The sequence below is a fragment of the Sphingobium sp. CECT 9361 genome (genome assembly GCF_918741285.1).
Classification (GTDB): Bacteria; Pseudomonadota; Alphaproteobacteria; order Sphingomonadales; family Sphingomonadaceae; genus Sphingobium.
Genome location: NZ_CAKKNC010000017.1, coordinates 57,129 through 107,526, shown reverse-complemented (window position 1 = coordinate 107,526; position 50,398 = coordinate 57,129). Strand labels below are relative to the sequence as shown.

At 60.1% G+C, this 50,398-nt stretch carries 44 protein-coding genes, 1 tRNA gene and 1 pseudogene (1 of these 46 running past the window's edge); 31 read left to right on the top strand and 15 right to left on the bottom strand.

The window, feature by feature from the left end; genetic code table 11:
• The 10 genes from LQ220_RS19260 to LQ220_RS19215 all read left to right on the top strand — a co-directional run.
• A partial coding sequence (locus LQ220_RS19260; RefSeq protein ID WP_230188208.1) for a 3-keto-5-aminohexanoate cleavage protein occupies window positions 1–126 on the top strand: 126 nt, incomplete at its 5' end.
• 300 nt (window positions 127–426) lie between these two features.
• Window positions 427–1,020 carry a DUF2889 domain-containing protein gene (locus tag LQ220_RS19255; RefSeq protein WP_230189766.1) on the top strand — a complete coding sequence of 198 codons (594 nt, stop codon included), beginning with the start codon at window positions 427–429 and terminating at the stop codon, window positions 1,018–1,020.
• A 178-nt stretch (window positions 1,021–1,198) separates the two neighbouring features.
• Window positions 1,199–1,981 (top strand): enoyl-CoA hydratase/isomerase family protein, encoded by a 783-nt coding sequence (locus LQ220_RS19250; RefSeq protein WP_230189765.1) that lies wholly within the window; start codon window positions 1,199–1,201, stop codon window positions 1,979–1,981.
• A 155-nt stretch (window positions 1,982–2,136) separates the two neighbouring features.
• Entirely contained in the window at window positions 2,137–2,844 is a 708-nt protein-coding gene (locus LQ220_RS19245) for a CoA transferase subunit A (RefSeq protein WP_230189764.1), read from the top strand.
• Complete coding sequence (locus LQ220_RS19240) at window positions 2,844–3,518, top strand: CoA transferase subunit B (RefSeq protein ID WP_230189763.1); 675 nt, start codon at window positions 2,844–2,846, stop codon at window positions 3,516–3,518. Before LQ220_RS19245 ends, LQ220_RS19240 begins: the two co-directional genes overlap by 1 nt.
• Window positions 3,519–4,103: 585 nt before the next feature.
• The gene (locus LQ220_RS19235) at window positions 4,104–5,054 is read left to right on the top strand and encodes a thiolase family protein (RefSeq protein WP_230189762.1); all 951 of its coding nucleotides are present in this window, start codon (window positions 4,104–4,106) and stop codon (window positions 5,052–5,054) included.
• Between the two features lie 2 nt (window positions 5,055–5,056).
• Window positions 5,057–5,479 carry an OB-fold domain-containing protein gene (locus LQ220_RS19230; protein WP_230189761.1) on the top strand — a complete coding sequence of 141 codons (423 nt, stop codon included), beginning with the start codon at window positions 5,057–5,059 and terminating at the stop codon, window positions 5,477–5,479.
• Window positions 5,480–5,813: 334 nt separating this feature from the next.
• Entirely contained in the window at window positions 5,814–6,617 is an 804-nt protein-coding gene (locus LQ220_RS19225; RefSeq protein WP_230189760.1) for an IclR family transcriptional regulator, read from the top strand.
• 256 nt (window positions 6,618–6,873) lie between these two features.
• A complete protein-coding gene (locus LQ220_RS19220) occupies window positions 6,874–7,257 on the top strand; it encodes a nuclear transport factor 2 family protein (RefSeq protein WP_230189759.1) in 384 nt (127 codons plus the stop codon).
• Window positions 7,258–7,333: 76 nt separating this feature from the next.
• Window positions 7,334–8,095 carry an enoyl-CoA hydratase-related protein gene (locus LQ220_RS19215; RefSeq protein ID WP_230189758.1) on the top strand — a complete coding sequence of 254 codons (762 nt, stop codon included), beginning with the start codon at window positions 7,334–7,336 and terminating at the stop codon, window positions 8,093–8,095.
• A 68-nt stretch (window positions 8,096–8,163) separates the two neighbouring features.
• On the opposite strand, the gene LQ220_RS19210 is transcribed toward LQ220_RS19215, so the two are convergent.
• From LQ220_RS19210 to LQ220_RS19190, 5 genes are all read right to left on the bottom strand, one after another.
• Window positions 8,164–10,236 carry an acetoacetate--CoA ligase gene (locus LQ220_RS19210; protein WP_290369066.1) on the bottom strand — a complete coding sequence of 691 codons (2,073 nt, stop codon included), beginning with the start codon at window positions 10,234–10,236 and terminating at the stop codon, window positions 8,164–8,166.
• A gap of 142 nt (window positions 10,237–10,378) precedes the next feature.
• Window positions 10,379–11,149 carry an SDR family oxidoreductase gene (locus LQ220_RS19205; RefSeq protein WP_230189756.1) on the bottom strand — a complete coding sequence of 257 codons (771 nt, stop codon included), beginning with the start codon at window positions 11,147–11,149 and terminating at the stop codon, window positions 10,379–10,381.
• Window positions 11,150–11,234: 85 nt separating this feature from the next.
• On the bottom strand, window positions 11,235–12,011 hold the full coding sequence (locus LQ220_RS19200; RefSeq protein WP_230189755.1) for an SDR family NAD(P)-dependent oxidoreductase: 777 nt from the start codon (window positions 12,009–12,011) through the stop codon (window positions 11,235–11,237).
• 162 nt (window positions 12,012–12,173) lie between these two features.
• A complete protein-coding gene (locus tag LQ220_RS19195; protein ID WP_230189754.1) occupies window positions 12,174–13,085 on the bottom strand; it encodes an NAD(P)-dependent oxidoreductase in 912 nt (303 codons plus the stop codon).
• Window positions 13,072–13,236: a hypothetical protein gene (locus tag LQ220_RS19190; RefSeq protein ID WP_230189753.1), complete on the bottom strand. Its 165-nt coding sequence runs from the start codon at window positions 13,234–13,236 to the stop codon at window positions 13,072–13,074. The genes LQ220_RS19195 and LQ220_RS19190 overlap by 14 nt, the downstream gene beginning before the upstream one ends.
• Before the next feature lie 85 nt (window positions 13,237–13,321).
• Between LQ220_RS19190 and LQ220_RS19185 the strand changes: the two genes are divergently transcribed.
• From LQ220_RS19185 to LQ220_RS19160, 6 genes are all read left to right on the top strand, one after another.
• Window positions 13,322–14,098 carry an IclR family transcriptional regulator gene (locus tag LQ220_RS19185; protein WP_230189752.1) on the top strand — a complete coding sequence of 259 codons (777 nt, stop codon included), beginning with the start codon at window positions 13,322–13,324 and terminating at the stop codon, window positions 14,096–14,098.
• Window positions 14,099–14,573: 475 nt separating this feature from the next.
• Window positions 14,574–16,067 carry an FAD-linked oxidase C-terminal domain-containing protein gene (locus LQ220_RS19180; protein WP_230189751.1) on the top strand — a complete coding sequence of 498 codons (1,494 nt, stop codon included), beginning with the start codon at window positions 14,574–14,576 and terminating at the stop codon, window positions 16,065–16,067.
• On the top strand, window positions 16,067–17,227 hold the full coding sequence (locus LQ220_RS19175; protein ID WP_230189750.1) for an FAD-binding protein: 1,161 nt from the start codon (window positions 16,067–16,069) through the stop codon (window positions 17,225–17,227). Before LQ220_RS19180 ends, LQ220_RS19175 begins: the two co-directional genes overlap by 1 nt.
• Window positions 17,217–18,530 (top strand): glycolate oxidase subunit GlcF, encoded by a 1,314-nt coding sequence (glcF, locus tag LQ220_RS19170; RefSeq protein WP_230189749.1) that lies wholly within the window; start codon window positions 17,217–17,219, stop codon window positions 18,528–18,530. Before LQ220_RS19175 ends, glcF begins: the two co-directional genes overlap by 11 nt.
• Window positions 18,527–18,955, top strand: a complete 429-nt coding sequence (locus LQ220_RS19165) for a heme-binding protein (protein WP_230189748.1) — start codon at window positions 18,527–18,529, stop codon at window positions 18,953–18,955. The genes glcF and LQ220_RS19165 overlap by 4 nt, the downstream gene beginning before the upstream one ends.
• A 455-nt stretch (window positions 18,956–19,410) precedes the next feature.
• Window positions 19,411–21,615, top strand: a complete 2,205-nt coding sequence (locus tag LQ220_RS19160) for a S9 family peptidase (RefSeq protein ID WP_230189769.1) — start codon at window positions 19,411–19,413, stop codon at window positions 21,613–21,615.
• Window positions 21,616–21,628: 13 nt separating this feature from the next.
• On the opposite strand, the gene LQ220_RS19155 is transcribed toward LQ220_RS19160, so the two are convergent.
• The 3 genes from LQ220_RS19155 to folK all read right to left on the bottom strand — a co-directional run bounded on the left by LQ220_RS19155 (window position 21,629) and on the right by folK (window position 23,222).
• Window positions 21,629–22,432 carry a hypothetical protein gene (locus tag LQ220_RS19155; RefSeq protein WP_230189747.1) on the bottom strand — a complete coding sequence of 268 codons (804 nt, stop codon included), beginning with the start codon at window positions 22,430–22,432 and terminating at the stop codon, window positions 21,629–21,631.
• Window positions 22,433–22,581: 149 nt separating this feature from the next.
• Window positions 22,582–22,657, bottom strand: a tRNA-Lys gene (locus LQ220_RS19150).
• A 40-nt stretch (window positions 22,658–22,697) separates the two neighbouring features.
• Window positions 22,698–23,222, bottom strand: coding sequence for a 2-amino-4-hydroxy-6-hydroxymethyldihydropteridine diphosphokinase (gene folK / locus LQ220_RS19145; protein ID WP_230189746.1), 525 nt, complete (start codon window positions 23,220–23,222; stop codon window positions 22,698–22,700).
• A 23-nt stretch (window positions 23,223–23,245) separates the two neighbouring features.
• Here folK and LQ220_RS19140 point away from each other — a divergent pair, with 23 nt between their 5' ends.
• The 3 genes from LQ220_RS19140 (at window position 23,246) to LQ220_RS19130 (ending at window position 27,504) form a co-directional block, all read left to right on the top strand.
• A complete protein-coding gene (locus tag LQ220_RS19140) occupies window positions 23,246–23,926 on the top strand; it encodes a uracil-DNA glycosylase (RefSeq protein WP_230189745.1) in 681 nt (226 codons plus the stop codon).
• 83 nt (window positions 23,927–24,009) lie between these two features.
• Complete coding sequence (secA, locus tag LQ220_RS19135) at window positions 24,010–26,745, top strand: preprotein translocase subunit SecA (RefSeq protein WP_230189744.1); 2,736 nt, start codon at window positions 24,010–24,012, stop codon at window positions 26,743–26,745.
• Between the two features lie 6 nt (window positions 26,746–26,751).
• On the top strand, window positions 26,752–27,504 hold the full coding sequence (locus tag LQ220_RS19130) for a sulfite exporter TauE/SafE family protein (protein WP_230189743.1): 753 nt from the start codon (window positions 26,752–26,754) through the stop codon (window positions 27,502–27,504).
• Here the strand turns inward: LQ220_RS19130 and LQ220_RS19125 are convergent.
• Complete coding sequence (locus tag LQ220_RS19125) at window positions 27,459–28,358, bottom strand: LysR family transcriptional regulator (RefSeq protein WP_230189742.1); 900 nt, start codon at window positions 28,356–28,358, stop codon at window positions 27,459–27,461. The two genes, LQ220_RS19130 and LQ220_RS19125, sit on opposite strands and share 46 nt — an antisense overlap.
• Before the next feature lie 88 nt (window positions 28,359–28,446).
• On the opposite strand from LQ220_RS19125, the gene LQ220_RS19120 reads away from it, so the two are divergent.
• Genes LQ220_RS19120 through LQ220_RS19110 form a run of 3 tightly spaced genes read left to right on the top strand, consistent with a single transcriptional unit; the run spans window position 28,447 to window position 33,142 of the window.
• Window positions 28,447–29,604, top strand: coding sequence for an isovaleryl-CoA dehydrogenase (locus LQ220_RS19120; protein ID WP_230189741.1), 1,158 nt, complete (start codon window positions 28,447–28,449; stop codon window positions 29,602–29,604).
• Complete coding sequence (locus LQ220_RS19115; protein ID WP_230189740.1) at window positions 29,601–31,202, top strand: carboxyl transferase domain-containing protein; 1,602 nt, start codon at window positions 29,601–29,603, stop codon at window positions 31,200–31,202. Before LQ220_RS19120 ends, LQ220_RS19115 begins: the two co-directional genes overlap by 4 nt.
• 5 nt (window positions 31,203–31,207) lie before the next feature.
• Window positions 31,208–33,142: an acetyl/propionyl/methylcrotonyl-CoA carboxylase subunit alpha gene (locus LQ220_RS19110; RefSeq protein ID WP_230189739.1), complete on the top strand. Its 1,935-nt coding sequence runs from the start codon at window positions 31,208–31,210 to the stop codon at window positions 33,140–33,142.
• Window positions 33,143–33,145: 3 nt separating this feature from the next.
• Here LQ220_RS19110 and moaB read toward each other — a convergent pair whose 3' ends face one another.
• The 3 genes and pseudogenes from moaB to LQ220_RS19095 all read right to left on the bottom strand — a co-directional run.
• Window positions 33,146–33,673 carry a molybdenum cofactor biosynthesis protein B gene (moaB, locus tag LQ220_RS19105; protein ID WP_230189738.1) on the bottom strand — a complete coding sequence of 176 codons (528 nt, stop codon included), beginning with the start codon at window positions 33,671–33,673 and terminating at the stop codon, window positions 33,146–33,148.
• On the bottom strand, window positions 33,663–35,426 hold the full coding sequence (locus tag LQ220_RS19100) for a lytic transglycosylase domain-containing protein (protein WP_230189737.1): 1,764 nt from the start codon (window positions 35,424–35,426) through the stop codon (window positions 33,663–33,665). Before LQ220_RS19100 ends, moaB begins: the two co-directional genes overlap by 11 nt.
• A gap of 38 nt (window positions 35,427–35,464) precedes the next feature.
• A pseudogene (locus tag LQ220_RS19095) lies at window positions 35,465–35,947 on the bottom strand (uracil-DNA glycosylase family protein); the annotation flags it as partial.
• 362 nt (window positions 35,948–36,309) lie between these two features.
• Between LQ220_RS19095 and LQ220_RS19090 the strand changes: the two are divergent.
• The 8 genes from LQ220_RS19090 (at window position 36,310) to LQ220_RS19055 (ending at window position 45,864) form a co-directional block, all read left to right on the top strand.
• On the top strand, window positions 36,310–37,962 hold the full coding sequence (locus tag LQ220_RS19090) for an electron transfer flavoprotein-ubiquinone oxidoreductase (RefSeq protein ID WP_230189735.1): 1,653 nt from the start codon (window positions 36,310–36,312) through the stop codon (window positions 37,960–37,962).
• Window positions 37,963–37,975: 13 nt separating this feature from the next.
• Window positions 37,976–39,601 (top strand): hypothetical protein, encoded by a 1,626-nt coding sequence (locus LQ220_RS19085; RefSeq protein ID WP_354958195.1) that lies wholly within the window; start codon window positions 37,976–37,978, stop codon window positions 39,599–39,601.
• A complete protein-coding gene (locus LQ220_RS19080) occupies window positions 39,598–40,443 on the top strand; it encodes a 4-(cytidine 5'-diphospho)-2-C-methyl-D-erythritol kinase (protein ID WP_230189734.1) in 846 nt (281 codons plus the stop codon). Before LQ220_RS19085 ends, LQ220_RS19080 begins: the two co-directional genes overlap by 4 nt.
• Window positions 40,440–41,153: an N-formylglutamate amidohydrolase gene (locus LQ220_RS19075; RefSeq protein WP_230189733.1), complete on the top strand. Its 714-nt coding sequence runs from the start codon at window positions 40,440–40,442 to the stop codon at window positions 41,151–41,153. The genes LQ220_RS19080 and LQ220_RS19075 overlap by 4 nt, the downstream gene beginning before the upstream one ends.
• 44 nt (window positions 41,154–41,197) lie before the next feature.
• Window positions 41,198–42,919: a dihydroxy-acid dehydratase gene (gene ilvD / locus LQ220_RS19070; RefSeq protein ID WP_230189732.1), complete on the top strand. Its 1,722-nt coding sequence runs from the start codon at window positions 41,198–41,200 to the stop codon at window positions 42,917–42,919.
• On the top strand, window positions 42,900–43,265 hold the full coding sequence (locus LQ220_RS19065) for a hypothetical protein (protein ID WP_230189731.1): 366 nt from the start codon (window positions 42,900–42,902) through the stop codon (window positions 43,263–43,265). Before ilvD ends, LQ220_RS19065 begins: the two co-directional genes overlap by 20 nt.
• On the top strand, window positions 43,262–44,644 hold the full coding sequence (locus LQ220_RS19060; protein ID WP_230189730.1) for an NAD(P)H-hydrate dehydratase: 1,383 nt from the start codon (window positions 43,262–43,264) through the stop codon (window positions 44,642–44,644). The genes LQ220_RS19065 and LQ220_RS19060 overlap by 4 nt, the downstream gene beginning before the upstream one ends.
• Before the next feature lie 89 nt (window positions 44,645–44,733).
• A complete protein-coding gene (locus LQ220_RS19055) occupies window positions 44,734–45,864 on the top strand; it encodes a class I SAM-dependent RNA methyltransferase (RefSeq protein ID WP_230189729.1) in 1,131 nt (376 codons plus the stop codon).
• Window positions 45,865–45,930: 66 nt separating this feature from the next.
• On the opposite strand, the gene LQ220_RS19050 is transcribed toward LQ220_RS19055, so the two are convergent.
• The 3 genes from LQ220_RS19050 to LQ220_RS19040 form a co-directional block, all read right to left on the bottom strand.
• A complete protein-coding gene (locus LQ220_RS19050) occupies window positions 45,931–47,124 on the bottom strand; it encodes a type III PLP-dependent enzyme (protein WP_230189728.1) in 1,194 nt (397 codons plus the stop codon).
• Window positions 47,125–47,259: 135 nt separating this feature from the next.
• Window positions 47,260–48,432, bottom strand: a complete 1,173-nt coding sequence (locus LQ220_RS19045; RefSeq protein ID WP_230189727.1) for a carboxynorspermidine decarboxylase — start codon at window positions 48,430–48,432, stop codon at window positions 47,260–47,262.
• 102 nt (window positions 48,433–48,534) lie between these two features.
• The gene (locus LQ220_RS19040) at window positions 48,535–49,740 is read right to left on the bottom strand and encodes a saccharopine dehydrogenase family protein (RefSeq protein WP_230189726.1); all 1,206 of its coding nucleotides are present in this window, start codon (window positions 49,738–49,740) and stop codon (window positions 48,535–48,537) included.
• A 59-nt stretch (window positions 49,741–49,799) separates the two neighbouring features.
• Here LQ220_RS19040 and LQ220_RS19035 point away from each other — a divergent pair, with 59 nt between their 5' ends.
• Window positions 49,800–50,398, top strand: partial view of a pyridoxal-phosphate dependent enzyme gene (locus LQ220_RS19035; protein WP_230189725.1) — the 5' portion only. Its footprint extends 376 nt past the window's final position; the window shows 599 of its 975 coding nt (coding positions 1–599); it begins with the start codon at window positions 49,800–49,802; its stop codon lies beyond the right edge, outside the window.

Below are 50,398 nucleotides of genomic sequence, written 5' to 3'. Positions count from 1 at the left end.
ACTTCAAATGCGGAACAGGTCGCCAAGAGCCGTCGTATCCTCGAAGAACTGGGTCTCGACCTGGCCACACCGGAAGAAGCGCGGGCCATGCTTGAGACGAAGGGCGGCGATAACGTGGGCTTCTGATGTTTTGGCTGCCCGTGCGCAGACAACGGGCAACAGGTAGCCAAGGCACGAATAAGCTGGGGCCCCGTCATCGGCATTTGTTCCGGTGACGGGCGTTCCAGAATGCTTCAGAAGCTTGGGTAAGCGGGGCAGGGCTGATAAAACTGAGAGCGCAGATAGCTGCTCCCTCGCCCATCCGGTGACTGACGCGACTTTTCGCACGCGATGGCTCATCAGGTTGCCGCGGGTATCGCCTCAATTCTGGCTTTTTCTGCAACGAGATAGCTGTGCGGGCCGGTACTAGAAGTTAAAGGAATGACGATGGAACCGACGCAGTTTCCCCCAGTGGCGCCGCGCAAGATGTTGCATCAGCGATCAGTGCGTTGCGACGGCTACCTGCGCGCTGATGGTCAATGGGAGGTCGAGGCGAGTCTGCGTGACACGAAATGCATCGATTTCGTGCAGATCACTCGCGGCTCTCAGAAGGCCGGTGCCGCCGTGCATGACATGAAGCTTCGGGTTACCGTCGATGACCAGCTAACAATCACGGCAATCGAATCGGAGATGGCCACGACCCCAATGCTTGCGTGTCAGGACGCCCGTGAATACCTGCATGAACTCATCGGCGTTCGCTTTGTTTCCGGTTGGCAGAAGGAGGCGCGTGCTCGAATCGGCCATCGGCATGCCTGCACGCATCTCATGGACCTCCTGGTTCCAGCAGCCACAACATTTTATCAGACTATGGGCTGGGGGAAAAACCCGGAGGGGGGCGGCGAGTTGGATCATGTAAAGGCGAGTGGCGATCGCCCTGGTTTCCTAGACCGCTGTTATGGCTGGCGCACTGATGGTCCGGGCGTGAGCGAACACTTTCCTCAATTTGCTGACAAGTCGGTCGACGAACGCAGCGAACCTTAGAGGCAATATAATGATCGATCAGCCCGGGCGTTGTTGAAGCGACAGTCTGGCAGGTGCCTTAACGCAGTTGTGTTGTTTTGCACATTGGCACCGAGCAAGCCGCAGGGACGGCACATTTCGCTTGGCCAATTAGAAATGTTCTATTATTCAGAATGACATTCCACTAAGGAGGAAATCCATGTCGATCGACTTTTCGCTCAGTAAAGAAGGTGTTGCCCTTATCACGATCAATCGTCCTGAGCGGATGAACGCAATGGACCCCGAGCATTACGAAGGTTTGACGAACGCTTGGTCCCGTGTTCGTGACGATGATGATGTTCGCGTTGCCGTAGTGACTGGTGCCGGAGACCGGTCATTCACCGTCGGCGCTGACCTGAAGTCGGCCGTCTGGACGCAAAGAGCGCCAGCTTCCAAGTTCTTCAAGACTCAGAACGACATGCTCCTCAATCGCGGCCTGGAAGTTTGGAAGCCAGTCATTTCCGCGATTAACGGCTACTGTCTGGGCGGCGGGGTCACGTTGATGCTGGCGACCGACATGCGCATTGCCTGCGAAAGCGCAACATTCAACGTGGCGGAGGTAAAGCGTGGCGGCGTGCCTGCTAACGGCGGGACCCAACGCCTTATTAAGCAATTGCCGTATGCCGTGGCCATGCGGCTGCTGCTCACGGGGGACACGATAACCGCACATGAGGCCGAACGCTGGGGGCTCATCAACGAGGTTGTCCCAACCTGGCAGGATGTTCTGCCAAAGGCCATGGAATATGCCGAAAGGGTCGCAGCCAACGCACCACTAGCCGTACAAGCGGCGAAGGAGTTGGCATTGCGGTCGATGGACCTGCCCTTGTCGCTTGGACTTCGCTTCGAACAATCGTTCGTGTCCTACCTGTTCAACACGGAAGATGCCGTAGAAGGACCCAAGGCATTTGCCGAGAAGCGCAAGCCCAACTTTCAGGGGAAGTGAAGGTTGCAGAGATTTGCCTCGCCGCAGAGCACCGTCCTGCCAAGTATCATGTCGTTTCACAACGACAGGCGACGGTCAGGTGACGATCCAGGCAAGGACAAGTCCGGCGCAACGTCGATGTGATCGCCGGTCGGTCCGATTGAAGAGGATATGCCATGAATAAACTTTACCCTGATGCCGCCACGGCGCTGGAAGGGCTGTTGTTCGACGGAATGCAGATTTGTGCCGGGGGCTTCGGGCTCTGTGGCATCGCGGAGGGGCTGATCGATGCCATCCGGGACTCCGGGGTGAAGGATCTCGTCATCGCGTCCAACAATGCCGGTATCGATGGTGAAGGGTTGGGGAAGCTGCTCCGCAGCCGCCAGGTGAAGAAGATGATCAGTTCCTATGTTGGTGAGAACAAGGAGTTCGAACGCCAATATCTTTCGGGCGAACTGGAAGTGGAATTCTGTCCTCAAGGCACATTGGCGGAGCGCTGCCGCGCAGGCGGAGCCGGCATACCGGGATTCTATACCAAAACTGGCGTAGGCACACAGGTTGCGGATGGCAAAGAGGTCAAGGTTTTCGACGGACAGGAATATATTTTGGAGCGTGGCATCTTTGCCGATCTTGCCATCATTAAAGGATGGAAGGCCGACGAAACCGGTAATGTCATTTTTCGAAAGACCGCACGCAACTTCAATCAGCCAATGGCGACTGCAGCGAAGATCTGCATCGCCGAAGTCGAGGAAGTGGTTCCCGCAGGTAGCCTCGACCCTGACAGTATCCACCTTCCTGGTATATATGTGAAACGCATGATTGTCGGCGCGTCCAATGACAAGAAGATCGAATTTCGTACCGTTCGCCAGAGGGAGGCGGCCTGATGACCAAACATGACGACCGGACGAAAGGCTGGACCCGGGATGAGATGGCTGCGCGCGCTGCAAAGGAGTTGCGCGATGGATTTTACGTAAACTTGGGCATTGGCATTCCTACCCTCGTCGCAAACCACATTCCCGATGGGGTGGAGGTGACCCTGCAGTCCGAGAACGGTATGCTTGGCATCGGTCCTTTCCCCTTTGAGGGCGACGAGGACCCGGACCTTATCAATGCAGGCAAACAGACGATCAGCGAGTTGCCGCACAGCTGCTATTTCAGCTCGTCCGACAGTTTCGCCATGATCCGCGGCGGGCATATCGACCTGACGGTGCTGGGCGCGATGGAGGTGAGCGAGAAGGGCGACATCGCCAACTGGATGATCCCGGGCAAGATGATCAAGGGCATGGGTGGCGCGATGGATCTCGTCGCCGGGGTCAAGAAGATCATCGTCGTCATGGAGCACACGTCCAAGGACGGCAGCCCGAAGCTTATACCCGAATGCACCTTGCCGCTGACCGGCAGGAATGTAGTCGACATGATCATCACCGACTTGTGCGTGTTCCAGCGTGCCGACGACGATTCGTCTTTCCGGCTTATAGAACTGGCACCCGGCGTAACTGCGGAGGAAGTCGCGGCGAAAACGACGGCAAAATACGATATCGCGCTATCGGCTGCATAACGGCTGGCGTTGCTGAACGCAGCGCATGGTGCTCAGTACGACCACGCTATTGCCATGCGTCTCGGCAATATATAATTACAATAATTCCGATAGATCAGAGTATCTATCAAATAGATTAGGTTAACTCGTGTTTTTATATAAATGTGTATATTGATAGTTGTTATTTATATATTCAATATAAACGAGATATTTATTGCAGTATTAGGTATTAATCTATATTAATGAAATTATATTTACATGTATAAGTGATTTTTAGAATCGGTGTATCTGTGAAACATGCGGTGAGATCATGCTCGGATGAGTGGGTGGGCCGTTATGTGAGGCTATCACCGAGCAATAGTCCGAGTGCGTGAACTGCCATAGTTCAGAAGCGTTGGCACCAGTATCAGGAGAAGGTTATGCGAGGCACAGATGCGAGGTAAGGTCGTCATCGCGGGTATGGGTCAAACGAAGTTTGGCAGCCTTCCGGGCCGCACGACCATTTCCTTGGTAGTGGAGGCGGTTCGTAACGCGCTTGAGGATGCAGGCATCGAAAAGGATCTTGTCGATGCGCTGCTGGTTAAGCCGCCGACTTCCCTTCCAGGCATGATGACCGGGCAGAAAGTGGCCGAAGCAATGGGCCTTAAGCCTAAATTCGGCATGGCTTGGGATCAGGGCGGCGGAGCGGTCACCGGCTGTATTTCCTATGCGAGCTTTTTGATCGAGGCTGGCTTGTGCGATGTTGCGGTCGTCACTTTCTCCGATAATCCGAAGTCCTTCAGTGCGGCATCGTATAGCGCTGCGCTCGGCGATACGGCCACGTTCGGTTATGTGGCTGCAGCGGCGAGCTACGCGATGGTTGCGCGGCGCCACATGAAACAATTTGGCACAACAGAACGCCAGTTGGGTGCCATTCCCGTGAATGGGCGGCGCAACGGAACTACAAACCCAAATGCGCAGCTCCGTGTGCCTCTGGACATTGATGAGTATTTGGAAAAGCCATTCCTGATCTCGCCGTTCCGACGCGACGACTTCGCTCTGGTCAGCGACGGCGGTGCCGCTTTGGTGCTTATGAGTGCGGAGCGCGCCAAGCAACTCGGGGTTCCTGATCCGGTTCCGATCCTTGGCTTCGGCGCCGGCCAAGAAAGCTGGAACGTCGAACTGCGGAATGATCTGACCACAACTATGGCCGCGACATCGGCGGCGATGGCGTTTCAGATGGCCGGCCTCGGACCGCGGGATATGGATACGGCTCAGCTCTATGACTGCTTTTCGATCGTGCCGATCATCACACTCGAAGATTACGGCTTTTGCGCGAAGGGCCATGGCGGGCGCTATGTCGAAGAGGGTGCAATTGGCCTGGACGGCGAGATCCCCATGAACACCGCAGGCGGACTGCTCTCGGAAACAGGCATGCCAGGCATGCAGATGGTTTTGGAGGGAATCCGCCAAGTGCGTGGCACCGCAGCAAATCAGGTTAAAAATGTCAGAAACAGTATCATCAGCACACAGGGAGGGATCATGCAAACGCACGGAACGCTGATCATCGGTCGTTGACCATGGATCGGGATCCTTCACTGCTGCCGCTACCGGACGACGGTCCGGTCCAACGTCCATTTTGGGATGCCGCCAAGGACGGCAAGCTGGTGTTTCAGCGCTGCCAAAATTGCAATCACGCCTTTCTTCCAGGGCGTGAGGAATGCCCGCGATGCTTGAAGCCGGACTTGGTTTGGGAAGAAGCTTCGGGGCGGGCAACGCTTTATTCCTGGGTCGTCTATTACCGTCCTTACGGCGAGGCTTACAAGAGTCGCGTCCCCTACACGGTTGGCATCGTAGTATTGGAAGAAGGCCCTCGGTTCGCCAGCAATATCGTTGATGTGGCTGATCCTGAGGCGCTGGAGATTGACCAGCCGCTGGAACTCAAGATTGAGGTCGACGATGGGATCGCGATTCCCCGCTTCAAGCCTGCGGTCGCAGTGTAGGGTGCGACACCGCACCACTCATTGCGGCCTTCTTCCCTCCAGACGCCTGCCGTTCCGATAATTGACGTGACTATGCTGCGGCCATTCAGGAAATGCGCTTCGGCACGAACGAAGTACTTGGGCGGCACCGCGTGGAACGTAGTCGTGCAGGCTGCAATGGAGGGGATAATTGCTGACCGACACGACAAGCGTATTCGAAAATGTTCGCGAATGCTCAAGAACGGCTGTAACCATGCGCCGCTTGTCTGAAGGGGGAAGGTCAGACCGACGGCAATTGGACGCATATTGACTTTCATTGGAGTATGTCCTTGTGCACAGTCAAGGAGATTGCATAATGGGTCAGGGCGAACAGGGTGACGAAAAAGGCGCGTCGGAACGGCTCGATACGACGTTAGTCAAGGGACTGCGTATTCTGGAATGCTTGGCTGAGGCTAGCGAGCCATTGGGCGTCTCTGCGCTGAGCGATATCCTAGGGATCGGGCGAAGCAACATGCACCGCCTGCTCAAGACGCTGGCCGCGACGGGCTATGTAGCTCAAGAGCCTCGTACGCGTCGATATCTTGCAACGTTGAAGTTGTGGGAACAGGGTTCGGTGATCGCAGAGCGGAGCCGCCTCAGACGTGCGGCACATCCCGTGTTGCGTAATCTAAACGCCGAGACGGGCGAGGTCGTATTCTTGTCGATCTTGCACGGCAGCGATATCCTGTATGTCGATAAGATCGACCCTGTGGTTCGCTTCTCCACGGCTGCGCGCTCCGGACTTCGTGTGCCCGCGGTCTACACCGCGAGCGGAAAGGCCTTGCTTGCGCACCAGCCTAATTGCGCTGAGCTGGTGAACGAGAGTTTGACGCGGCTCAATTCATTCGATGCGAACCAGCGTGCAGACCTCTTAAAGGAAATGGAAACAATCGCTGAAGAAGGTTGCGCATACTCGTTCAGCGGTTGGACGGCACATGCCCAATCGGTTGCCGTCGTAGTGCCTAACGCAGACTTCCCTCCGGTGGCCGCAATCGGCACGGTGGTCCTTAAAGACGGGGGGGGCGGATCTCTCGCGCGGATGCGCCGGTTTGTACCGATGCTACAGCGGTCCGCAGCGGAGCTCGGCGCGGCTGTGGCACCCATCGTCAATCCGATGTGATTGCGGTTCACCCGATCCGCCCTCAAATTACCGCAAGCTTAGTCTAAGGACTTCCTCGCGTTGTTTCGGCAACGGCATGCTTCGCTTAAGCAAACTGGATGGAGACCAAAAGAGAGTTGGGACTGCGCCCAATAACATGTCGGCGTCACTCCGATAGCCCATCGCAGCATCTCACGCTTTATCGTTGACTCATGGGTCATCATCATTTCTGATGCTTGGGAACGTCTCTCCTTGGCTTGGAATTGGTCACGCAACAATGACATCATCGGGGCCGCTGGACGTCCTATCGACCTGGTCCGATCACTTTGCCAAACGCGACTGCAATGCACTGGCGGCGCTCTATCGCGAGGATGCTGTGCTCTATGGATCGAGCGACAGCTTACTGTCAGGACGGGACGCCATCCGGGACTACTTCGCTGCACTGCCTGCAGAAGGGTCGGCCAGTGCCAGATTTGACGATCTTGTCCTTGTACGGTTGTCGGTCACGACTGCGGCGGTTGCCGGCATGGTCCATTTTTCGATCGGCGCAACCTTGCTGACAGTACGCATTACCTTAACTTTCGTCGAAGACGGCGGCGTGTGGCGGATAGGCATGCACCATGCCTCAACGCTTGGGATGTTATCGAACGTTCGGCGCTGAATGCAATTCCAAGCGATTCCGAAGATGTCCGACCCGCGGTCATTTGACGGAGAGCTTCCATAAAGGACAACGCCCTATGTCAATGATCGACTCCGATCGTGATGGTCACATCCTGACGATCACTTTGAATCAGCCCGAGAAGCTGAACGCGCTGACAGCAAAGGCGTGTCATGAACTTGCGGCGCTGTGGGACCTCTATGAGGCCGACAATTCCCTGCGCGTGGCAATCGTCACCGGGGCGGGTCGCGCCTTCTGTAGCGGTCACGATCTTGCCGACGACATGGAAGCCGGTATGCCGGAGACGGGCTGGGCAGGGCTTTCGCGCCGGAATACTATGGACAAGCCGATCATCGCCGCGGCGAACGGCCTGGCTCTGGGCGGCGGCTTTGAGCTTGCCCTCGCTTGCGACCTGATCATAGCGGACGAAAAGGCAAAATTTGGTCTGCCGGAGCCACTCGTTGGATTTGCAGCACTTGGGGGCGGGGCAAATCTGTTACCTGTGAGCATGCCTTGGCATGTGGCGATGCGGTATTTGCTGACCGGCGAGATGATGGACGCGCAAACGGCGCAACATTGGGGTTTGGTAAGCGATGTGGCTCCCGCAGGCACCAGCCTCGATGTCGCGCGCAAATATGCAGAGGCCATTCTGCGGGCCGCTCCCGCCGCGATCCGGGCCACAAAGGCGGTGGCTCGGGCGGCCGTGGAGCCTGCCGCTAGAAAGCAGGAACTGTACGAGCTTTCGATGACGTGGTTCAAACACATCTTGGAACTCGAAGACACGCGTGAAGGCGAGAGTGCCTTCAGGGAGAAGCGCACGCCACGCTGGACAGGTCGCTGAGGAGTAGCGCCGACTTCAGGGAAGCTAGGCGGGAGCTTGCTAGCTTCGCGCGGTCCCTCGCCTTGTGATCAAGCGCGTTCTTCTTGTTTGCTCGAATGCTCGCGAGCAAATGCTATGTACCAAGCGGCAGTATCGGGATCGTGTTGCAGCGCCGAAGCGAATTGACCCGTTTCAATGTGGGCTTCAAGCAACTGGCGGAGGGGAACTTCCAGTCGCTTACCCGTCGCGGTGTACGGCACGGCAAGCGCTTCAAGGATTAGGTCCGGCACGTGGCGCGGGCTAAGCTTGTGCGCGACCAAATCTGCAATGTGATTGCGCAATTCGTCATCCAGCGTACGCCCTCCCGCAAGTCGGACGAAGAGCAGCAACTGGGCGCGAAAGTGGCCTGCCGAGGGACAAACGGCAATCGCATCGGTGACCAGGCTTTCCCCGACGAGTGCGCGATAGATTTCGTTGCTACCGATCCGTACGCCATGCCGCTTGATCGTGGCATCCGAGCGACCGGAAACCCGGCATCCGCCGTCCTCGAAGATGGTAATGATATCCCCTTGCCTCCACTTGCCGGGCACCTCGGAAAGATAGGTTTCAGCAAGCCGCACGCCGTTCGGGTCGTTCCACAGGTATAGCGGAGCATTGGGGAAAGGAGAGCAGATGACGAGTTCGGCGGGGTGCTCCCTCACTGGTTTCATGCTTGCGTCGAATGCTTCCACATTCATCCCGAGCATGCGAGCGGAGAGTTCCCCGGCGCGGGTCGGCAGCAATCGCACGCCGCCCGCATAACCACCGCAAATCTCGGTTGACCCCGCTTGCGAAACGATTCTCGTGCTCGACGGAAGCGCTGTCACCAGCCAACTACAGACAGCCTCCTCCGCCACGGCCCCTGCAAGAACAACCACTTCGAGCCGCGTGAGCGCATGATGGGCAACAGGAACGTAGTCCTTGTCCATCATCCTTGAAATGAAGCCGGGGCTGGTGCCGAATACAGTTGCGCCCGATTGTTCCGCAATCGCCCAAAGCCTGTCGATACCAGGATGGAACGGGCTGCCGTCGTAGATCACAACAGGTGCGCCTAGGCTCAGGCCGCCTAGCATGAGGTTCCAGACGATCCAGCTGGTAGTACTGTAGAAGAATAGTACTGATTGGTCAGATACTTCTATATGGAAGCTGAGATCCTTCATCGCGCCTAGCAGTGCACCGATATGGCTGTGCACGATGGCTTTGGGTGGACCTGAGGTTCCCGATGTGTAGACGATCCAGAGCGGATGATCCGCTGGCACAGCTTCGAACCGAAACGCTTCAGACGCAGGAGCAGGTGTCGCGGTGAGAGATGTCCAAGTGGATGCGTCGCAATGTTCTGAGGCAAGCCGATCAGTATTGTCCGAGATTACTATGACGTGTTCGAGGGACGGTAATGCACCGATGATTTCGTTCAGCGTTGCAAGTCTGTCATGGTCCTTGCCCGCATAGCGATATTGCGAAACGGCCAGGAGCGCTTTCGGTTCGATCTGGCCAAACCGGTCAATGGCGGCAGCCGCCCCGAATTCAGGGCTGCAGCTGGACCAGACCGCGCCGATCGCCGTGGCAGCAAGCATGGCGACGGCAGCCTCTGCGATGTTGGGCACATACCCAACGACCCGGTCACCGGGCTGAATTCCCATGGCCCGCAATCCGGTTGCGACTTGCCGTACGGTTGAACCCAGTTTCGACCAACTCCAGTCGGATCGGCTGCCATCTTCGGCATGGCAGATGAGCGCCGTCTGATCTGCGCGGCGGGCTTCATGCCGCAGCAGATGTTGCGCAAAGTTCAAGCGCGCGCCGGGAAACCATCTCGCGTCTCGTATCGTATCGCCGTGCAGGACTGCTTCATAGGGTGCGCTAGCTTCGATGCCGAAATAGCCCCAAAGCGCACCCCAGAATTGCGCCGGGTCGCGGATTGACCATTCCCAAAGCTCGGCATAGTTGCTGAAGGACAGGCTGCGCTTGTCGGTCAACCACCGCATAAGCGCGGTTATGTTGGAGCGTTCCATATCCTCAGGGGAGGGCCGCCACAGTATCCTTCCTCTGGGCGCAGAAATCGGTGATCCTGCCGCTACTGTGCCAGCAGGGTCGATCCTGTCCCGATGTGGCGGCTGATCAACCAAACTCCTTCTCCCAATTGGGCAATCCCGGCCCCGTATTTTTCGGGTTTTACCATTCGGGTATCGCTACAATTTTAGTATCGGCACCTGCAACGGCCTCGACTCTTCTCGGCCTTCGTACACCGTGCCGACTGAATAGATCAGGTCAGTTTCCGTGAAGCGCAGCTTTCATCTCGGCAAATAGGGTGTCGATGCGATGTTCCAGTTCCGGATGGGTAAAGAGCCAGAATTTATCGGTGCCGAGAGCATCCGCGACCTGTTTGGCCACTTGGGCCGGGTCCAGCCCGTTCCGAAGCATTTCGGTAAGTTCGTCCAGATTTTCTCCGACTGGGCGACCGTCTGGCGAGCGGCTGGCATTGGATTCAAGGATATTCGTTCTCACTGCCCCAGGCACAAGAACGGAAACACCGATGGGGCGGTCAGACATTTCATCACGCAGCGCTTCGCAGAGGACCGCGACCCCGGCCTTCATGGCGGCATAGACGCCCGTTCGCGCGGTCGGCGAGAAGATCGACATGGAAGAGGTGGCAATGATGTGTCCCGGCGTACCCGCTGCGAGGATGCGACGTGCGCCATGGGTAAGGCCATAGAACGCGCCATCAAGGCTAACGGAGCGGGACCATTCCCAAGCGTATAATGGCGTTTCGGTGAAAGGAGTCGTGCTGCCCATAACGCCAGCATTGCTGACCAGCACGGCGAGCGGCCCGTGGCGTGCCTCTGCAAGGTCCAGCGCAGCAACCCAGCCTGCTTCGTCGCGAACGTCCAGTTTGATCGCAGAGGCTCCCTCGATGCCTGCAGCGACGCGTTCCGCCCCTACAAAATCGATGTCAGCGACAACAACCTGCATCCCGCGAGCGCCGAGTTCTTCGGCAATCGCTCGACCGATGCCGCTGGATGCTCCCGTGACAAACGCCATTTTTCCTGAAAACTGTTGATCATGCATCGCCATGTTACCTTCTGAATTACTGCGGTATTGCCGTGGGTCGCGTCGTGCGATCCAATCAGGCTTCCCGGCCTGCCAAAAATCCACCGTCCACGTTGACGACCGAACCCGTCACGAAGCTGGCCCGCTGCGAAACGAGGTAGACAATTGCGTCTGCGATCTCGTTTGGCTGGGCAACCCGCCCCAATGGATGGACGGCAGCCGAATGAGCAGCGCCGACAGCATTGCCGAGTAGCTTCGAGGTCAGATTGGTAGAGACGATGCCGGGCGCGACGGCATTCACGCGAATATTATAAGGTGCGAGCTCCAGCGCGAGTGTTTTAGTCAGCCCGACAACCCCGTGCTTCGACGCGACATAGGAACTGCGGTTCATTATGCCCGTCAGGCCGGCAACAGACGCCACACTGACGATCGCGCCGCTGACGCCGGCATCCACCATCCGCCGCGTGACGACCTGCGTGAAGTGGAATACGGCAGTCAGGTTGATGTCCACGACATTCTTCCAGTCTTCCAGCGGAATGTCGAGGATGCCGCGCCATTCGCCAATACCGGCATTATTCACCAGAATACGGATCACGCCTAGAGCCGCTTCGGCGTCGGCGGCGGCCTTGATGACATCCTGCTCGCAACCGACATCGCAGGTCAGGCCAATGGCATTTCCTCCGTGCTTGATGATGTCCTCTGCAGTGGCACGCGCCGCATCGCCGTCCCGATCAACGACGGCGACTGAGGAACCGACTTCACCAAGTAAAAGAGCTGTTGCGCGCCCGATGCCAGCCCCGCCGCCGGTCACGATCGCGGGCATTCCGGTCAGGCCCAAGTCCAGGCCAACCATTAGCCGGACACCCGCGCGTGAGACTGCATAGCGGCGCGTGGCTCATTAGATCGGTCGATCATACTGTACCGTATCATCACAAACTCTCCTGAATTGCTTTAGTCCATTCGTTTTAGACGGTAATGGTCTCCTGTCTAAATGCAACGAATGGCTTGTATCGGCTTATGCTTTAGCGCCCCGCTGATAATGTAGCAGGCGCCCCAATGTCTCGACCTGATGGAGCAGCGGGATGGGCGTTCCATTGGCTTGGGCAATGGCGCCGGCGATACCGATATCCTTATGGAGGATGTCAATCTTGCCGACATAATCCGGGCGTATATAGCCGCGAGACAGATCCATATAGGCTTCGATCAGACCTTTCAGTCCGCCCATTTCCTCAGCAGCGGACGCACGCCTGTATTCGCCCAGCACGGTGGAATCCGCAAAACCTCCGGTCAGAGCCTCTGAGAGCGTCTTGGCGGACAGTCCAGCCGCTTCCGCAAAGGCAAATGCTTCCGCGATAGCTGCGGTGGTGATGAAGCCGATGATCTGGTTACTGGCCTTGGCGAGTTGTCCCATGCCCAGGTCACCCACATGGGTCAGCCGCTTTGCGAGGCTTGCCAGGATCGGCTCGGCCGTTTCAAAATCTTCGCGGCGTCCCCCAACCATTATTGCAAGAGTGCCTGCCCGGGCGCCTGGGGGGCCCCCGGAAACCGGCGCGTCAAGCCAAGTTGTGCCTGTTTGCGTGTACAGGCGATGCGCAAGGGCCTGGGTGTCCTTTGGCGAAATGGTGGAATGATCGACAATGATCCGTGGCGCAGCGCTTGCGCTGGCTATTCCATCTGGCCCGAAAACGACGTCCGCCACTGCCTCGGCCGAAGAAAGGCACAGGCATACGATATCGCACATGGTCGCGAGTTCGGATACAGAATGCGGGACGGGGAAACCTTGCGCTGCAAAGGGGTGTGTGCGGGCAGTAGTGCGGTTCCATACCGCCACTTCGTGGCCTGTTTCGTGCAGGCGCATCGCCATCGGAGCGCCGATGTCGCCCAGACCTATGAAGCCCACTTTTGGGGTATAGTTATTTCCCGTCATGGCCGCGCTTCAACCAGTACCAGCCTGATGTGCCGTTCTTGTCTCTGGTGTGGCTGAGCAAGCCGTTGTGCGCTGTAAGGGCACTGTTGGTAGCCATCAGCACGGTAGTATCGACCTCAAGCGCGATCGCGTCTCGGGTAACGCAGGTCATGGAGCGTGTCCTCCTCATTGCTGCATCCATGTTATAGATCGGCACTGCTTGGCACCAGTGTCGCTGGCTGCTATTTTCTTATCGTATGAGAAAGGGAACGCCACAGATCGCCGTAGTCAGGCGTAGCCTCGCCCTGCTTGATGAGGTTGTTGCTGACCAGCGCGGCCTGACCGAGATCGCCCGTGATCTGGGTATTCCACTGTCGACAGCCTATCGCCAAGTCGCGACGCTGGTTGCTGAGGGCTATCTGGTGCGGTCAGCCAATGGCCAGCACACTGCCGGTCACCGCCTGCTGCGCCTGCTGGGCAGAGTCGATGAAAAGCAAATGATCGCCAACGTGGCAGGTCCTGCGCTGCACCGTCTGGCTGCCCGGGTCGGCGCGATCGTTCAGCTTGGCACGCTTGATAATGAGATGGTCACCTACAGGATAAAAACCGGGCAAGGTGCCGGCAGGCTGTTCACCAAGGTGGGCATGCAGATGGAGGCCTATTGCACCGCGATAGGCAAGGTTTTGCTAGCGGAATTGTCTGATCGTGAGCTTGATGCGTACCTCTCCAATGGGCCGTTCGTGCCACTAACCGAGCGAACCATCGTCGGACCACAGCACCTGCGGGAGGAATTGGCAAAAGTACGTGGCGATGGGTATGCGGTCGATGATGGTGAAGCCGCTGAGCGGTTGTTCTGCCTCGCGGTCCCCGTGCGCTCGGCTGTCAGCCAAATTCAGGCGGCGGTTTCGATTTCACGAAGCAATCGGTTGACCGCAAAAGATAGGGCAGACGTGCTGGAGCTTTTGCACGAGACCGCTGCGGAGATCGAATATACGCTTGCGGGAATGGAATTCCCAGCCCGTCCGATTAATTAGTGGGTGAATGGCAATGTTATTCTGGTCAACTATCTCATCCCACCACATGGGCCTCGAATGCGACCGGGCAAATGCAGCGAAGATATGAATAACGTCATCGGACGGGAAAGTTCCCTCGGAATGGGGATGGTCGGTCGCAAACAACAGCGCCGACATCCTGATTCCATGACGGATCGCCATCGATGAGCCGGTATCGTCCAGATCTGGTTTGGCATGCGGGAAAGCTTGGACCCGACGCCGTTCGCATGGCCGATAACGCCGCCGCGAACGAGCGAAAAACATTCAATTGTATATCTATCACAAGGCTGAAGATGAATTTTGAGGCGAGATTTTGGGAAGGCAACTTGCCTCGTTCCCCGATGGCTAGGGAGAGTGGCAACATCATGGCCGTAGAGCGGAAGAACCCGGCGCGCGTCCCTTTGCTCGAGGGCTGCCAACTTTGGCATCGCTCATTCAGCGGCAGTGGAGACGTCTGATGTCGATCACCATGCCTGTTCCAGATATTGCTACCCTTCAAAAGCGGGAAGCAATCATTGCTGCGATGCGCGCCATCGTGCCGGGTGACGGTGTGATCGATGAAATCGATGCGTTGCGCCCCTATGAATCCGATGGCCTCACGGCCTACCGCCAGCCCCCGATGCTGGTCGTTCTGCCCGACACGGTAGAGCAGGTTTCTGCCGTGCTGCGCTGGTGTCATTCCGAAGGCGTAAAGGTTGTGCCGCGGGGGTCTGGTACGTCGTTGTCGGGCGGCGCCTTGCCGCTGGCTGACGCGGTTCTGCTCGGTATGGGGAAATTCAAGAAAGTTATAGAGATTGACTATGACGAACGAATTGCCATCGTCCAACCGGGAGTGACAAACCTTGCGATCACGCAGGCGGTAGAAGGCAGGGGCTTTTACTACGCGCCGGACCCATCGAGCCAGATCGCCTGTTCGATCGGTGGTAATGTGGCTGAGAATTCAGGCGGTGTGCATTGCCTTAAATACGGCCTTACCACCAACAACGTGCTTGGCGTGGAACTGGTGCTCATGGACGGCGAGATTGTCCGGCTAGGCGGCCGGCATCTCGATCCAGCCGGGCTTGACCTACTGGGGGTGGTTGTCGGGTCTGAGGGGCTTTTAGGTGTCGTGACCGAAGTCACCGTGCGCATTCTGCCCAAGCCGCAGACTGCGCGCGCCATCCTGCTCGGTTTTCCCGACGCGGAGCGGGCGGGCGCCTGCGTCGCCCAGGTGATTGCAGAGGGCATCATACCGGCGGGCATGGAGATGATGGACAAGCCAGCCATTCACGCCGCGGAGGCATTCGTTAAGGTCGGTTATCCGCTGGACGTTGGCGCGTTGCTGATTGTGGAACTGGACGGTCCTGCTGCCGAATGCGATCATCTGATCGAGGAGATCGATCGCATAGCGGCCGAGAATGGCGCACTCACTCGGCGCGTGTCCAACAATGAACAGGAGCGGCTCGCCTTTTGGGCCGGACGCAAGGCTGCATTCCCGGCGGTCGGACGCCTTGCGCCTGACTATTATTGCATGGACGGCACGATCCCGCGCCGTCGCCTGCCCGATGTGTTGCGGCGGATGGAAGAGCTCTCGACTCATTACGGCCTTGGGGTCGCCAACGTGTTCCATGCGGGCGATGGCAACCTCCACCCGCTGATCCTGTACGACGCCAACCAGCCCGGGCAGCTCGACAAGGCGGAAGAATTTGGCAACGACATATTGCGCCTTTGCGTCGAAGTGGGCGGAGTGTTGACCGGCGAACATGGCGTGGGTGTGGAAAAGCGGGATCTGATGCCTGAAATGTTCAGCGAAACCGACCTCAACCAGCAGCAGCGCCTGAAATGCGCTTTCGATCCGCTGTTGCTGCTCAATCCGGGCAAGGTCTTCCCCCGACTGCACCGTTGCGCCGAGCTGGGCCGCGTCCATGTGCATGGCGGGCAACTGCGCTTTCCTGACATCCCGCGCTTCTGATGTCTGATATCAAGCCTCAATCCGCACAGGATGTGTGCGATGCGCTCGCCGACGCCAAACGCGATGGCGTTCGCGTCGAAATTCGTGGCGGTGGTAGCAAGGCGCTGATTGGCGCGCCCCGCGACGTACGCGTTATCAGTCTCGCGGCAATCACTGGCGTGGTCGATTATGATCCGGCCGAGCTGGTCCTCACCGTGCGCGCCGGAACCCCGCTGGCAGAGATCGAGGCACTGGTCGCCTCCGAACGGCAGATGCTGGCATTCGAGCCGTTCGATCATGGTCCGATATTCGGAGAAGCGTCAGGCAAGGCGACCATCGGCGGTGTGATTGCCGCTGGTGTGGCCGGATCAGGGCGGGTGACGGCTGGCAGCGCACGCGATCATCTGCTTGGTTTCACGGCCGTTTCCGGGCGCGCTGAAACCTTCGTCGCGGGTGGCAAGGTCGTGAAGAACGTGACCGGTTTCGACCTGTCGAAGCTTTTTGCGGGGAGCTGGGGTCGGCTGGGCGCGATAACAGAACTGACGGTGAAAGTTCTGCCGAGGCCGCGCGTGTCCGCCACACTTGCGATAGAGGGGCTGGATTGCCGCGCATCCTGCTCTGCCATGGCCAGCGCTCTTGGCAGTCATGCGGAGGTATCAGCCGCCGCGCGTCATCCCGATGGTACCACGCTGTTTCGCGTGACAGGCTTTGAACCCTCGGTCGAGGCGCGCTGCGCGATGTTGCCGCAATTGCTCGGCGGTCATGGCGCGATGGAGCGCATTGATCCGACAGTGGCCGATGCCCTGTGGCGCGATGCGGGCACGGGCGTTTCGCTTCACGGTGAGGTGCTGTGGTGTCTCCATGTTCCTCCGGGTCGGACGCCTGAAATTATCGAAAAGATCGAACCGCTCGGCGCACGCTGGTCCCTCGATTGGGGCGGTGGGCGGATTTGGGCTGCCGTTGACAGTGATGCCGCGCCTGTTCGTGCCATCGCCCAGGCAGCGGGAGGCCAGGCCATGCTGATCCGGGCGCCTTCCGAGATGCGGTCGACACTATCTGCACATCATCCGCGCCCGTCCGGCGTTGCCGCGCTGGAGGCGCGAGTACGCCGCGCCTTCGATCCCGACAGTCTGTTCGAGACCGAACGATTTCTGGGTGAGGAGACGACCGATGCAGACTAATTTCGCGCCCGAAACGCTGGCCGATCCAGCCATGCAATCGTCGGAGTCGGTCATCCGCAAATGTGTTCATTGCGGATTTTGTACAGCGACCTGTCCGACCTACACGCTCCTTGGCGATGAACTGGATTCGCCGCGCGGGCGCATCTACCTGATGAAGGACATGCTCGAAAATGAGCGAGTGCCGACGGAAAAGGTCGTCAAGCATATCGATCGCTGCCTGTCCTGCCTGTCCTGCATGACGACCTGCCCCTCGGGCGTTCACTACATGCACCTGGTCGATCACGCGCGCGCCTATATCGAGGAGCACTATCGGCGGCCCCTGGTTCAGCGTTTCTATCGCGCGCTGCTGGCGTCCATCCTGCCGCATCCCGACCGCTTTCGACTGGCCCTGCGGCTGGCGCCACTGGCGCGACCGTTCACGCCCGTCCTCCGGCAATTCAGAGTCTTTCGCCCGCTCATCGCGATGCTCAACCTCGCACCACGGTCGCTTGAGGCCAAGGCGCCCACTGTGGCGTCACCCGCCTCCCAGAGCAAAGGCCGGGTGGCAATCCTCCAGGGCTGTGCCGAACCAGCGCTGCGCCCGGAATTTCGCGCGGCTGCGGTGCGCCTCATCAATCGCTGTGGGTACGACGTGATCTTCGCGGCGGGTGAAGGCTGCTGTGGCGCATTGGTACATCATATGGGCCGCGAGGAAGCCGCCCTCGAAGCCGCCCGGCGTAATGTTGATGCCTGGACGCGGGAGATCGAGAACGGCGGGTTGGCAGCAATCATCATCACGACATCCGGCTGCGGCACGACGATCAAGGATTATGGCTTCATGCTGCGCGATGATCCGGTCTATGCAGCCAAGGCGGATCGGGTCGCAACGCTCGCCCGCGATGTCAGCGAGTTTCTGGACGAAGTGGGGCTGCCGGCAACGCGCCCGACCGGGCTGAGCGTGGCCTATCACGCGGCCTGTTCGCTCCAGCATGGGCAAAAGGTGACAGACGCACCAAAGCGCCTTCTGACGCAGGCGGGCTATGCCGTTCTGACACCGGCAGAAGCCCATTTGTGCTGTGGTTCGGCGGGGACTTATAATATCCTGCAGTCCGAAATCGCGGATCAACTGGGCGATCGCAAGGTGGCTAATATCGAGAGGCTCGAAGCACAGGTCATTGCTGCCGGTAACATTGGGTGCGCGATGCAGATCGGCCAGCGCACCCACACCCCGGTGGTACATACCGTCGAGTTGCTCGATTGGGCGACCGGGGGCCCTGTACCGCCAACACTTCATCATCTCGCATCAAAAGGAACAGACGCATGAGCCGTATCACACTCCAACAGGCAACGACCGTCATCACCGCCGCTTTTGCCAAGGCAGAAGAGCTCAAGCTGAAGCCGCTCGGCGTGGTTGTGCTGGATGCCGGTGGCCACGTCATTGCCTATCATCGCCAGGATGGCGCTTCCACCGGTCGTTTTCAACTGGCAGTCGGGAAAGCTGCAGGGGCCTTGTTCCTCGGGATGTCGTCCCGCAAGATCGGAGACATGGCCGGTGAACGAGCTTCCTTTCTTAGCTCTCTTGGCCCGATTGCGCCTTCGGGGGTTGTGCCCGCCGCTGGCGGTATTATCGTCGTCGATGCCGAAGGCCTCGCAATCGGGGCAATAGGGATTTCTGGCGACCTGTCCGACATGGATGAAGCCTGCGCCATAGCGGGAATCGAAGCAGCCGGATTGCGCGCTCAGGGCTGAGCGAGTTCCACGCCCCCCTTACGCATTGGGAATCGATGCGCAAAATTAGCGAGCAGCGCTGCGTAAGACTGGGCGACGGTAGTAACAATGGACCGGCCAGCAAGGAGGTAGCGGAAGTTCGGTTCGTGCACTCCTTGCGCACGTATTTCTTGCGGGGGGGGGCAGCGAGGATCATGAAATCGAACGGGCAGCCGCTGCGCAAGGGCCTGGCTATCTTCTGAGAGGACTTCCACAGAAGCGACCAGCATGGTTGCGGGTCCACGATGATCCCATTTCTCACCATCCACTCGGGTGTCGTCCCCAGTTCAATCCTTGCCGCGCCCACCATTCTTCTTCGATCCCCTCGACTTAGGCCGGACTGCCGGGCTAAGCCTGTGGCAACGCTGCGGCGAGAAGAGAATGAAGGAATGTTCATGCAATCGATGTTGAAAGGCGGCGTTGTTTCGCCCGTCATGATGATGTGCGCGCTGGGTGTGGCGATGCCGGCATCCGCGCAGGCACCCGTTTCGAAGCCATTGACGCTGGAGCGCGTGTTCGCCAGCCCCGATCTGTCCGGGCCGCAGCCACGTGCGCTCAAGCTGTCCCCCGACGGGAAATTCGTGACGCTGCTCAAGCCGCGCGTGGATGAGAAGGAACGCTTCGATTTGTGGGCGATCGATACGGCGTCCGGGGCGGAGCGGATGCTGGTCGATTCGAAGAAGGTCGGCAGCGGCGCTGAACTGAGCGAAGCGGAGAAGATGCAGCGCGAACGTGCGCGGATCGGCGACAGCAAGGGCATCGTGGCCTATGATTGGGCGCCCGATGGCAAGCGTATCATGGTGCCGCTGGATGGCGACCTGTATCTGGCCGGACTGGATGGAAAGATCACGCGGATCACCAATACGCCGCAGGGGGAACTCAACCCCACCGTCAGCCCGGCGGGGGGCTATGTCTCGTTCGTGCGCGACGGCAATCTGTTCGTGACGCGCGCGGACGGGCAGGGGGAGAAGCAACTGACCACCGGCGCATCCGATACAGTTAGCTGGGGCGTGTCCGAATTCGTGGCACAGGAAGAAATGGACCGCACCACTGGCCATTGGTGGTCGCCGGGTGACCGCTATCTCGCGGTCGCGCGCGTCGATGAAAGCCCGGTTGGCATCGTTACCCGCGCCGCCATCGGGGCAGACGGCACGAGCGTTTATGCGCAGCGCTATCCGAAGGCGGGAACGCCCAATGCGCTGGTTGATCTCTATGTGATGAAGCCGGATGGTTCCGGGCAGATCAAGGTCGACATGGGGAGTAATCCCGATGTCTATCTGGCGCGCGTCAACTGGTCGAAGGACGGCAAGACGCTCTATGTTCAGCGCGAAAGTCGCGATCAGAAGCGGCTCGACCTTCTTTCGGTCGATCCCGTCACGGGCAAGTCCACGGTGGTCCTGACCGAACGCGCGAAGACATGGATCAACCTCCACAACAACTTCCGTGCTTTGGCCGATGGCAGTTTTCTGTGGTGGTCGGAGCGGACCGGGCATGGGCATCTGTACCATGTGAACGGTGCGAAATGGACCGCGCTGACCGAGGGGCCGTGGGAAGTGAAACAGGTCGCGGGGGTCGATGAGGCCAAGGGACTCGTCTATTTCACGGGCAACCGCGAAACGCCGCTGGAGGATCAGTTTTACAGTGCTTCGCTGCGTGGCGGGAAAAAGCCGACGCCTGCGCGCCAGTTGACGAGCAGCGGATGGTGGAACGATGCGGTGATGGACAGCGCCGCAACGCGCATCATCGTCAGCCGCAGCAACAGCGATCAGCCCAAACAAATCTATCTGGCCGATGCCGGTGGCACGCGGCTGCGCTGGTTGTCCGAAAATGCGCTGGACGCCACGCATCCCTATGCGCCCTATATGGCGAGCCATGTGAAGACGGTATTCGGAACGATCAAGGCAGCGGACGGATCGGCGCTGTATACCAAGATCATGACGCCGCCGCTGGAACCGGGAAAGCGCTATCCCGTGTTCATGATCCATTATGGCGGTCCGGGCGCGGGGCGTCAGGTGACGAACCAGTGGGGCGGGGCGCTGAACGACTATCTCGTGCAGCAAGGCTGGATCGTTTACGCAGTCGACAATCGCGGCACGCCCGATCGTGGCAAGGCGTTCGAGGATCAGATCTACAAGGCCATGGGAACGGTCGAGGTCGAGGATCAGCTTGCCGGGGCGAAATGGCTCAAGGCGCAGCCTTTCGTCGATCCCGCGCGGATCGCGACCTATGGCTGGTCCTATGGCGGTTATATGACGCTAAAGCTGCTGCAGAAGGCGCCCGGTACGTTCATGGCGGGCATTTCCGGCGCGCCGGTCACCAAATGGGATTTGTACGACACCCATTATACCGAGCGCTATCTGGGCGATCCCAACACGAAGGATAGCGCCTATCCTGCGTCGGGCGCTCTGGAAGAAGCCGATGCGTTGAAAGATCCTATGCTGCTGATCCACGGCATGTCGGACGACAATGTGGTGTTCGACAATTCGACGGCGCTGATGGCGAAGATGCAGGGCGCGGCCGTGCCGTTCGAAACGATGGTCTATCCCGGCCAGACGCATCGTGTCGGCGGGCCAAAGGTCTCGGTGCATTTGTGGAACACTATCCTCAATTTCCTCGCACGTCATGATCCGGCGAAGAAATGAGGAAGCCCCGGCGTTACTTGGGTAACGTCGGGTTGGCCTTCGGCGGCGCGAATATTTGTGCTGGCGGGATGTTATACGCGCCCGCTGGCGCCCCCGGTGGTGGCGGGGTTTTCCCTCCGCTGCCGGAGCAGATCGGATCATTATCGGGGCATGGCAATATCTGAACGGACGGCACGCCATAGCGCCTGCGCCATTCTTCCAGACGGCGCAGATAATCGGCATAGGCCGCCCAGAAATCCTGAAACGGCTTTTCCAGTCTCTTCAACGCTTCAGGCGCATAGGGAATCAGCGCTTCGGGCGCCATCCCGTTGATCGTAGTCACGACGTCCCGAGCGACCGGGCAAAAGGCCTTTTGGGCTGGTGGCAACGAGAAATAATTATAAACGACGGTGTATATCTTATCACGCATCGTCACGGCATCCGCGCCATATTTTACGACATAGGTCGCATCCGCAGTCATATTGGCCCGAGACAATGGCAGCACATGAATACGCAACATGCTATTGTAATTCACGCCCATGATATCCCCTGCATCCCGGCATGACAGCGCTGCGACGTTCAGCGCCATCCGTACATGCCACAAGGCTTGCTCTCCAGTCATGTTCCGGTTCGGCGTGATGTAGAGACCTTGCGCATCGATAGGAGGCAGGTCGAGATTCTCTGCCGACCCCAGAGGTGGCAAAGGCATGACCGTGGGGATGACTTGCGGTGGCGCATAGACGGGCGGCGGGGGCTTGGCGCAACTGGTCAGAGCAATGGCCGCTGCGCTTGGGATATATACCAGCAGGCGGCGGGACGCCCGCGCTTTCATCATCATCCGTTCATTCCACCTGACACGATCCATCTGCAATACGCGCAGAGGCATAAGTCGATCCCCATATTAACCATATCTGAAACCCGCTTTGAAATTGAGATCAGGCGCGCCCGTCCTGCGGTTGTCGGATGGCGTGGGAAGAATTGTGGCTGTGGTGAGTCCAGCTGGGTTCGAACCAGCGACCTACTGATTAAAAGTCAGTTGCTCTACCGACTGAGCTATGGACCCACAGGCACGGCGCGCAGCCGGGCGATTGAGTAGCGGTCCCCTAAAGAGGGTTGGGGCGATGGTCAACCGGCTTCCTGCGTGAAAGGCGAACGGCGAGTTGATGAACTGTCAATCCGCCCACGGGATCGCGCCAATCCGGGGCGATCCGCGCGAGAGGATGTAGCACGAAATCGCGGTCGCGAAAGGCTACGTGCGGGATCGCGAGATTGCTTCCTGTCCACAGGCCTCCTGACCAGAGAATGATGTCCAGATCCAACGTGCGTGCGCCCCAGCGCCTGCGTCGGCGGCGGCCGTAGCGATCCTCGATATTCTGTAGGTGGGCAAGCAGGGCGGGGGGAGGGAGGTTGGTTTCGACGATGGCGACCGCATTCGCATAGCGCCGTTTCGAAGGGCCGACGGGCGCGGATTGGATAATCTTGGACCGCGCTAGAAGCGACAGCGGTGGGCTATCCAGCGCGTCCAGCGCGCGATCCACCAATGCGACCGGACCAAGCGCGCCGGTCAGCGACTGGTTCGACCCCAGCGCAATAACATAGGTGTGGAGGACTGTGCTTGCGTCGGCCATCCTGACGCGCCTATCGCACAGCCATGACATTGCAAGCCCCTGAAAGTGCTATCCCGCAGACCGAGCCGCCACGCGATTGTCCGTTGTGCCCGCGGCTGGTCGCCTATCGTCATGCGTGCCAGGCGGAATTTCCGACATGGTGGAACGGGCCAGTGCGCGTGATGGGCGATCCGGCGGCGCGGATAGCGATCATCGGCCTTGCGCCGGGCAAGCATGGCGCCAATCGAACGGGTCGGCCCTTTACCGGGGATTATGCAGGCGATTTGCTGTTCGCGACGCTGGCGAAGTTCGGATTGTCCAACGACAGCTATAACAGCCGCGTCGACGACGGGTTGATGCTGAACGACATCATCATCCTAAACGCCGTCAAATGCCTGCCGCCGCAAAATAAACCGACACCTGAAGAGATCCGCACCTGCCGGCCGTTTCTGGCAAAAGGCATCGACGCTTTGCCCAATGTGCAGGTTTTCATCGCGCTGGGCCAGATTGCGCATCAGTCGGCGGTAAAGGTGTTGGGCGGGCGCTTGCCAAAGGCACGGTTCGGGCATCTTGCCGAACATCGAATGCCCGATGGCCGTATGCTAGTCGATAGCTATCACTGCTCGCGCTACAACACGAATACCGGGCGACTGACGGCGGAGATGTTCGAGGCGGTGTTTGCCCGCGCGCTGGCGCTTGTTTCGCACAGCGCTCCAATTGACTAAGCCCTGCCTGCCCCCTACATCGCGGCGCATATAGGTCTATGGTCCGCAAGGGCCGGTCCGCCCCCGGAAACATAGGAAATTGCATGTTCGGCGCCATCGCCAAAACGATCTTCGGGTCATCCAACGAACGCTACGTCAAGTCGATGCAGAAGACGGTCGACAAGATATCGTCGTTCGAACCGCAGATTTCGGCGCTTTCCGATGCTGATCTTGCCGCGCAGACGGTGCGTTTCCGTGAACGGCTTGCGGCTGGCGAAACGCTGGACGACCTGCTGCCCGAAGCATTTGCGACGGTACGCGAAGCGGCGACGCGGACGCTGGGCCAGCGGCATTATGACGTCCAGATGATCGGCGGCATCGTCCTGCATCGCGGTGAAATCGCCGAGATGCGGACGGGCGAAGGCAAGACGCTGGTGGCGACATCGGCGACATACCTCAACGCGCTCGAAGGCAAGGGCGTGCATGTCGTCACGGTCAACGACTATCTGGTGCGGCGTGACTGCGACTGGATGGGCCAGGTCTATCGTTTCCTGGGGCTGACTACCGGCGTCATCGTTCCCAATATGCGCGAAGACGAGCGGCGGGAGGCGTATGCCGCCGACATCACCTATGCGACGAACAACGAGCTTGGCTTCGATTATCTGCGCGACAACATGAAGTTCGACCGTGCGTCCATGGTGCAGCGGCCCTTCAACTACGCGATCATCGATGAAGTCGATTCCATCCTGATCGACGAAGCGCGCACGCCGTTGATTATCTCCGGCCCGACCGACGACAAATCCGATCTGTATCGCTCCGTCGATCTGATCGTGAAGCAATTGTCCGACGAGGATTACGAGAAGGACGAAAAGCAGCGCTCCATCACGCTGACCGAGGATGGCACCGAAAAGATCGAGCGCCTGCTGGAAGTGGCTGGGCTGATCGAAGGCACCAACCTCTACGACTTCGAAAATACGCAGGTCGTGCATCATGTGAACCAGGCGCTGCGCGCGGTCATGATGTTCCGCCGCGACATCGATTATATCGAGAAAGACGGCAAGATCGTCATCATCGATGAGTTTACCGGCCGTATGATGGACGGGCGCCGTTGGTCCGATGGTCTGCATCAGGCCGTCGAAGCCAAGGAAGGCGTCGAGATAGAGCCGGAAAACCAGACGCTGGCGTCGATAACCTTCCAGAATTACTTCCGCATGTATCCCAAACTGTCGGGCATGACCGGCACCGCCGCGACCGAAGCGACCGAATTCTACGAAATCTACAAGATGAACGTCGTGACGATCCCGACCAACGTGCCGGTGCAGCGGATCGACGAGGAAGACGAATTCTACAAGAACACGCAGGACAAGTTCCGCGCCATCGCCAAGGCTATCGGTGAAAAGGCGAAGATCGGTCAGCCGGTTCTGGTGGGTACGGTTTCGATCGAAAAGTCCGAAATGCTCTCCGACTTCCTGAAGGAAGAAGGCGTCGAGCACGCTGTTCTCAACGCCCGCTTCCACGAACAGGAAGCGTATATCGTCGCGCAGGCGGGCCGTAAGGGCGCGGTGACTATCGCCACCAACATGGCCGGTCGCGGCACCGACATCAAACTGGGCGGCAATGCCGAGTTCCGCATCGAGCAGGAACTGGCCGACACCCCCGAAGGTCCGGAGCGCGACGCGGCGATTGCCAAGATCGAAGCGGAGATCGACGCAGAGAAGGCCGAAGTGCTGGCCGCTGGCGGTCTGTTCGTTCTGGGCACCGAACGCCACGAAAGCCGACGCATCGACAATCAGCTTCGCGGGCGTTCTGGCCGTCAGGGCGATCCGGGCTTGTCGCGCTTCTACCTCAGCCTTGAGGACGATCTGCTGCGCATTTTCGGTCCTGACACTTTGTTCGCGCGGATGATGAACAACAATATGGCCGATGGCGAAGCGATCGGTTCCAAATGGCTGAGCAAGGCCATCGAGACAGCGCAGAAGAAGGTCGAAGCACGCAACTACGACATTCGCAAACAGGTCGTCGAATATGATGACGTGATGAACGATCAGCGCAAGGTCATCTACGAACAGCGCGCCGACATCATGGACGCGGAAACCGTGGACGATGTGGTCATCGACATGCGTCACGAGACCGTGAACGACATCGTTGCCGATGCCTGCCCGCCGGGCACCTATCCCGAACAGTGGAATGTCGAATCGCTCAAGGCGCGCGCAGCCGAGACTCTGGGCATCGAACCCGATTTCGATAGCTGGCTGAACGAAGACTCGGTCGATCCGGAAATGCTGGAGGAGCGTCTTGCGGCGCTCGCCCATACGCAGGTTGCGGAGAAGATCGCCGATCTGGACGCCGAAAGCTGGCATGGCGTGGAAAAGAGCATCCTGCTCCAGAACCTCGACCACCATTGGAAAGAGCATCTGTCCACGCTCGACGCGTTGCGGCAGGTCGTCCATCTGCGCGCTTATGCGCAGAAGACGCCGATCAACGAGTATAAGCAGGAAGCCTTTGCGCTGTTCGAGCGGATGCTGTCGAACATCCGCGAGGATGTGACCCGCACGATTGCCAATGTGCAGTTCCGCATGGACAACGATCCCATGCCGCAGTTCGACCTGCCGGTGCTGCCCGATTTCATCACGACGCATATCGACCCGTTCACCGGGGAAGATGACAGTGCCGATCAGGATGCAGGAACCTCTGGCTTCATCACCACGACGCTCCCTCGCCCTACAGTTGGCAGCGCAATGGGCGGCAATCCCTATGAAGGGCAGGACATCAGCCGCAACGCGATGTGTCCCTGTGGATCGGGTCTCAAGTACAAGCATTGCCACGGCCAATTGGTCTGATCGTCGATGACGGCGCTGGCGCTGCTTTTCGGCCTTACCGCAGCGCTCTATGCTGCGGTGGGGTTTGGAGGCGGGTCGACCTATAATGCGCTGCTGGCGCTCTGGGGGGTCGATTACCGGATACTTCCGGCGATAGCGCTGATCTGCAACATCATCGTCGTGACGGGTGGATCCATACGCTTTGCCCGTGCGGGTCTGGTGCCGTGGCGGCGGCTGTGGCCGATCCTGCTCCTGTCCGCGCCGCTGGCCTGGGCCGGTGGGCGGATGCCGATATCCGAAGCGTTGTTTACCGGGATGCTTGGGCTGTCATTGCTGGCGGCGGGCCTGCTGCTGCTGTTTCAGCCGGAGCGTAGTGAGGATTTGCCCGATTCCCAGAGCCGCGTGCTGACGCCCATTCTGGGTGCGGGCGTTGGTTTTCTGTCCGGACTTGTCGGCATCGGCGGGGGCATTTTCCTTGCGCCGATCATGCACCTTATTGGCTGGGCACGCGCGAAACGGATCGCGGCTTCGGCAAGCGTGTTCATCCTGGTCAATTCCATCGCCGGACTGGTCGGGCAACTGATGAAGATCGACGATCCGGTGCTGGAAGCCCATTTGATGTCTTATTGGCCTTTGGGCGTCGCGGTCCTCATTGGAGGGCAGCTTGGCAGCCATGTGGGTATCCGCCTGCTCCCGGCGTCACTGGTGCGCCGCGTGACGGCCGTTCTCATACTTTACGTTGCGGTGCGCATGTTGGGGAAATGGGCAGGCTGGTTCTGACCGCATGTTCGTATGGCATCCAGAAAGGGATGCGGTGTGGACTGGAGCGTTTCCGATTGCGAACCATATAACAGACCGACGGTCCGGCGATGCGCGAAGCCGGCAAGGCGCGGGCGCATCACGCCTGTCGCCCGATGGCTGTCTGGCATAACCGTGACGCCCAGTCCAGCCGCGACCATCGCCAGCACGCGATCATCCTGAACCGAGCGCAGCGCAAAATGCGGGCGAATGCCCCGCTCGGTGAAATGGCGGCTCGTTTCAGACAGCACTTCGCAATGCCGACGGACGATCATCACGTCGCCTGCCAGTTCCTCCGCGCCAATGACATCGCGGTCGGCCAGCTTGTGAGTATCCGGCACCGCGAGCGCATATCCTTCCTCGATCAATGGTTCTTCCAGAAACCGTTCGCCGCCACGCCCGACCAGAGTCAGCGCCACATCGATCCTGCCCTGTCCCAGATGCCGGACCAGTTCCCGCTCGCTACCTTCGAGAAGTTCGATCTGGGTGCCCGCCTGTGCCGCAGCGGTAACCGCTGGCGTGATCAAATGGCTCGCAACGCTACCCAGCCAACCGATACGCAATAGCGCGGTTGTCTCAACGCCACTGACCGCTTGCTGTGCGAGAAGAAACTCCGTCTCGATCTTTCGCGCATGGCCCAGAAAGCGCGATCCCGCATCGGTGAGGCCGACACGTTGATTGGACCGCATGAACAGTGCGGCGCCCACCAATCGCTCCAGTTTGGCTATGCCGACTGATAATGTGGGTTGCGACACGTTGCAGTGACTGGCTGCCCGCGAGAAAGTGCCGTGGTCTACCACTGCAAGAAAATAGCGAAGAAGGTATCGATCGATCATAGACCGTGTCTATACACTCCTTGTCCGTCTTTCAATTTTCCACCGCATCGAAATGTCGCTATCCTGCCTACCAATAGGAGAGCCACGCATGACCGATTTCGATTTCGCCCTAGGCGAGACCGCTGACATGATCCGCGACACGACACGCCGATTTTCCGCCGAGCAGATCGCACCGATCGCGGCGAAGATCGACGCCGACGACTGGTTTCCGCGCGAATTATGGCCCGCCATGGGCGAGTTGGGCCTGCACGGCATCACGGTTTCGGAAGAAGATGGCGGGCTGGGGCTGGGCTATCTGGAACATGTCATCGCCTGCGAAGAAGTGTCGCGGGCATCGGCTTCCGTCGGCTTGTCCTACGGCGCGCACAGCAATCTGTGCATCAATCAGATCGCGCGCTGGGCCAATCCTGAGCAGAAAGCGAAATATCTCCCCGGCCTGATTTCCGGTGAGCATGTTGGCAGCCTCGCCATGTCGGAGGCGGGCGCCGGGTCCGATGTCGTCGGCATGAAGCTGCGCGCGGACAAGGTGGATGGTGGTTATCGGCTGAATGGCACCAAATTCTGGATCACCAATGCAGCCTATGCCGACACGCTGGTCGTCTATGCCAAGTCCGATCCGGGGGCTGGATCGCGGGGGATCACGGCGTTCCTGATCGAGAAGGACTTCGCCGGTTTCTCCATCGGTCAGAAGATCGACAAGATGGGGATGCGCGGATCGCCCACTGCTGAGTTGGTGTTCGACGATTGCTTCGTGCCGGACGAGAACGTCATGGGACCGGCAGGCGGCGGCGTAGGCGTGCTGATGAGCGGCCTGGATTATGAGCGGGCCGTGCTGTCAGGTATCCAGCTTGGTATCATGCAGGCGTGCCTCGATACGGTCATCCCTTATGTTCGGGAGCGCAAGCAGTTCGGCAAGGCGATCGGCACGTTCCAACTAATGCAGGCGAAGGTTGCCGACATGTACGTCGCGCTCAGTTCTGCGCGGGCTTATGTCTATGCTGTGGCGCGGTCATGCGATGCGGGCAAGACGACGCGCTTCGACGCGGCGGGCGCGATCCTGTTGGCGAGCGAGAACGCCGTGAAGGTGGCGCTGGAGGCGGTGCAGGCACTCGGCGGGGCAGGTTATACGAAGGATTGGCCGGTCGAACGCTATCTGCGCGACGCGAAGCTGCTGGATATTGGCGCGGGGACCAACGAAATTCGGCGGATGCTGATCGGTCGCGAACTGATCGGGGGTGAGGCGTGAGCGCACCTGTCCTCCCAACCGCCGTTCAGACCGACAGCGAAACCTTCCGCGCCAATGCGGCCCACAACATCGCGTTGTGCGATGCGCTTTACACCCGCGTGGCGGAGGCGGCGCAAGGCGGCTCGGAAAGCGCGCGCGCGAAACACAGTGCGCGTGGCAAGCTGCTTCCGCGTGGGCGCGTGGAGCGCCTGCTCGATCCGGGTTCGCCGTTCCTTGAGGTCGGGCAACTTGCCGCCAACGGTTTGTATGGCGACGAAGTGCCGGGCGCGGGGATTATTGCCGGGATCGGGCGAGTATCCGGGCGTCAGGTCATGATTGCCTGCAACGATGCCACTGTGAAGGGTGGCACCTATTACCCGATGACCGTGAAGAAGCATCTGCGCGCGCAGGAAATCGCGCAGGCGAACCGGCTGCCGTGCATCTATCTGGTCGATAGCGGTGGCGCGAACCTGCCGCATCAGGCGGAGGTCTTCCCCGACCGCGATCATTTCGGCCGCATCTTCTACAATCAGGCGCAGATGAGCGGCATGGGTATCCCCCAGATCGCTTGCGTCATGGGAAGCTGCACGGCGGGCGGCGCCTATGTGCCTGCCATGTCGGACGAGAGCGTCATCGTGCGCAATCAGGGGACCATCTTCCTCGCCGGGCCGCCTCTGGTGAAGGCGGCGACGGGCGAGGAGATCACCGCAGAGGATCTGGGCGGCGGTGACCTGCACGGGCGCAAGTCCGGCGTGGTCGATCATGTGGCAGAGAATGATGCTCATGCGCTGACGATCGTGCGCGATATCGTGTCGACTTTGCCGGAGAACCGGACGCCTGACATCGCCTTGAAGGAACCGCGTCCGCCCAAATACGATCCCGAAGAACTCTACGGCATCGTCCCGCAGGACGTCCGCGCGCCTTATGATGTGCGCGAAGTCATCGCCCGTATCGTGGACGGCAGCGAGTTTCATGAATTCAAGGCGTTATACGGCACGACTTTGGTCTGCGGCTTTGCGCATATCTGGGGGATGCCGGTCGCGATCCTGGCCAACAATGGCGTGCTGTTCAGCGAAAGCGCGGTCAAGGGCGCGCACTTCATCGAACTGGCGTGTCAGCGGCGTATCCCGCTGCTGTTCCTTCAGAACATCTCCGGCTTCATGGTCGGCGGCAAATATGAGGCCGAGGGGATCGCCAAGCATGGCGCGAAACTCGTCACTGCCGTCGCCACGGCGCAGGTGCCCAAGATCACGGTACTGATAGGCGGCAGCTTTGGCGCAGGCAATTACGGCATGTGCGGCCGCGCCTACGCCCCGCGTTTCCTGTTCAGTTGGCCCAATGCGCGGATCAGCGTGATGGGCGGCGAGCAGGCGGCGAGCGTCCTTGCCACCGTTCATCGCGACGCTACGGAGTGGACACCGGAGGAAGCCGAAGCCTTCAAGGCGCCCGTTCGTCAAAAATATGAGGACGAAGGCAATCCCTATTACGCCACTGCGCGCCTGTGGGACGATGGGGTGATCGACCCCGCACAGACCCGCGATGTGCTGGGACTGGCCTTCGCCGCGACGCTCAATGCGCCCGTGCCCGAAAAAGCGTCCTTCGGCGTGTTCAGGATGTGATGACCATGATCCAATCTCTCCTCATCGCCAATCGCGGCGAAATTGCGTGCCGGATCATTCGGACGGCGCGGCAAATGGGCATCCGCACGGTCGCGGTCTATTCCGATGCGGATGCCAAGGCTTTGCATGTGCGGCAGGCGGACGAAGCCGTGCATATTGGGCCGTCGCCTGCGCGCGAAAGCTATCTCGTCGGCGATAAGATCATCGCGGCGGCGAAGGCTACGAGCGCGGAGGCGATCCATCCCGGCTATGGTTTTCTGTCCGAAAATGCCGATTTCGCGCAGGCGGTGATCGACGCAGGATTGGTCTGGGTCGGGCCATCGCCGGACAGCATCCGCGCGATGGGCCTGAAAGATGCGGCCAAGGAACGGATGATCGCAGCGGGCGTCCCGGTCACGCCGGGCTATCTGGGCGAGGATCAGTCCGTAGCGCGATTGAGCGCCGAGGCCGACAGCATTGGCTATCCCGTGCTTATCAAGGCCGTCGCCGGAGGCGGAGGCAAGGGGATGCGCAAGGTCGATAGCGCTGCCGATTTCGCCGATGCGCTACTCTCCTGCCAGCGCGAGGCTGCGTCCAGTTTCGGTAACGATCAGGTGTTGCTCGAAAAGTGGATCACCAATCCGCGCCATATCGAAGTGCAGGTGTTCGGCGACACCCACGGCAATGTCGTCCACCTGTTCGAGCGGGATTGCTCGTTGCAACGCCGTCACCAGAAGGTGATCGAGGAAGCACCAGCCCCCGGCATGGACGAGGCAACGCGCGAAGCGATCTGCGCCGCCGCCGTGCGCGCGGCCAAGGCGGTCGATTATGTCGGCGCAGGGACCATCGAGTTCATCGCCGACGGATCGGAAGGCCTGCGCGCTGACCGCATCTGGTTCATGGAAATGAACACGCGGTTGCAGGTCGAGCATCCGGTGACGGAAGAGATCACTGGCGTCGATCTGGTCGAATGGCAATTGCGGGTCTCTTCGGGCGAAGTGCTGCCCAAGCGGCAGGATGAGTTGTCGATCAACGGCTGGGCGATGGAAGCGCGGCTATATGCGGAAGACCCGGCCAAGGGGTTTCTGCCGAGTGTAGGGCGGTTGGACCATCTGATGCTGCCCGAACATGTGTTGCGTGTCGAAACCGGTGTCGAGGAAGGCGGGGAGGTCAGCCCTTTCTATGATCCGATGATTGCTAAACTTGTGGCGCGAGGCGAGGACCGTGACGAAGCCATTTCAGCCTTGCATTACGGTTGTACGATCACTGCAGTATGGCCGGTAAAGACCAATGCAGGCTTTTTAGCGGCTTGCCTGAATGATGAACGCTTTCGATCCGCCAATCTCGACACCGGGCTGATTGCAGAGCGCGGCGATGCGCTTGTTCCAGTCGCGTCTGCTCCGGACGCGGTGGTTCGTGCGGGTGCTATGGCAATAGTTGTGGCGGCGGGTGGATGTGATCCATACCAAGTGGGTCATTCACTAGAGGGCGCTCATGAGTCGGGGCGTGATCCGGGCACGGGACTTTTCGGTTTCCGCCTGAACGCTGCGACACAGCGCAATGTCCATCTGCGTATTGATGGCGAGCCCTACATGACGGCCATTGAGGATCCTTGGGGAGAGTTAGCTGCCTGGATTGAAGTTAGTGGTGGTACGATACTTTCTGGTGTGAACGATGGGCGTGTATTTGCGATTACGCCGGACCGAACTGAAGGCGGAGGTGCAGGTGCCGCCTCAGACGGCGCGATCATCTCCCCCATGCCCGGTCGCATAATCGCTCTGCTGGTTGCCGAAGGCGAAGCTGTCACCAAGGGACAAAAGCTCCTCACCCTTGAGGCCATGAAGATGGAGCATAGCCTTGTCGCGCCTTATGACGGGACGGTGGCGGACCTCAATGCCAGCGAAGGCGGGCAGGTGAGTGAGGGGGCTGTGCTGGCGCGGATCGAGCCGGTAGGGGAGTAGCGCTTACCGCTCGTTCAACCGCGGCATCAGGTCCACGAAGTTGCAGGGGCGGAATCGGTTGTCCAACTGGGTGACCAATATCCCGTCCCACGCATCCTTGACCGCCCCGGTCGATCCGGGCAGCGCGAAGATATAGGTGCCGCGCGCGACGCAGGCGGTGGCGCGCGACTGGATCGTGGATGTGCCGATCTTCTCATAACTCAGCCACCGGAACAGTTCCCCGAAGCCGGGAATTTCCTTGTCCTGCACACGGGCAAGCGCTTCAGGCGTCACGTCGCGTCCGGTTACGCCGGTGCCGCCGGTGGTGATGATGCAATCGATCTGCGGATCGTCGATCCACGCATGGAGCCGTGCGACGATGGCATCCTTGTCATCCCGCTCGATATAGCGCGTGGCGACAACATGGCCTGCCGCTTCGATGCGCTCCACAAGCGTATCGCCGGACCTGTCGTCCGCCAGGCTGCGCGTATCGGAAACGGTCAGTACGGCAATGCGAACGGGCGTGAACGTCACGCTTTCGTCAATAGGCACTGGCGACTTTCCCGTTCGCGCTCATGCGCACCAGTGTCGTGCCTTTGGTTGTGGGGAAACGCGGCCACATGCCCTGAGCCATGCCCGTCATGCAATCTGCGCTGCCCTTGGCCTGAAGCTGATACATCCAGTAATTCCGCATAACGATATTCACATACGCGCGCGTCTCGTAATAAGGCAGCGATTCCATGAAGAGCAGCGGATCGCCGCCATCCTTCACTTCGTAATTCCAGCGTTCGACCGGCGTAGGGCCGGCATTATATGCGGCCATCACCTTGGGCAGCAGACCGCCCGTCGCAGGCATATCGCGCAGTTGTTCGAGATAACGCTGGCCATATTCCATGTTGGTCGATGGCGCGTGCAGTTGCGCCATGCTCACCGCGCCACCATTGACGTCGCCTGCGGTGCCGGGGCGTACCTGCATCAGGCCGCGCGCACCGGCGCTGCTGACGGCGTCCGCGCGGAAACCCGACTCCTGCAATGTGTGCGCGAACACCAGCGAAGGATCAACGCGCCATCCACCATCGGGCGTCCATCGCGGTGCGGGGAAGCGGGCAAAGCTACCCGGCTGCTGACCCGCCGGACCGTTATGCGCCAGCCAAAGCTGGGTCGCGGGGAGGTTCAGCGTACCTGCCAGTTTCAACAGCGCATCATATTGGGCATTGCCGCCGATACGTGCCTGATAACGCAATGCCTCATCAGCGGACTTGTCCCGCCCAATCCCCGACAAGGCGACAGCCAACCGTGCGTTGGGTGCATCTTTCAGCGCGCGCGGTAGAGCATCGCCTTCGCCGACAGCCAGCATCTGCGCATGTGGCGTAAGGCCTAAGGTCTCGCGCGCCAACAGTCCGTAGAATGTCTCCTGCGCCTTGGCCGCCACCTTCAGCATTCCAGCGACCTTGGCCGGTTCGCCGCAATTCATGTAGGCGCGCGCAGCCCAATAGGCACCGGCTGCTCGCATGTCGGCATTACCCGCCAGCGCCGCGACATTGGCAAAGGAAGGCCCCGCAGCCCGACAGTCCTTTTGCCGCCACGCCGCAAGCCCGATGGTCCAGTGCGACTGCACCGCCCAATCGCCGCCGGTGTCGTCGATCAGCGCCTTCGTGGCGAGGCGACGCGCGTTGGCGTCGTCATTTTCGATATAATAGGACCATGCCACACGCTGCCGCCATTCGGTGCGCCCTTGCGGCGTCAGCAGAGGTTCGACTGCGGCCACTTCCAGTTCGGCCGCCGCCGGATTGTCCGCCTTGATCAGCGGCAAAACCTTCGTACCCAGGGCTTGCGCGACGACGTCGGTCTTCACGGTTGCGACATATTCACGGCGCGGCGCAGCCCCCAGCCATACCAGCTTCTGCACCTGTGGGAGCGTAGGCAATATCTGCGCACCCCGGCGTTGCGCGAGGCGGCTCAACTGGTCTGCCTGTGGCAGCCACGACGCCTTGTTGACGAGTGCCAGCAAGTCGAACAGTTCGACCTTTGGCGAGTTTTTGGCGAGGTACAGTTCCGCCAGCGCATAGGACCGAACGTCGTCGCCCTCGTCCAAGGTGGCGATCTGTGCCATGGCATCTGGCCAGCGCTGTTCGTCGATGGCCGCGAAGATCGCCCGGTAGCGCATGCGAACATCGCCATTGGCTACCAGAGGCTGCGTTACTTCCGGCGCAATGCGGAGCGTATCGTCGGGAGCAGCCTGAGCGGTGGTGGCGGTAAGGCCAGTGCCTATCAAAGCCAAAGAAACGAGCGACGTACGGATCATGCAGGCTGCGCCTCGATCAAAAGTTGCAATTGGCGCCAGCATCCCCGTTTGGCCGATGGTTGCTTCAGCAGGAAGCGAGGATGCGACGTCGCGATGGCATCGACAGTGCCGCCTTCATGGTTAAGAGGTCGTAAACTAAAGACATTCTCTTCGTCAACCGTCGGCAAAAGCGCACGGCTCGTCTTGTCGCCTAAAATGAGCACCCGCCGTGGACCGACAAGGCTGATGTGATGCCGCATCCTGTTGGCAAGCTGAACGCCATCGCTCTCGCCTATAATACCCCCGGTGGGGCGCATCAGCGCGAGCGACGTGATATACAGATGCTCTCGCTTTTGCCCGATGGCGCACATCATGGCGTCGAACAAACGTCCCACGTCGCCGCTTAGCAGGGCGCCACCTTCCATGTCTGCAATATCCGGCATGTCGCATATAACCATAAGGCTAGGCGCGGGCGAACCGACCGGCAGAACCCGTTTCGCCTGACCCGTCAATTGCGGCCATGCAAGTTCGGGGAGCGCCATGTCGGTCGCCAACCACTCGTGAAACGTCTCCAGACTAGCGGGCAAAACCGGAGGTAATAACACAAGTGCGGTATCGATCCGCGGAGCTGTAGGCGGAGGGACGGGCTGAAGCCAGTTTACGGGCGTTTCGGAGACAATTGATGTCACACCCGCCATTTCCCACCAGTCGATCAGCGATTCGACTGCGGTATTCGCTTCATGATCCCCCGATCCCAACATATTTAAGGTAAGGCGCAGAGGTTGACGAGCGCGTCAAGAAAAGTCATCGCGCAATCTGTCAAAGCGTTTGCGAAAAACGGTGGTTGGTTGGTCCGGAACAGGCAACTGAAGCAGGGCGGCAGCCACCCCCGAGGAGAATGTCTATGAGTGACCGGGAATCGATGCCGTATGATGTCGTCATCGTTGGGGGTGGCCCTGCGGGACTGAGCGCGGCGATCCGCCTGAAACAAATGGCCAACGAATCTGGCAGCGAAATCGCGGTGTGCGTGTTGGAAAAGGGCTCGGAGATCGGCGCCCACATCCTGTCGGGCGCGGTGATCGACCCCAAGGCGCTGGACGAGCTCCTGCCCGAATGGCGCACCTCCGGCTGCTCGCTGGCCGAAGTCCCGGTGACCGACAATCGCCATTGGGTATTGTCGGAGAAGGGGCAGTTCTCCATGCCGCATATCGCGTTGCCTCCCTTCATGAGCAATGACGGCACCTACACCGGATCGCTGGGCAACCTCTGCCGCTGGCTGGCCGAGCAAGCCGAAGGGCTGGGCGTCGAAATTTTCCCCGGTTTCGCCGCCGCCGAGATTCTTTACAATGACGATGGCTCGGTAAAGGGCGTCGCTACGGGTGACATGGGCATCGCGCGCGATGGCGAGAAGAAGGGCGACTATCAGCCCGGCCTCGAACTGCACGCCAAATACACCTTCTTTGCCGAAGGCGCGCGTGGCCATCTGACCAAGATTTTAAAGCGCCAGTTCGCGCTGGACGCCGATTGCAGCCCGCAAGTTTATGGTCTGGGGATGAAGGAATTGTGGGACATCGATCCTGCCAAGCATCAGCCAGGTCTGGTGATCCATACGCAGGGCTGGCCGCTGACGGACGCCTATGGTGGTGGGTTCCTCTATCATCAGGCGAACGGCCAGGTCGCCTTGGGCTTTGTCGTCGGTCTGGGATACCGCAACCCGCATCTGTATCCGTTCGAGGAATTTCAGCGCTGGAAGCAGCACCCCTCGATCCGCCAGTATCTGGAGGGTGGGCGTCGCGTCTCCTACGGCGCACGAGTCATTAACGAAGGTGGATGGCAGTCGGTGCCGAAGCTTGAGTTCCCGGGCGGTGCGCTGATCGGTTGTTCCGCAGGCTTCGTGAACGTACCGCGCATCAAGGGCACGCATACAGCGATGAAGTCCGGCATGTTGGCGGCGGAAGCAGCCTTCACGGCCATTGTAGCCGACCGCAGCAGCGACGCGCTCACCAGCTATGGCGAAGCAGTGCGCTCAAGCTGGATTGCCGATGAGCTAAAGCTGGTCCGCAATGCAGAGCCGTTGCTGGCCAAACTCGGCAACAGCATCGGCACCGTTCTGGCGGGCATCGACATGTGGATGCGCACGCTCAAGATCGGCTTGCCCTTCACGCTCAAGCACAAGCCGGACAATGAGAAGCTGTGGCGCAAGGAGCATTGCGCCGAGATCAAATATCCCAAGCCCGATGGCGTCATCAGCTTCGACCGTCTGTCGTCGGTGTTCCTGTCGAACACGAATCATGAGGAGGACCAGCCGGTTCACCTTCAGCTCAAGGATCCGGCGGTTCCGATCAGCTACAATCTGCCGCTCTATGACGAACCTGCGCAACGCTATTGCCCGGCGGGCGTTTACGAAGTCGTGGGTGAGGAAGAGGGACTGCCTCGCTTCCAGATCAACGCGCAGAATTGCGTCCATTGCAAAACATGCGATATCAAAGACCCGACGCAGAACATTAACTGGGTCGTACCGGAAGGTGGCGGAGGACCGAACTATCCCAATATGTAGGCATCTGTTCCCCTTGGCGATACTGGCCACCGCAATGATCCCGGTTGGGGCCGGGGCGGTGGTCGATACGCCTGCGCTCAACGCTTATGCGCGGGCGCGGTTGGCCGATGGGGACGGGGCGCTGACTATTGCGGTGGACGGCTATGCGCAGGCAATGGCTGCCGATCCGGACAACGCAGTGCTGGCGCTGCGGTCCTACCGACAGGCGCTTGAAGCGGGCGATATGGGGCTGGCTTTGCGGTCCGCGCGGGTGCTGGATGCCGCAGGCGTATTGCCGCGAGACGGAACCCTCCTGTTCGCCATCGATGCCCTGAGCCGCAAGGATTGGGATGGTGCGCGCCACTGGGCAGATCGGTTGAAGGCCGAAGAGAATTTCGCCTTCCTCGCGCCGTTTTTGACCAGTTGGGTTTCGGTAGTCGATGGGCCGTATGTGGCGCCGTTGGCGGATGAAAAGAGCCAGTTCGCCACATTGACCGGGCGATACATCGACGAGCATGTGGCGCTGCAGGCGCTTGCCCGTGGGCAACAGGCGGCGGCCGATCCGGCCATTCTTCGCGCCCTGTCGTTGCAGACTTCGACGCAGGTTGGTTTGCGGATAGCCCTTGCGATGCGTTTGGCCGCGCTCGGTCGGAGGGACGATGCCGCTGCGCTGCTCAATCGCGATGACCCCGCATTGATAGCTGCCAAGGCGGAACTTGCGACAAATAGGCGGATATCCATTCCCGCGCTGACGCCCGCGCAGGGTTTCGGGCGGACATTTGCACGTCTTGCCGACGATGTGGGCGGCGGCAACAGCCGTTCACTGGCACTCACACTCGCCCGCCTCGCCAGCTTTTCCGATCCCAAAAGCGCGGAAATGCGCGTGGCCCTCGCGCGGCAACTCGCGCTGTCCGATTATTCGGACGCTGCGATTGCGGAAGCGCTGAAGGTGCCGCGCAGATCGGTATGGGTGGCGGTTGCCGACGACATCCGCATCAGCGCGCTGTCGCAAGCGGGGCGGCAGGATGAAGCGCTGGCGGTTGCGCAAGAAACGGTGGCGCAGCCCGATGCGACTGCCGCACAATATCTGCAACTGGCAAACCTTCTGTCCGACATGAAACAATTCGGTCCAGCAGTGGACGCTTATCGTCAAGCGCAGCAGCGGCTCGCGGGTGGCGTGGCGCCTTGGTCGCTGTACCTTCTCGAAGGCAGTGCGCTGGAGCGCGGCGGGCGCTGGGCCGAAGCAAAGGTTGCTCTCGATAAGGCATTGGCGCTCGCGCCGGAAGAGCCCGTCGTACTGAACTATCTCGGCTATGCACAGGTCGAGCGGCGACTGAATGTTCCCGCAGCACTGGCCCTGCTGCGCAAGGCCAGTGCATTGCGCCCCGACGACGCTGCGATAGCAGATTCGCTAGGTTGGGCGCATTATGTCTCGGGCGATGCGCGCAGCGCGGTTCCGGTGCTGGAAAAAGCGGCTGCAGGCGCACCTGATGATGTGACGGTCAACGAACATCTGGGCGATGCTTTGTGGGCGGTCGGTCGGCGTTATGAAGCGCGATACGCCTGGACGGCGGCCAGCACATTTGCCGAGGGGGAAGCGGCAACGCGGATCGGCGGCAAGGTGCGCGGCGGCTACAAACCGGAGCTATCCGCGCCTTGAGCCTTCCTCGATCCGATACCGAAACCGCTTATGCCAAGATCAACCTCGCGCTGCATGTCCGGCAGCGGCGGGATGATGGCTATCATGACATCGAAAGCCTGTTCGCCTTTGCAGGGGATGGCGATGAGTTGGCGGCTACGGTGCGCGATGATGGGGCGTTGACCCTGACCATCAATGGACCCTTTGCGGCGGGGCTGGATAGCGGGCCGGACAATCTTGTCCTACAGGCCGCAAAGGCGTTGCAGAACTACGCAGGTGTCGGCTTAGGTGCTGATATCTGCCTGACCAAAAACCTGCCGGTTGCATCTGGGATTGGCGGCGGATCGGCGGATGCTGCGGCTACGTTGCGCTTGCTGGCGCGTCTGTGGTCACTCGATATCGACATGATGGATATCGCTGCGGCTTTGGGGTCGGACGTGCCAGCCTGCCTTGTCAGTCGCACCTTGATGGGCACGGGGCGCGGAGAAGCGCTCGACCTGCGGACGATAGAGGGGCTGTCTGGAATGCCGCTGTTGCTCGTCAATCCAGGTGTCGGCTTATCCACTGCGCCGGTGTTCGCAGGATGGGATACAATCGACAAGGGGCCGCTAGATGCCAGCGATCTTACGACCATCGTGGAGGACGGACGCAACGATCTTTATCCACCCGCCGCTGCACTCGTGCCCGTAATTGCTGAAGTCATCGCGTCGCTATCGGCCCAACCCGGCGTAAAGCTCGCCCGCATGTCGGGTTCCGGCGCCACATGCTTTGCGCTGTTCGCTTCCACTGAAGCCCGCGATGCCGCGGCAGCGTCGATGTCACCCACATGGTGGACCTTGCCTACAGGGATCAGAAGCGCATGAGCGACGCCTTCACCCTCATTCCCGCGCGGGAAAGCAACATACTCATCATCGCCGATCACGCATCGGCTTTTGTGCTGTCGGACATCGACCTCGGCATGGATCCGGTCCTTCTGAACGAACACATCGCTGTCGACATCGGCGTGGCGGAAGTGGCGCGGCAGCTATGCGCACGCACTGGCTGCGGTGCGGTGCTCGGTGGTTTGTCCCGCTTGGTGATCGACCTCAACCGGGAAGAGGACTCTCCCGGCCTCATTCCGACCGAAAGCGACGGCCACCCCATTCCGGGTAATGTCGATGCTGACCGCCACGCTCGCATAAATCGCTTCTACCGCCCTTATCACGCCGCGGTGACGGCGGCATTGGATGCCATGACGCGACCGTTCATCCTGTCGTTGCACAGTTTCACGCCGTCATTATCGTCGCGCGACGAGCCGCGTCCCTGGCATATAGGGATACTCTACAATAGCGATGACCGCGCAGCGCGTATCGCGATACCCATGCTGGAAGCCGCTGGTCTCAATGTCGGCGATCAGCTTCCCTATTCCGGCACCATCCTGAACGCGACGATGAATCGCCATGCCGAGGCGCGCGGTATCCCCTATCTGGGCGTCGAAATGCGGCAGGATCTGGTGCGCGATGAGGCTGGGCAGGCGCGTTTTGCCGATTATCTGGCCCCAGTGATGGAAGCGTGCCGTAACGCTCTTGCGTAAACGCTGCCTTTTTGGAAAGAGGCCCGCACAACGAAGGGCCAATCATGACACATACTTTCGACAAGGCGAAACTTCCCAGCCGTCACGTATCGGTAGGGCCGGAGCGCGCGCCGCACCGCAGCTATTACTACGCTATGGGCCTGACCGAAGAAGAGATTGGCCGCCCCTTCGTCGGTATTGCTTCTGCCGGTAACGACAGCGCGCCGTGCAACACGACCCTGAACGATCAGGCTGATATTTGCCGCGATGGCGTCAATCGCGCAGGCGGGATGCCGCGCCGCTTCAACACGATCACCGTGACCGACGGCATCGCGATGGGGCATCAGGGCATGAAAAGCTCGCTCGTCAGCCGCGAAGTCATCGCCGACTCCGTCGAACTGTCCGTGCGTGGCCACTGCTACGATGCGCTGGTGGCCTTTGCTGGATGCGACAAGTCTTTGCCGGGCATGATGATGGCGATGCTGCGCCTCAATGTCCCTTCGATCTTCGTCTATGGCGGATCGATCCTGCCGGGTCATTTCCACGGCAAGGACGTGACCGTGAAGGACGTGTTCGAAGTCGTCGGCAAATATGCCGCCGGAAACTGTCCGTTGAAGGAATTGATGGATCTGGAAAAGGTCGCTTGCCCCGGACACGGCGCATGTGGTGGCCAGTATACCGCCAACACGATGGCGTGCGTGGGCGAAGCAATCGGCCTGTCGCTCCCCAACAGCAATATGGTGCCTGCGCCCTATCAGACGCGTGGCGACATCGCGATTGCAGCAGGCGAGCAGGTCATGGAATTGCTGGCGCGCAATATCCGTCCGCGCGACATCTGCACGCGCGAAGCGTTCGAGAATGCGGCGCGCGTCGTCGCGGCGACCGGTGGCTCGACCAATGGCGGCCTGCATCTTCCTGCTATGGCGCATGAAGCGGGCATCGCGTTCGATCTGTTCGACGTGGCCGAAATCTTCAAGACCACACCTTACATCGCTGATCTTCAGCCGGGCGGCCGCTATGTCGCCAAGGATATGTACGATGCCGGTGGCGTCTACATGCTGATGAAGACCTTGCTGGAAAACGACCTTCTGCATGGTGATTGCATGACCGTGACCGGCAAGACGCTGGGCGAGAATATCGATCAGGTGACGTGGAACCCCGATCAGAAGGTCATCTATGATGTGAAGACGCCACTCAGCCCCACGGGCGGTGTCGTTGGCCTGCGCGGTACGCTGGCGCCCGATGGTGCCATCGTGAAGGTTGCCGGGATGGATCGCCTGCAGTTCACCGGCCCGGCGCAGGTGTTCGATTGCGAAGAAGATTGCTTTGCCGCCGTCGAAGCGCGGCAGATCCGCGAAGGGTCGGTCATCGTGATCCGGTACGAAGGGCCGAAGGGCGGTCCCGGTATGCGGGAGATGCTTTCTACAACGGCGGCGCTCTATGGGCAGGGCATGGGCGAAAGCGTTGCGCTCATCACCGATGGCCGCTTCTCCGGCGCCACGCGCGGCTTCTGCATCGGCCATGTCGGTCCCGAAGCGGCAGAAGGCGGCCCGATCGCATTGGTGCAGGATGGCGACATCATCTCCATCGACGCGGAAGCTGGCACGATTGACCTGAACGTCGACGCCACCGTGCTGGCGGAACGTCGTGCCGCCTGGCAGCCGCGCGCGCATGATTATCAGTCCGGCGCACTTTGGCGCTATGCGCAGAACGTCGGTCCGGCCTATCAGGGTGCCGTAACGCATCCCGGAGGCAGCGCCGAAACTCATGTCTACGCGGACATCTGATCATCTTCTGATCGCAGCCCTGCTCGTCCTGAGCGGCTGCGATCAGCTTGGTAAAGCCGACACAATGGCGATTGACCCCAAGTCGCCCGACACGGTTCTGTGTCAGGTCGATGGTGCAGCGAAAGTGGAGCCGGTTTGCCGGAGCGAAGTCTCTGGTGACCGATTGACGATCCGCCATCCCGATGGCGGATTTCGCCGTTTTCGGATCGTCACGGACGGGCGCGGGGTCGTAGCGGCGGACGGGTCCGATCCCGCTGCGGTGACCATTACCCAAGGCGACCGCATCACCGTAAAGGTCGGCAGTGATCTCTACGATCTTCAGGCGCAGATAGCATCGCCCAAATGACCGGCCTCGCCATCCTGACCGCGACAGAAATGCGTGCGGCGGAGCAAGCGGTCTTTGCCAGCGGCGTACCCGAATATGCGCTGATGGAAAAGGCAGGCGCCGCCGCAGCCGACATCATCTGGCGCGCAGGCGGTAAACGCGACACGCTGGTTCTGTGCGGTCCGGGCAACAATGGCGGAGACGGCTTCGTCATCGCCCGCATATTGCGCGGCCACGGCGTCCCGGTTCGCGTTGCTGCAACAGGAGAAAGCCGCACGCCTTCATCGCAGCAGGCGCGCGCCTTGTGGGACGGTCCGGTCGAGGACGTGTTCACTGCATCCCCGGCAACACAGTTGGTCGATGCCTTGTTCGGCACTGGCCTCACGCGAGGTCTGGATAAGGCGCTCGCTGAGCGTCTGTCGGCATTGGCCGATGATGCCAGCAAGACCTACGCCATCGATCTACCTAGCGGCATCGATACCGATAGCGGTGCGCCTCTGTCCGACGTTCCGCATTTCAATACGTGCATCAGCCTGGGCGCGTTGAAGCCTGCCCATGTTCTCGATCCGTCGGCTTCCCGGTTCGACAGGTTGGTTTGTGCCGACATCGATATTCCCACGCAGAATGCGCGTGTGCGCCTGCTCACGGCCCCGCACTTGACGGCTCCGGCAAAGGACGCGCATAAATATACACGCGGCCTCGTGGCGGTTCTCGCGGGAGCGATGCCGGGCGCTGCTGCTCTCGCTGCGCTGGCTGCGGCGCATGGCGGGGCGGGTTATGTGAAGGTCGGTGCGCCCATACCCATTCCAAGCCTACCTCATGCCATCGTCCAAAACGACGACGAACCCGCAGATGCCTTTGCCGATCCGCGTATCGCCGTCAGTCTCATCGGGCCGGGGCTAGGGCGGGATGGAGCCAGTATCGCCCGCATGGCATCGGCGCTGTCGGCAGGTCATCGGGCGGTAATCGATGCCGATGGACTTTTGGCGTTGAAGTCGCTCGGTTTCGCCGTGCTCCCGCAATGCGCGATCCTGACGCCCCACGCGGGAGAGTTCGAAGCACTGTTCGGTCCACTCGAAGGCAATCCGATTATGCAGGCACAGACCGCCGCCGCCCAATCGGGCGCAGTCGTTGTGCTGAAAGGCGCGCATAGCATTGTCGCTGCCCCCGATGGCCGCGCAGCCGTCTCGCGCCCCGCATCCTCATGGTTATCGACTGCCGGGACGGGCGATGTCTTGGCGGGGTTGTGCGCGGCGCGCCTCGCTGTCACCCACGATCCTTTCCGGGCAGCCTGCGAAGCGGTCTGGCTCCACGGAGAGGCCGCCCGGCGCGCTGGTGCTGCTTTTGTCGCGGATGAATTGATTGCGCAGGTGCCAGCGGCTATCGCGTCCCGCCTGTAACGAAAGACAAGACGCTGACCGACACCGATCTCATCACCCGCCTCGCCGCAAAAGGCGACGGCGTCACCGCCGATGGCCGCCATGTACCGATGAGCGCGCCGGGGGACCGCCTGGAACCGGGCGGCGGGGCGGGGCTGATCCGTGGCCCGCACCATGTCGATCCGCCTTGCCGTCATTTTCCGCTCTGTGGTGGATGCCAGTTGCAGCATGTCGACGATGCCAGCCTGTCCGATTTCGTGCGCGACCGAGTGGCGGGCGCGCTGGCGGGGCAGGGGATCTCTGCGAACATCATTCACCCCGCACATATCTCGCCTCCGCAAAGCCGCCGCCGCGCTTCGCTGCGTGCAGCGCGGCTCGGCAAGAACCTCAATCTGGGGTTCGCCAGCGAAGGCAGCCACCGGATCGTTGATATGCAGATGTGCAGCGTCTTGCATCCGGCGCTCTTCGCGATGGTCGCACCGATCCGCACGCTGCTGCATCCAATGGTCGGGGACCGTCGCGCCGTGCATGTCCGCATGACGCTTACCGATCAGGGCGTGGATCTGATGCTGGAAGGCATCGAAGTGGAGGGCCTTGCCGCAACCGAATCGCTCACGGAATTTGCGCAACGCCACAAACTGGCCCGCCTCACCATAGACGATGGCTACGGCCCGCAAACACGGTGGGAGCCTGATCCCGTGACCGTCAGTTTCGACGGCGTAGCGGTTCCGTTCCCGCCCTTTGCCTTCCTACAGGCTACGGCAGATGGCGAAGCTGCCTTGGTCGCTGCCGTTCAGGCTGCGCTGGCACCCGCCAAGCGGATCGCCGACCTGTTCAGCGGTCTCGGCACCTTCGCCTTGTCACTCGGCAATGGCAAAGCCGTCTATACCGCCGAAGCAGCCCGCGATCTTGTGCTGGCGCTCAAGACTGCCGCTAATCGCAGCGGTCGGCAGATGGCCGTCGATCATCGCGATCTGTTCCGGCGGCCGTTGATGCCGGCCGAACTCGACCGCTTCGACGCGATCCTGCTCGACCCGCCACGTGCCGGTGCACGCGAACAGGCGCTCCAACTGGCGCAGGCACAGGTGCCGGTCATAGCTTATGTCTCCTGCAATCCCGGCAGCTTTGCACGCGACGCGAAGCTGTTGATCGAAAGCGGTTACACGCTGGAAAGTGTCCAGCCCGTCGGGCAGTTCCGCTGGACCACGCATGTCGAACTGGCGGCGATCTTCCGCCGCTGACACATAAAAAATCCCCCGCCGGATAAGAGCGGGGGATAAATTTCTGCGATAGCGTTGGCTTAGGGCTTACTGGCCCAGCTTCACCACATTGGCGCGGCGCGGCGCTTCGACTTCTTCGCGATACAGGCTGGCCATCGGTTCGTCGTCCACGGCCACGACCGTCTCGGACGAAAAGCCGTTGAACCCGGTGCGCATGGCGCAACCATAAGCACCCAGCATCCCGATCTCGATATAGTCGCCGACTTTCACATCGGCGGGCAGCATGAATGGCCCGACCATATGGTCCATGTCGTCGCATGTCGGCCCGTAGAAGCTGAAACCCTTGGTCTCTGCCTGGCTTTCCTGCGTCCGCAACAGCGTGACGGGAAAGCGCCAACCGATATGCGCGGCATCAAACAATGCACCATAGGCTCCATCGTTGATGTACAGTTCGTCACCGCGGCGACGTTCCACACGCACGATCAGCGAGCTATACTCTGCGGAGAGCGCGCGACCCGGCTCGCACCACAATTCCGACGAGTAGGACACCGGCAGGCTTTCGAAGCCGCGATGGATCGCATCGAAATAGAGTTCGAGGGCAGGCGGCTCCATGCCCGGATAGACCGAAGGAAAGCCACCACCGACATCGATGATATCGACCGTAACCGCCGCTTCGACAATCGCGGCGCGCACGCGCTCGATGGCCTGCGTATAGGCATGGGGGCTCATTGCCTGGCTACCGACATGGAAGCAGATGCCTAGTGCATCCGCCGCCTGACGGGTGGCCATCAAAAGTTCCTTGGTCTCGCCCAGTTCAGCGCCGAATTTCGATGCGAGGCTAAGTTCGGAATAGTCCGACGATACCCGAAGGCGCACGCACAGTTCCAGATCGGTGGCGTCGCCCGTGGCGCGCATGATCTTTTCCAGCTCGTCGATGGTATCGAGCGAGAAGGTGCGGACACCATGCGTGTGATAGGCTTCGGCAATCGCTTCCTCGGCCTTGACCGGATGCATGAAGCACAGCTTCGCCTCCGGCAAAGTCGCCGCGACTAAACGTACCTCAACGATCGAGGCAACGTCATAATGCGTGATTCCGCTATCCCACAACGTCCGGAGTAACTCCGGGGAGGGGTTTGCCTTTACAGCATAAAGCGAGCGCCCCGGAAACTTCTCAGAGAAGAATCGGGCGGCGCGGGCTGCTGCCTGCGGGCGAATAAGCGTTACCGGGGCTGCCGGTTTGAGGGCAATTGCTACCCCCAGCGCGCTGGGATGCTCGTACAATTCAAGGGACCTCCAGTGTAGTTCAAGGTGTTAAGCTGCCTTGCGGTGGAAGTCCCATGGGGCAGCGGACGGTCGATATATGGCCAAGGCGCCCCCCTGTAAAGCCGTTGTATAAAAAAACTTGTAATTAAACTGTCATGAAAGCCTGGACTTGAAATCCGCGTAGCCAAAACTGCGGATTTCCTTGAGTTCGTCGCTATCGCTGTTCCACAAATATATGCTCGGCAAGGGCACACCGTTGAACATATTGGTCTTTACCATGGAATAATGCGCTTGATCGAGGAAAGCGATCCGTGCACCCGGCTCAGCCGTGCAGGGAAGGCGATAATCGCCGATGATATCCCCGGCCAGGCATGACGGGCCGCCCAGACGGACCTGTGGCCCATTGGCGCGTTCGTGCAGCATCGCAGGGCGATAGGGCGCTTCGATCACATCGGGCATATGGCATGTCGCGGAGATGTCGGTGATCGCCACCGCCATGCCGTTGTCGACAACATCCAACACTTCACCCACTAATATGCCTGCATCCAGCGCCATCGCTTCGCCGGGTTCGAGATACAACGTCAAGCCCGTCTCAAGCTTGATCTGCTGCAAAAATTCCACCAGCGAATCGCGCTGATAATCGGCTCGGGTGATGTGATGTCCACCACCGAAGTTGAGCCAGGTGAGTTGCCCGAAATAGGGCGAAATATATGGCTCTACGGCGCGCCATGTACGCTCCAACGGCACAAAATCCTGCTCGCACAATGTATGAAAATGCAGGCCTGACACCCCGTTCAGATGCTCCGGCTTCAACTGGTCGATTGGAAAGCCGAGCCGACTGTGCGGCTGACAGGGATCGTATTTCGCAACTTCCCCCTCGGCATGGAGCGGGTTGATGCGCAGGCCGATGTCGAACACTTGCCCGGCGTGACGCGCTGCCTCTATCTGCGGCATGAACCGGGCGATCTGATACGGGCTGTTGAAAATGACGTGGTCGGAAATGCGCAGGATTTCGGGCAGATCTTCGGCCTTGTATCCCGCGCAATAAGTCGCGATCTCGCCTTTATATTCCTCGCTACCGAGACGCGCCTCGTAGAGACCCGACGTGCAGACGCCATCGAGATATTCCCCGATCACGCCGCCCAGCGACCACATGGAAAATGCCTTGAGCGCGCCCAACACCTTGATGCCCGCCCGGTCGCGCACATCCTTCAGGATCGCCAGATTGCGCCGCACCGCGACTTCATCCACCACGAAGCTGGGCGAAGGTACGCGATGCAGGTCGAAATGCGCAAAGGCTCCGGGATCACCGGCGCGGGTTTCCATAATGAAGATACTCCCGTCACCCCAGCGAAGGCTGGGGTCTCAAGCGATTGCGTACAAGCTGGCGGCACGAGACCCCAGCTTTCGCTGGGGTGACGCTATAAATTAAAACGCCAGCGGCGCGTCCAGTTCCTTGACCTGCCACGGCAAGCCCTGCGTGTTCAGCATGTCCATGAAGGGATCGGGATCGAACTGCTCCATGTTGAATACGCCGGCGCCCGACCATGCACCGGTCAGCACCATCGCCGCGCCGATCATGGCGGGAACGCCGGTGGTGTAACTCACCGCCTGATTGCCGGTTTCGGCATAGGCTTCTTCATGGTCGCAGACGTTGAGGATGTAGAACGTCTTTTCCACGCCATCCTTCTTGCCCGTGGCGATGTCGCCTATGTTGGTCTTGCCCTTGGTCGTCACGCCCAGCGATGATGGTTCGGGCAGCACGGCCTTCAGGAACTGCAGCGGGATGATTTCCTTGCCTTCGTACATGACCGGATCGATCCGCGTCATGCCGACATTCTGCAACACTTCGAGATGCTTGAGATACGCGCCGCCGAAGGTCATCCAGAAACGAATGCGCTTGATCTCCGGCAGGTGCGTTTTCAGCGATTCGATTTCCTCATGATACATGAGGTACATGTTCTTCGGCCCGACCTGATCGAAGTCGAACGTCTGCTTGTGCGACAAGGGCGGTGTTTCCACCCAGTCACCATTTTCCCAATGCCGCGCCACGGCGGTCACTTCGCGGATGTTGATTTCCGGGTTGAAGTTGGTGGCAAAATGCTGGCCGTGATCGCCCCCATTGCAATCGAGAATGTCGAGTGTCTCGATGGTGTCGAGATGATGCTTTTTGAGATAGGTCGCGAACACGCTCGTTACACCGGGGTCGAAACCCGATCCGAGCAGCGCCATCAGGCCAGCCTGCTTGAAGCGTTCCTGATACGCCCACTGCCAGTGATATTCGAACTTGGCTTCGTCGCGCGGTTCGTAATTGGCGGTGTCCATGTAATGCACGCCGGTTTTCAGGCACGCTTCCATGATCGACAGATCCTGATAGGGCAGCGCGAGGTTGACGACGAGCTTGGGCTGAACCTGCGCGATCAGCGCGGCGGTGGCGTCTATATCGTCGGCATCGACTTGCGCGGTCTTGATCGTCACGCCCGTGCGCGTCTTTACCGATTCGGCGATGGCATCGCATTTCGCCACGCGGCGGCTCGCCAATGTAATATCGGTGAAAATATCAGCGTTCATAGCCATTTTGTGAACGGCTACCGAGCCGACGCCACCAGCGCCGATGACAAGGACCTTGCTCAATTCTATGCTCCATGCTTGGACGCGGAATCCGCGCGAATGCGCCCATATAGGGATGAACCATGACAGCGCAAAGTCACACCATCAGAACGCCGGATCGGGAAGGCGTCCTGCGCGCTGCGGAAAAGATCGCAGCGATCCTTCCGCCCACGCCATTGTTGCCGCTGGAGATCTACGGACGCACGATCTGGTGCAAGGCCGAATCGCTTCAACCCATTGGCGCGTTCAAGATTCGCGGGGCGTGGCATCGCCTGTCGGACCTGTCCGAAGCAGAGCGGGCAGGGGGCGTCGTCGCTTTCTCTTCCGGTAACCACGCCCAAGGCATCGCCTGGAGCGCGCGGCGGCTCGGCATGACCGCCACCATCGTCATGCCCGCCGATGCCCCGCAGGCAAAGGTCGACGCAACCCGCGCGCTGGGCGCCAATGTTGTAACCTATGACCGGATGACCGAAAGCCGCGAAGCGATCTCCGTCAAACTGGCCGATGAGCATGGTGCGATCCTCGTACCCAGCTTTGACGATCCCTGGGTGGTCGAGGGGCAGGGGAGCGTCGCCATCGAAGCCGCCGACCAGCTCGAAGCGATGACCGAAAAACGCCCCACGCGCATGGTAATCTGTTGCGGCGGCGGCGGTTTGGCCAGCGGCTGCGCGCTGGCATTGCC

Coding starts and splice junctions, on each gene's coding strand:
- glcF (WP_230189749.1), top strand. CDS start 17,217: ATGCAGACTAATTTCGCGCCCGAAACGCTGGCCGATCCAGCCATGCAA.
- LQ220_RS19075 (WP_230189733.1), top strand. CDS start 40,440: ATGAGCGACGCCTTCACCCTCATTCCCGCGCGGGAAAGCAACATACTC.
- LQ220_RS19215 (WP_230189758.1), top strand. CDS start 7,334: ATGTCAATGATCGACTCCGATCGTGATGGTCACATCCTGACGATCACT.
- LQ220_RS19100 (WP_230189737.1), bottom strand. CDS start 35,426: ATGATCCGTACGTCGCTCGTTTCTTTGGCTTTGATAGGCACTGGCCTT.
- secA (WP_230189744.1), top strand. CDS start 24,010: ATGTTCGGCGCCATCGCCAAAACGATCTTCGGGTCATCCAACGAACGC.
- LQ220_RS19155 (WP_230189747.1), bottom strand. CDS start 22,432: ATGATGATGAAAGCGCGGGCGTCCCGCCGCCTGCTGGTATATATCCCA.
- LQ220_RS19235 (WP_230189762.1), top strand. CDS start 4,104: ATGATGACCGGGCAGAAAGTGGCCGAAGCAATGGGCCTTAAGCCTAAA.
- LQ220_RS19255 (WP_230189766.1), top strand. CDS start 427: ATGGAACCGACGCAGTTTCCCCCAGTGGCGCCGCGCAAGATGTTGCAT.
- LQ220_RS19140 (WP_230189745.1), top strand. CDS start 23,246: ATGACATTGCAAGCCCCTGAAAGTGCTATCCCGCAGACCGAGCCGCCA.
- LQ220_RS19110 (WP_230189739.1), top strand. CDS start 31,208: ATGATCCAATCTCTCCTCATCGCCAATCGCGGCGAAATTGCGTGCCGG.
- LQ220_RS19180 (WP_230189751.1), top strand. CDS start 14,574: ATGTCGATCACCATGCCTGTTCCAGATATTGCTACCCTTCAAAAGCGG.
- folK (WP_230189746.1), bottom strand. CDS start 23,222: ATGGCCGACGCAAGCACAGTCCTCCACACCTATGTTATTGCGCTGGGG.
- LQ220_RS19195 (WP_230189754.1), bottom strand. CDS start 13,085: ATGACGGGAAATAACTATACCCCAAAAGTGGGCTTCATAGGTCTGGGC.
- LQ220_RS19065 (WP_230189731.1), top strand. CDS start 42,900: ATGTCTACGCGGACATCTGATCATCTTCTGATCGCAGCCCTGCTCGTC.
- ilvD (WP_230189732.1), top strand. CDS start 41,198: ATGACACATACTTTCGACAAGGCGAAACTTCCCAGCCGTCACGTATCG.
- LQ220_RS19090 (WP_230189735.1), top strand. CDS start 36,310: ATGAGTGACCGGGAATCGATGCCGTATGATGTCGTCATCGTTGGGGGT.
- LQ220_RS19225 (WP_230189760.1), top strand. CDS start 5,814: ATGGGTCAGGGCGAACAGGGTGACGAAAAAGGCGCGTCGGAACGGCTC.
- LQ220_RS19160 (WP_230189769.1), top strand. CDS start 19,411: ATGATGTGCGCGCTGGGTGTGGCGATGCCGGCATCCGCGCAGGCACCC.
- LQ220_RS19240 (WP_230189763.1), top strand. CDS start 2,844: ATGACCAAACATGACGACCGGACGAAAGGCTGGACCCGGGATGAGATG.
- LQ220_RS19120 (WP_230189741.1), top strand. CDS start 28,447: ATGACCGATTTCGATTTCGCCCTAGGCGAGACCGCTGACATGATCCGC.
- LQ220_RS19125 (WP_230189742.1), bottom strand. CDS start 28,358: ATGATCGATCGATACCTTCTTCGCTATTTTCTTGCAGTGGTAGACCAC.
- LQ220_RS19185 (WP_230189752.1), top strand. CDS start 13,322: ATGAGAAAGGGAACGCCACAGATCGCCGTAGTCAGGCGTAGCCTCGCC.
- LQ220_RS19245 (WP_230189764.1), top strand. CDS start 2,137: ATGAATAAACTTTACCCTGATGCCGCCACGGCGCTGGAAGGGCTGTTG.
- LQ220_RS19165 (WP_230189748.1), top strand. CDS start 18,527: ATGAGCCGTATCACACTCCAACAGGCAACGACCGTCATCACCGCCGCT.
- LQ220_RS19205 (WP_230189756.1), bottom strand. CDS start 11,149: ATGGCGTTTGTCACGGGAGCATCCAGCGGCATCGGTCGAGCGATTGCC.
- LQ220_RS19200 (WP_230189755.1), bottom strand. CDS start 12,011: ATGGTTGGCCTGGACTTGGGCCTGACCGGAATGCCCGCGATCGTGACC.
- LQ220_RS19175 (WP_230189750.1), top strand. CDS start 16,067: ATGTCTGATATCAAGCCTCAATCCGCACAGGATGTGTGCGATGCGCTC.
- LQ220_RS19230 (WP_230189761.1), top strand. CDS start 5,057: ATGGATCGGGATCCTTCACTGCTGCCGCTACCGGACGACGGTCCGGTC.
- LQ220_RS19250 (WP_230189765.1), top strand. CDS start 1,199: ATGTCGATCGACTTTTCGCTCAGTAAAGAAGGTGTTGCCCTTATCACG.
- LQ220_RS19220 (WP_230189759.1), top strand. CDS start 6,874: ATGACATCATCGGGGCCGCTGGACGTCCTATCGACCTGGTCCGATCAC.
- LQ220_RS19055 (WP_230189729.1), top strand. CDS start 44,734: ATGAGCGCGCCGGGGGACCGCCTGGAACCGGGCGGCGGGGCGGGGCTG.
- LQ220_RS19060 (WP_230189730.1), top strand. CDS start 43,262: ATGACCGGCCTCGCCATCCTGACCGCGACAGAAATGCGTGCGGCGGAG.
- LQ220_RS19045 (WP_230189727.1), bottom strand. CDS start 48,432: ATGGAAACCCGCGCCGGTGATCCCGGAGCCTTTGCGCATTTCGACCTG.
- LQ220_RS19190 (WP_230189753.1), bottom strand. CDS start 13,236: ATGACCTGCGTTACCCGAGACGCGATCGCGCTTGAGGTCGATACTACC.
- LQ220_RS19130 (WP_230189743.1), top strand. CDS start 26,752: ATGACGGCGCTGGCGCTGCTTTTCGGCCTTACCGCAGCGCTCTATGCT.